The sequence below is a fragment of the Flavobacterium hankyongi genome, from assembly GCF_036840915.1.
In the GTDB taxonomy this organism is placed as follows: domain Bacteria; phylum Bacteroidota; class Bacteroidia; order Flavobacteriales; family Flavobacteriaceae; genus Flavobacterium; species Flavobacterium hankyongi.
The window spans coordinates 2,825,570-2,883,240 of sequence record NZ_CP085725.1 but is presented as its reverse complement, the minus strand read 5'-3'; the positions used below and the strand labels follow the sequence as shown (position 1 = coordinate 2,883,240).

The 57,671-nt window shown below is 32.4% G+C and carries 60 protein-coding genes (2 of these 60 running past the window's edge); 29 read left to right on the top strand and 31 right to left on the bottom strand.

Annotation, left to right across the window (positions count from 1 at the left end; translation table 11 throughout):
* The 3 genes in view from mutY to gldD are tightly spaced (at most 39 nt apart) and all read left to right on the top strand, a layout consistent with a single transcriptional unit that may run on beyond the window.
* A protein-coding gene (gene mutY, locus LJY17_RS13175; RefSeq protein ID WP_264544283.1) for an A/G-specific adenine glycosylase crosses the window boundary here: on the top strand, positions 1 to 162 show its end. The gene continues 870 nt to the left of window position 1, outside the view; 162 of the gene's 1,032 nt are visible here — the last part of the coding sequence; the start codon falls outside the window, past its left edge; its stop codon occupies positions 160 to 162.
* Between the two features lie 39 nt (positions 163 to 201).
* Complete coding sequence (locus tag LJY17_RS13170; protein WP_264544282.1) at positions 202 to 624, top strand: single-stranded DNA-binding protein; 423 nt, start codon at positions 202 to 204, stop codon at positions 622 to 624.
* A gap of 10 nt (positions 625 to 634) precedes the next feature.
* Positions 635 to 1,198: a gliding motility lipoprotein GldD gene (gene gldD, locus LJY17_RS13165; RefSeq protein WP_264544281.1), complete on the top strand. Its 564-nt coding sequence runs from the start codon at positions 635 to 637 to the stop codon at positions 1,196 to 1,198.
* Between the two features lie 49 nt (positions 1,199 to 1,247).
* On the opposite strand, the gene LJY17_RS13160 is transcribed toward gldD, so the two are convergent.
* The gene (locus tag LJY17_RS13160) at positions 1,248 to 1,790 is read right to left on the bottom strand and encodes a heavy-metal-associated domain-containing protein (protein WP_264544280.1); all 543 of its coding nucleotides are present in this window, start codon (positions 1,788 to 1,790) and stop codon (positions 1,248 to 1,250) included.
* A gap of 94 nt (positions 1,791 to 1,884) precedes the next feature.
* Here LJY17_RS13160 and LJY17_RS13155 point away from each other — a divergent pair, with 94 nt between their 5' ends.
* On the top strand, positions 1,885 to 2,751 hold the full coding sequence (locus tag LJY17_RS13155; RefSeq protein ID WP_264544279.1) for a DMT family transporter: 867 nt from the start codon (positions 1,885 to 1,887) through the stop codon (positions 2,749 to 2,751).
* A gap of 42 nt (positions 2,752 to 2,793) precedes the next feature.
* Here LJY17_RS13155 and LJY17_RS13150 read toward each other — a convergent pair whose 3' ends face one another.
* The 6 genes from LJY17_RS13150 to trmB form a co-directional block, all read right to left on the bottom strand.
* Positions 2,794 to 3,852 (bottom strand): NAD(P)/FAD-dependent oxidoreductase, encoded by a 1,059-nt coding sequence (locus tag LJY17_RS13150; protein WP_264544278.1) that lies wholly within the window; start codon positions 3,850 to 3,852, stop codon positions 2,794 to 2,796.
* A 217-nt stretch (positions 3,853 to 4,069) separates the two neighbouring features.
* A complete protein-coding gene (locus tag LJY17_RS13145; RefSeq protein ID WP_073308572.1) occupies positions 4,070 to 4,309 on the bottom strand; it encodes a NifU family protein in 240 nt (79 codons plus the stop codon).
* Positions 4,310 to 4,377: 68 nt separating this feature from the next.
* Entirely contained in the window at positions 4,378 to 5,508 is a 1,131-nt protein-coding gene (locus LJY17_RS13140) for an Mrp/NBP35 family ATP-binding protein (RefSeq protein WP_264544277.1), read from the bottom strand.
* A gap of 116 nt (positions 5,509 to 5,624) precedes the next feature.
* On the bottom strand, positions 5,625 to 5,966 hold the full coding sequence (locus LJY17_RS13135; protein WP_264544276.1) for an MGMT family protein: 342 nt from the start codon (positions 5,964 to 5,966) through the stop codon (positions 5,625 to 5,627).
* A gap of 11 nt (positions 5,967 to 5,977) precedes the next feature.
* A complete protein-coding gene (locus tag LJY17_RS13130; RefSeq protein ID WP_264544275.1) occupies positions 5,978 to 6,619 on the bottom strand; it encodes a lysine transporter LysE in 642 nt (213 codons plus the stop codon).
* Positions 6,620 to 6,626: 7 nt separating this feature from the next.
* Positions 6,627 to 7,301, bottom strand: a complete 675-nt coding sequence (gene trmB / locus LJY17_RS13125) for a tRNA (guanosine(46)-N7)-methyltransferase TrmB (RefSeq protein WP_264544274.1) — start codon at positions 7,299 to 7,301, stop codon at positions 6,627 to 6,629.
* A gap of 97 nt (positions 7,302 to 7,398) precedes the next feature.
* On the opposite strand from trmB, the gene LJY17_RS13120 reads away from it, so the two are divergent.
* A complete protein-coding gene (locus LJY17_RS13120; RefSeq protein ID WP_264544273.1) occupies positions 7,399 to 8,460 on the top strand; it encodes a glycosyltransferase in 1,062 nt (353 codons plus the stop codon).
* Here LJY17_RS13120 and LJY17_RS13115 read toward each other — a convergent pair.
* Together LJY17_RS13115 and LJY17_RS13110 are read right to left on the bottom strand one after the other, a co-directional pair.
* On the bottom strand, positions 8,423 to 9,481 hold the full coding sequence (locus LJY17_RS13115) for a sensor histidine kinase (protein ID WP_264544272.1): 1,059 nt from the start codon (positions 9,479 to 9,481) through the stop codon (positions 8,423 to 8,425). The genes LJY17_RS13120 and LJY17_RS13115 overlap by 38 nt on opposite strands.
* A complete protein-coding gene (locus LJY17_RS13110; RefSeq protein WP_264544271.1) occupies positions 9,481 to 10,164 on the bottom strand; it encodes a response regulator transcription factor in 684 nt (227 codons plus the stop codon). Before LJY17_RS13110 ends, LJY17_RS13115 begins: the two co-directional genes overlap by 1 nt.
* Before the next feature lie 181 nt (positions 10,165 to 10,345).
* On the opposite strand from LJY17_RS13110, the gene LJY17_RS13105 reads away from it, so the two are divergent.
* The 7 genes from LJY17_RS13105 to LJY17_RS13075 all read left to right on the top strand — a co-directional run bounded on the left by LJY17_RS13105 (position 10,346) and on the right by LJY17_RS13075 (position 18,365).
* Positions 10,346 to 13,144, top strand: a complete 2,799-nt coding sequence (locus tag LJY17_RS13105; protein ID WP_264544270.1) for a TonB-dependent receptor — start codon at positions 10,346 to 10,348, stop codon at positions 13,142 to 13,144.
* Positions 13,145 to 13,271: 127 nt separating this feature from the next.
* Positions 13,272 to 14,480, top strand: a complete 1,209-nt coding sequence (locus LJY17_RS13100; RefSeq protein ID WP_264544269.1) for a hypothetical protein — start codon at positions 13,272 to 13,274, stop codon at positions 14,478 to 14,480.
* A gap of 106 nt (positions 14,481 to 14,586) precedes the next feature.
* Positions 14,587 to 14,928, top strand: a complete 342-nt coding sequence (locus LJY17_RS13095; protein ID WP_264544268.1) for a T9SS type A sorting domain-containing protein — start codon at positions 14,587 to 14,589, stop codon at positions 14,926 to 14,928.
* Between the two features lie 92 nt (positions 14,929 to 15,020).
* Positions 15,021 to 16,019 carry a T9SS type A sorting domain-containing protein gene (locus LJY17_RS13090; protein ID WP_264544267.1) on the top strand — a complete coding sequence of 333 codons (999 nt, stop codon included), beginning with the start codon at positions 15,021 to 15,023 and terminating at the stop codon, positions 16,017 to 16,019.
* 384 nt (positions 16,020 to 16,403) lie between these two features.
* Positions 16,404 to 16,727: a T9SS type A sorting domain-containing protein gene (locus LJY17_RS13085; protein ID WP_264544266.1), complete on the top strand. Its 324-nt coding sequence runs from the start codon at positions 16,404 to 16,406 to the stop codon at positions 16,725 to 16,727.
* 227 nt (positions 16,728 to 16,954) lie between these two features.
* Complete coding sequence (locus tag LJY17_RS13080; protein WP_264544265.1) at positions 16,955 to 17,335, top strand: hypothetical protein; 381 nt, start codon at positions 16,955 to 16,957, stop codon at positions 17,333 to 17,335.
* A 49-nt stretch (positions 17,336 to 17,384) separates the two neighbouring features.
* Positions 17,385 to 18,365 (top strand): acyl transferase, encoded by a 981-nt coding sequence (locus LJY17_RS13075; protein ID WP_264544264.1) that lies wholly within the window; start codon positions 17,385 to 17,387, stop codon positions 18,363 to 18,365.
* A 110-nt stretch (positions 18,366 to 18,475) separates the two neighbouring features.
* On the opposite strand, the gene LJY17_RS13070 is transcribed toward LJY17_RS13075, so the two are convergent.
* Both LJY17_RS13070 and LJY17_RS13065 read right to left on the bottom strand, forming a co-directional pair.
* Positions 18,476 to 20,731 (bottom strand): M1 family metallopeptidase, encoded by a 2,256-nt coding sequence (locus LJY17_RS13070; protein ID WP_264544263.1) that lies wholly within the window; start codon positions 20,729 to 20,731, stop codon positions 18,476 to 18,478.
* 36 nt (positions 20,732 to 20,767) lie between these two features.
* Positions 20,768 to 21,112, bottom strand: coding sequence for a DUF6249 domain-containing protein (locus tag LJY17_RS13065; RefSeq protein ID WP_264544262.1), 345 nt, complete (start codon positions 21,110 to 21,112; stop codon positions 20,768 to 20,770).
* 143 nt (positions 21,113 to 21,255) lie between these two features.
* Between LJY17_RS13065 and LJY17_RS13060 the strand changes: the two genes are divergently transcribed.
* Together LJY17_RS13060 and LJY17_RS13055 are read left to right on the top strand one after the other, a co-directional pair.
* On the top strand, positions 21,256 to 21,846 hold the full coding sequence (locus LJY17_RS13060) for an RNA polymerase sigma factor (RefSeq protein WP_264544261.1): 591 nt from the start codon (positions 21,256 to 21,258) through the stop codon (positions 21,844 to 21,846).
* The gene (locus LJY17_RS13055; protein ID WP_264544260.1) at positions 21,833 to 22,225 is read left to right on the top strand and encodes a hypothetical protein; all 393 of its coding nucleotides are present in this window, start codon (positions 21,833 to 21,835) and stop codon (positions 22,223 to 22,225) included. The genes LJY17_RS13060 and LJY17_RS13055 overlap by 14 nt, the downstream gene beginning before the upstream one ends.
* Positions 22,226 to 22,274: 49 nt before the next feature.
* Here the strand turns inward: LJY17_RS13055 and ahcY are convergent, their stop codons facing one another.
* The gene (gene ahcY / locus LJY17_RS13050) at positions 22,275 to 23,591 is read right to left on the bottom strand and encodes an adenosylhomocysteinase (RefSeq protein ID WP_264544259.1); all 1,317 of its coding nucleotides are present in this window, start codon (positions 23,589 to 23,591) and stop codon (positions 22,275 to 22,277) included.
* Between the two features lie 259 nt (positions 23,592 to 23,850).
* Here ahcY and LJY17_RS13045 point away from each other — a divergent pair, with 259 nt between their 5' ends.
* Positions 23,851 to 24,477: a 4'-phosphopantetheinyl transferase family protein gene (locus LJY17_RS13045; RefSeq protein WP_264544258.1), complete on the top strand. Its 627-nt coding sequence runs from the start codon at positions 23,851 to 23,853 to the stop codon at positions 24,475 to 24,477.
* On the opposite strand, the gene LJY17_RS13040 is transcribed toward LJY17_RS13045, so the two are convergent.
* Positions 24,468 to 24,866 carry a group III truncated hemoglobin gene (locus tag LJY17_RS13040; protein ID WP_264544257.1) on the bottom strand — a complete coding sequence of 133 codons (399 nt, stop codon included), beginning with the start codon at positions 24,864 to 24,866 and terminating at the stop codon, positions 24,468 to 24,470. The two genes, LJY17_RS13045 and LJY17_RS13040, sit on opposite strands and share 10 nt — an antisense overlap.
* Entirely contained in the window at positions 24,866 to 25,153 is a 288-nt protein-coding gene (locus LJY17_RS13035) for a hypothetical protein (protein ID WP_264544256.1), read from the bottom strand. Before LJY17_RS13035 ends, LJY17_RS13040 begins: the two co-directional genes overlap by 1 nt.
* Positions 25,154 to 25,306: 153 nt before the next feature.
* Between LJY17_RS13035 and LJY17_RS13030 the strand changes: the two genes are divergently transcribed.
* The 4 genes from LJY17_RS13030 to arfB are packed head-to-tail and all read left to right on the top strand — an operon-like array spanning position 25,307 to position 29,112.
* Positions 25,307 to 26,017 (top strand): geranylgeranylglyceryl/heptaprenylglyceryl phosphate synthase, encoded by a 711-nt coding sequence (locus tag LJY17_RS13030; protein WP_264544255.1) that lies wholly within the window; start codon positions 25,307 to 25,309, stop codon positions 26,015 to 26,017.
* On the top strand, positions 26,014 to 26,646 hold the full coding sequence (gene pnuC / locus LJY17_RS13025; RefSeq protein ID WP_264544254.1) for a nicotinamide riboside transporter PnuC: 633 nt from the start codon (positions 26,014 to 26,016) through the stop codon (positions 26,644 to 26,646). Before LJY17_RS13030 ends, pnuC begins: the two co-directional genes overlap by 4 nt.
* A complete protein-coding gene (locus LJY17_RS13020; RefSeq protein WP_264544253.1) occupies positions 26,601 to 28,706 on the top strand; it encodes a DUF4301 family protein in 2,106 nt (701 codons plus the stop codon). Before pnuC ends, LJY17_RS13020 begins: the two co-directional genes overlap by 46 nt.
* Before the next feature lie 4 nt (positions 28,707 to 28,710).
* On the top strand, positions 28,711 to 29,112 hold the full coding sequence (arfB, locus tag LJY17_RS13015) for an alternative ribosome rescue aminoacyl-tRNA hydrolase ArfB (protein ID WP_264544252.1): 402 nt from the start codon (positions 28,711 to 28,713) through the stop codon (positions 29,110 to 29,112).
* A gap of 1 nt (position 29,113) precedes the next feature.
* Here the strand turns inward: arfB and LJY17_RS13010 are convergent, their stop codons facing one another.
* The 3 genes from LJY17_RS13010 to LJY17_RS13000 form a co-directional block, all read right to left on the bottom strand.
* The gene (locus tag LJY17_RS13010; RefSeq protein WP_264544251.1) at positions 29,114 to 29,872 is read right to left on the bottom strand and encodes an enoyl-CoA hydratase/isomerase family protein; all 759 of its coding nucleotides are present in this window, start codon (positions 29,870 to 29,872) and stop codon (positions 29,114 to 29,116) included.
* A gap of 66 nt (positions 29,873 to 29,938) precedes the next feature.
* On the bottom strand, positions 29,939 to 30,688 hold the full coding sequence (locus LJY17_RS13005; protein ID WP_264544250.1) for a uroporphyrinogen-III synthase: 750 nt from the start codon (positions 30,686 to 30,688) through the stop codon (positions 29,939 to 29,941).
* Between the two features lie 21 nt (positions 30,689 to 30,709).
* Positions 30,710 to 31,375 (bottom strand): DUF4271 domain-containing protein, encoded by a 666-nt coding sequence (locus LJY17_RS13000; RefSeq protein ID WP_264544249.1) that lies wholly within the window; start codon positions 31,373 to 31,375, stop codon positions 30,710 to 30,712.
* 100 nt (positions 31,376 to 31,475) lie between these two features.
* On the opposite strand from LJY17_RS13000, the gene LJY17_RS12995 reads away from it, so the two are divergent.
* Genes LJY17_RS12995 through LJY17_RS12985 form a run of 3 tightly spaced genes read left to right on the top strand, consistent with a single transcriptional unit; the run spans position 31,476 to position 33,995 of the window.
* The gene (locus LJY17_RS12995) at positions 31,476 to 32,201 is read left to right on the top strand and encodes a polyprenol monophosphomannose synthase (protein WP_264544248.1); all 726 of its coding nucleotides are present in this window, start codon (positions 31,476 to 31,478) and stop codon (positions 32,199 to 32,201) included.
* An 18-nt stretch (positions 32,202 to 32,219) separates the two neighbouring features.
* On the top strand, positions 32,220 to 33,557 hold the full coding sequence (locus tag LJY17_RS12990; RefSeq protein WP_264544247.1) for a dihydroorotase: 1,338 nt from the start codon (positions 32,220 to 32,222) through the stop codon (positions 33,555 to 33,557).
* 3 nt (positions 33,558 to 33,560) lie between these two features.
* A complete protein-coding gene (locus LJY17_RS12985; protein WP_264544246.1) occupies positions 33,561 to 33,995 on the top strand; it encodes a DUF4296 domain-containing protein in 435 nt (144 codons plus the stop codon).
* On the opposite strand, the gene LJY17_RS12980 is transcribed toward LJY17_RS12985, so the two are convergent.
* The gene (locus LJY17_RS12980) at positions 33,985 to 34,968 is read right to left on the bottom strand and encodes an NAD-dependent epimerase/dehydratase family protein (protein ID WP_264544245.1); all 984 of its coding nucleotides are present in this window, start codon (positions 34,966 to 34,968) and stop codon (positions 33,985 to 33,987) included. The two genes, LJY17_RS12985 and LJY17_RS12980, sit on opposite strands and share 11 nt — an antisense overlap.
* A 144-nt stretch (positions 34,969 to 35,112) precedes the next feature.
* On the opposite strand from LJY17_RS12980, the gene tyrS reads away from it, so the two are divergent.
* From tyrS to LJY17_RS12950, 6 genes are all read left to right on the top strand, one after another.
* The gene (tyrS, locus tag LJY17_RS12975) at positions 35,113 to 36,423 is read left to right on the top strand and encodes a tyrosine--tRNA ligase (protein ID WP_264544244.1); all 1,311 of its coding nucleotides are present in this window, start codon (positions 35,113 to 35,115) and stop codon (positions 36,421 to 36,423) included.
* Between the two features lie 207 nt (positions 36,424 to 36,630).
* Complete coding sequence (locus tag LJY17_RS12970) at positions 36,631 to 40,575, top strand: reprolysin-like metallopeptidase (protein WP_264544243.1); 3,945 nt, start codon at positions 36,631 to 36,633, stop codon at positions 40,573 to 40,575.
* Between the two features lie 117 nt (positions 40,576 to 40,692).
* Positions 40,693 to 42,609: a S9 family peptidase gene (locus tag LJY17_RS12965; protein WP_264544242.1), complete on the top strand. Its 1,917-nt coding sequence runs from the start codon at positions 40,693 to 40,695 to the stop codon at positions 42,607 to 42,609.
* Positions 42,610 to 42,748: 139 nt separating this feature from the next.
* Entirely contained in the window at positions 42,749 to 43,945 is a 1,197-nt protein-coding gene (locus tag LJY17_RS12960; protein WP_264544241.1) for an aminopeptidase C, read from the top strand.
* Between the two features lie 93 nt (positions 43,946 to 44,038).
* Positions 44,039 to 44,968: a helix-turn-helix domain-containing protein gene (locus LJY17_RS12955; RefSeq protein ID WP_264544240.1), complete on the top strand. Its 930-nt coding sequence runs from the start codon at positions 44,039 to 44,041 to the stop codon at positions 44,966 to 44,968.
* 93 nt (positions 44,969 to 45,061) lie between these two features.
* Positions 45,062 to 45,829, top strand: coding sequence for an SDR family NAD(P)-dependent oxidoreductase (locus LJY17_RS12950; RefSeq protein WP_264544239.1), 768 nt, complete (start codon positions 45,062 to 45,064; stop codon positions 45,827 to 45,829).
* Positions 45,830 to 45,874: 45 nt separating this feature from the next.
* Here LJY17_RS12950 and gwsS read toward each other — a convergent pair whose 3' ends face one another.
* From gwsS to pdxA, 11 genes are all read right to left on the bottom strand, one after another.
* The gene (gene gwsS, locus LJY17_RS12945; protein WP_264544238.1) at positions 45,875 to 46,966 is read right to left on the bottom strand and encodes a grasp-with-spasm system SPASM domain peptide maturase; all 1,092 of its coding nucleotides are present in this window, start codon (positions 46,964 to 46,966) and stop codon (positions 45,875 to 45,877) included.
* A gap of 2 nt (positions 46,967 to 46,968) precedes the next feature.
* Positions 46,969 to 47,163 (bottom strand): hypothetical protein, encoded by a 195-nt coding sequence (locus tag LJY17_RS12940; protein WP_264544237.1) that lies wholly within the window; start codon positions 47,161 to 47,163, stop codon positions 46,969 to 46,971.
* Between the two features lie 2 nt (positions 47,164 to 47,165).
* Positions 47,166 to 48,086: a grasp-with-spasm system ATP-grasp peptide maturase gene (gene gwsG, locus LJY17_RS12935; protein WP_264544236.1), complete on the bottom strand. Its 921-nt coding sequence runs from the start codon at positions 48,084 to 48,086 to the stop codon at positions 47,166 to 47,168.
* A 34-nt stretch (positions 48,087 to 48,120) separates the two neighbouring features.
* Positions 48,121 to 48,324, bottom strand: coding sequence for a hypothetical protein (locus tag LJY17_RS12930; protein WP_264544235.1), 204 nt, complete (start codon positions 48,322 to 48,324; stop codon positions 48,121 to 48,123).
* A gap of 23 nt (positions 48,325 to 48,347) precedes the next feature.
* Positions 48,348 to 49,286, bottom strand: coding sequence for a hypothetical protein (locus LJY17_RS12925; protein ID WP_264544234.1), 939 nt, complete (start codon positions 49,284 to 49,286; stop codon positions 48,348 to 48,350).
* A gap of 107 nt (positions 49,287 to 49,393) precedes the next feature.
* Positions 49,394 to 50,743, bottom strand: a complete 1,350-nt coding sequence (gene accC / locus LJY17_RS12920; RefSeq protein ID WP_264544233.1) for an acetyl-CoA carboxylase biotin carboxylase subunit — start codon at positions 50,741 to 50,743, stop codon at positions 49,394 to 49,396.
* 118 nt (positions 50,744 to 50,861) lie between these two features.
* Entirely contained in the window at positions 50,862 to 51,350 is a 489-nt protein-coding gene (gene accB / locus LJY17_RS12915; protein ID WP_264544232.1) for an acetyl-CoA carboxylase biotin carboxyl carrier protein, read from the bottom strand.
* Positions 51,351 to 51,370: 20 nt separating this feature from the next.
* The gene (locus LJY17_RS12910) at positions 51,371 to 52,369 is read right to left on the bottom strand and encodes a beta-ketoacyl-ACP synthase III (protein WP_264544231.1); all 999 of its coding nucleotides are present in this window, start codon (positions 52,367 to 52,369) and stop codon (positions 51,371 to 51,373) included.
* A gap of 160 nt (positions 52,370 to 52,529) precedes the next feature.
* Entirely contained in the window at positions 52,530 to 52,724 is a 195-nt protein-coding gene (gene rpmF / locus LJY17_RS12905; RefSeq protein WP_073308476.1) for a 50S ribosomal protein L32, read from the bottom strand.
* 9 nt (positions 52,725 to 52,733) lie between these two features.
* Positions 52,734 to 53,255 (bottom strand): YceD family protein, encoded by a 522-nt coding sequence (locus LJY17_RS12900; RefSeq protein WP_264544230.1) that lies wholly within the window; start codon positions 53,253 to 53,255, stop codon positions 52,734 to 52,736.
* An 84-nt stretch (positions 53,256 to 53,339) separates the two neighbouring features.
* Positions 53,340 to 54,389, bottom strand: a complete 1,050-nt coding sequence (gene pdxA, locus LJY17_RS12895; RefSeq protein ID WP_264544229.1) for a 4-hydroxythreonine-4-phosphate dehydrogenase PdxA — start codon at positions 54,387 to 54,389, stop codon at positions 53,340 to 53,342.
* Positions 54,390 to 54,446: 57 nt separating this feature from the next.
* Between pdxA and LJY17_RS12890 the strand changes: the two genes are divergently transcribed.
* A complete protein-coding gene (locus tag LJY17_RS12890; RefSeq protein ID WP_264544228.1) occupies positions 54,447 to 55,037 on the top strand; it encodes a riboflavin synthase in 591 nt (196 codons plus the stop codon).
* Between the two features lie 38 nt (positions 55,038 to 55,075).
* On the opposite strand, the gene LJY17_RS12885 is transcribed toward LJY17_RS12890, so the two are convergent.
* A complete protein-coding gene (locus tag LJY17_RS12885; protein ID WP_264544227.1) occupies positions 55,076 to 56,593 on the bottom strand; it encodes a DUF6770 family protein in 1,518 nt (505 codons plus the stop codon).
* Positions 56,580 to 57,671, bottom strand: the 3' portion of a protein-coding gene (locus LJY17_RS12880; RefSeq protein WP_264544226.1) for a M48 family metalloprotease. Its footprint extends 213 nt past the window's final position; only the last 1,092 of its 1,305 coding nucleotides appear in the window; the start codon falls outside the window, past its right edge; its stop codon occupies positions 56,580 to 56,582. Before LJY17_RS12880 ends, LJY17_RS12885 begins: the two co-directional genes overlap by 14 nt.

Sequence of the window (57,671 nt, the reverse complement as noted above, 5' to 3'; positions counted from 1 at the left end):
AGTGAATCAGTAATTCACAAACTATCACATCAACATTTACATATAACTTTCTGGAAAGTGAACACAAACACAACTTTCGAATATGGATTAGATTACGATAACCTAAGAAAATATCCATTCCCAATAGTACTTCACAATTTTCTAGATAATAATAAATACTGATTTTTTGTGTATATTTGATGTTCACAAATAATATAAGCCATGAATGGTACATTAAACAAAGTAATCCTAATAGGTCATTTGGGAGATGAAGTAAAGATGCATTATTTTGAAGGTGGAAATTGCATAGGAAGGTTTCCATTAGCTACCAATGACATCTATATAAATAAGACAACTGGAGAAAAAATCACTTCGACCGAATGGCACAACGTTGTGGTTCGTAATAAGGCTGCAGAAATTTGCGAAAAATACCTTTCAAAGGGTGATAAAATTTATGTTGAAGGACGTATAAAGTCTCGTCAATGGCAAGCCGAAGACGGAACAACAAAATACACTACAGAAATTCAGGTAACCGAATTCACTTTTTTAAACACCAAAAAGGATTCTGAAATGTTAAAATCTCAATCTGACACTCCAAAAAGCACTAATTTTGACAATCCTATCGAAAACGATTTACCCTTTTAATAAATTACCAATGTCAAAAAGATATTTGAGCTTTATCCTTTTTTGCGGATTATGTCTGAGCATAGTAAGTTGTAAAGATGAAGTATTACCAAAACCAAAAGCTTATTTAAGTTTAAACTACCCAGCACCCAAATACAAAAAGTTTGATAAAACCTGTGGTTTTTCATTTAATTACAATACGTTGGGAAAGGTAATAGATCAAGGCAACTGTAATTTTCACATAGACTACCCCAAACTAAAAGCGACGGTTTACTTAAACTACAAACCAGTTAACAAAAACATTGATGCACTTTTACGTGATGCTCAAAAACTAACTTACGAGCATGTAATTAAAGCCGATGGAATTGTAGAACAACCTTATGTAAACGACAAAAAGAAAGCTTACGGAATGTTTTATGAAGTAGGCGGAAATGCTGCCTCACAATCTCAATTTTATTTAACAGACAGTACAAAACATTTTTTAGCAGGATCTGTATATTTTTATGCAAGACCTAATTTTGATTCGGTTTTACCTGCTGCACATTACATTAAAAACGACTTACGAATGCTAATGGAATCATTAGAATGGAAATAAAAAAAGCTCCGATTGTAACAATCGGAGCTTTTTTTTCTGAAAATATTAATTACAATGTTCCTTCTGCTTTTACAGTCGATGAACAAGATTTTTTAGAAGCACAACATCCCGCTTTTTTCTCAGTTGTAGCACAAGCTTCAGTTTTTGAAGTTTCTTTACTAGTCTCCTTCTTTTTCTTTTTAGGATCTCCGTAATTCATTGCTTTATCCGCACTATTTTTTACGTTAGATACTTTATATGTTTTGCCATCCGCAACAGCCTCAACAGTTTCAACTAATTTCTCTGGAGTTTGAACTGCTGCATCATATTCTACAGTTGCAGTCTTTTTTTCGAAATCTACAGTAGCTTTTTGAACGCCGTCTAAACCTGCCAACTTATTTTCGATTGTTTTAGCACAACCCATTGCACAAGTCATTCCTTCAATATTGAAAGTAGTTGTTTCAGCCTTTGCTACAGTTTTAGAATCAGATTTTGTAGTAGTTTCTGTTTGAGCATTAACATCAGCAACAGGGGTAGTTTCTGTTTTCTTACAGCTCACAAAAGTAATTCCTGCTAAAGCAAGTCCTAAAATTGATAGTTTAATATTTTTCATAATTTCCTTTTTGATAATTGAATAAAACAAAAGTATAGATTTTGGCAATTCATATACAAACAATAACATAATTTTGGCAAATCAAAATCTCTTTATGCTATCTAAAAACAACAAATGGTTCTTATTAATATTACTCTCTTTAATTTGGGGAAGTTCATTCATATTGATAAAACGTGGTTTAGTAGGTCTAAATCCTTTTCATTTAGGCGCTTTGCGAATAATATTTGCCTGTCTTTTTATGCTAATTGTAGGATTTAAAAGCATCCTTAAAATCCCTTTAACCAAATGGAAATATGTTGCCATCACTTCATTATTTGGAAATGGACTACCTGTGTTTTTATTTGCTTATGCACAAACTGGCATAAAAAGTTCTGTTAGTGGTATTTTAAATTCATTAACTCCATTATATACTTTGTTAATTGGTGTTTTAGCTTTTGGGTTAGGCTTTGTACGAAATCAAGTTTTTGGAGTAGCTTTAGGATTGACAGGTTGCTTATTTTTAGTTTTCTTCGGGAAATCGGCTACAGGTGAAACCAATTACTTTTGTGCATTTTTGGTAGTAATTGCAACCATGTGTTATGCCTTGAATGTGAATTTGATAAAAAAGTATTTGTCGGATGTTAGCCCGTTAGCAATAACGACAGGAAATTTCCTAACACTTTTAATCCCTGCGGTAATTATACTATTTGCGAATGGTTATGCAGATGTGATGACGCAACCTGAAGTTATTCATTCGACATTATTTATTATGATTTTAGGAATGATTGGAACAGGAATTGCCAACATTTTATATTATCAGCTAATACAAATCACCTCTCCTCTATTTGCTTCTTCGGTTACATATTTTATTCCAATAGTTGCCATGAGTTGGGGAATGCTGGACGAAGAAAGTTTAAACTTCATGCAAATTGTTGGAGCAGGTGTAATTTTAAGTGGTGTATACTTGGCTAGTAAAAAATAAAAGAGCAGGAAAATCCCGCTCTTTTATTAATAATATATTGTTTTAATCAATTGCTTTAATGACTGCTTTTTCTGCTTCTTTTCTAGATCCATCAAATCCATCAACTCCAGAAACCGTAGTATATTTTAACACATATTTCTTTCCAGGATTAATTCTGTTATAAACACTTTGGCACATTAAAGTCGCTTCGTGGAAACCACATAAAATCAACTTTAACTTTCCAGGATAGGTATTCACATCACCTATTGCATAAATACCATCAATGTTAGTCTGATAATCTAAGGCGTTATTAACTTTAATAGCATTTTTCTCGATTTCTAATCCCCAGTTGGCAATAGGACCTAATTTAGGAGTAAGACCGAATAGCGGAATAAAATAATCACAAACCACATTTGTTCGAGCTTTACCTACTTGAATATCTACCGCTGTTATACGTTCTGAACCATTGAAACCAATAACTTCTGCTTCTGTTATTAATTTAATCTTACCTTGCTGCTTCAATTCCTGAACTTTTTCAACTGAATCTAAAGCACCACGGAATTCATTTCTTCTATGAACCAAAGTTACTTCTGAAGCTACATTTGACAAGAAAACAGTCCAATCTAGTGCCGAATCACCACCACCAGAAATTACAATTTTTTTACCACGGAATTTTTCTGGATCTTTTACAAAATATTCTACTCCGCGATCTTCTTGTTCATAAAACTCAATATCTTTCAAAATAGGTTTTCTTGGCTCGAAAATCCCCAATCCACCTGCAATCGCTACCGCTTTTGCATGGTGCTCTGTACCTTTATTTGTGGTAACAATAAAAGTTCCGTCTTCTAATTTTTGAATTTTTTCGGCAACCTCATTTAAAGTAAAGCCAGGTTGGAACTGCTTGATTTGTTCCATTAAATTATCTACTAATTCCCCCGCATTTACTGATGGATATCCTGGAATATCAAAGATGGGTTTTTTAGGGTACAATTCGGTTAACTGACCACCTGGTTGTGGCAAACCGTCAATTAAATGACATTTTAATTTTAAAAGTCCTGCTTCAAAAACAGCAAAAAGTCCCGTAGGCCCTGCGCCTATAATAAGTATATCGGTTTCAATCATTTTTTTTAATTTAAAGTTCAAAGCTCAAAGTTCTTTAAACTATATCACTTATTTTATGACTAATGTCAGTTTTGCTTGAGGGATTGTAGCAACATCCTTTTTTATTGGTCATTTCGCACTTCGACAAGCTCAGTGAACAATCAATGACCAAATAAAAGATATAGCGAAAAGCCCGACCCGAAGGGTCACGCCCATCCTTCGACACTCTTAGGATACATTAAGCAACATTTACCACGGTTTCGATTTGTGGTGCGTATTTTTTTATGGTAGTTTCTACACCTGCTTTAAGAGTACTTATACTTAAGCTACAGCTAGTACATGCACCTTCCAAACGAACTTTAACATGCTTATCATCTTCAATTCCTACAAGGGTAATATCACCACCATCGGAATTTAAAAACGGACGGATTTCGTCTAGAGCTTTTAAAATGTTTTGTTCTAATTCTTGATTTGTCATCATTTTAAGTTTACAGTTTACAGCTTACAGTTGTCAGATTTATTATTTGTGCAACTGTACTCAAAACTCTATTTTTTAACAGCCGAACAACCAGCCATTGTTGTGATTTTTATAGCTTCTGTTGGAGGAAGGCTTTCGTTACGACTTACTACTTCCTGAACAGTGTTTCTTGCAATTTCTTCAAATACTTTCTCTAATGGAGATGCTGTTTGTAATGCAGCTGGACGACCATAATCACCCGCTTCGCGAATACTTTGCACCAACGGCACTTCTCCTAAGAAAGGCACTTGTAAATCTTCAGCAAGATTTTTAGCTCCTTCTTTACCAAAGATGTAATATTTGTTATTTGGCAATTCTTCAGGTGTGAAGTAAGCCATGTTTTCCACAATTCCTAAAACAGGAACATTTATACTATCTGACAAAAACATCGACACTCCTTTTTTAGCATCGGCCAAGGCAACTGCTTGTGGTGTACTTACCACAACCGCTCCTGTGATAGGTAACGACTGCATGATTGACAAGTGAATGTCACCTGTTCCTGGAGGCAAATCAATTAATAAGAAATCTAAATCACCCCAAGCGGCATCAAAAATCATTTGGTTTAATGCTTTAGCAGCCATAGGTCCACGCCAAATCACGGCTTGACTTGGTGCTGTAAAAAACCCAATTGAAAGCAATTTGATTTCATAACTTTCGATAGGTTTCATTTTTGATTTTCCGTAAACTTCGATTGAAATAGGTTTTTCGTTTTCAACGTCAAACATGATTGGCATTGAAGGTCCGTAAATATCTGCATCAAGTACTCCAACTTTGAAACCCATTTTACCTAAAGTCACAGCTAAATTTGCTGTTACAGTAGATTTTCCTACTCCTCCTTTTCCTGAAGCTACTGCAATAATGTTTGAAATTCCAGGAATTGCTTTCCCTTTAATCTCATTTGTTTTTTCAGGAACTTCAACTTTGATATTTACTTTTACTGTAATCTCTGGAGAAAATGTTTCGTGAATTAACTTACGAATATCATCTTCTGCGCGTTTTTTAATATGCATTGCGGGAGTTGTTAACGCTAAATCAACGACAACCTCATCGCCAAAAGTTATCACATTGGTTACTGCGCCACTTTCGACCATATTTTTCCCTTCTCCTGCAATAGAAATATTCTCTAATGCTTTAAGGATTTCTTTTCTATCTAATTTCATACTCAAAAGACAGTTTATATTTATTTAAACTGATTTTAGATTGCAAAGATAGTGAAGAAGTTACAAAGTGACAAAGCAAGAAAGCTCCAAAGTTTTTATAATGTTATAAGAAGAGATTATACTTGAATTTCAGGTTGCCAAAAATATTTCTCAAAATCAACAATTTGGTTATCAACAACCTCAACACCTTCACTTTCCAATAATTGCTGCATTAAACTTGTTCCGTCGAAATGATGCTTACCAGTAAGTACCCCATTACGATTGACTACACGGTGTGCGGGCACATCATCCATATTATGAGAAGCATTCATTGCCCAACCTACCATTCTTGCAGATCGTGCAGTCCCTAAAGCCTTTGCAATAGCGCCATAAGAGGTAACTCTACCTTCCGGAATTTGTCGGGCAATTGCATAAACTCTTTCAAAGAAATTATCATTATCGGGATTGTCTTTTGCCAAAACAACTAGTTTTAAAATTTATAGTAGTACTTAAGGATATTGTATAACGTTAACACCGAAACAACACCTGTTATTGTCCCCATGATAATGTTCATATTTTTCAACAAATAAACCGCCTTAGATTCTATTTTTTTAAAATAAGCTATATAGGCATAAAAAACTGTAAAACTCCCCAAAACCACTCCAATAACAAAAGAACATCCCGAAGGAATATCAAATGTAAAATACCCATAAGAAGCAAGGGTTATACTGGCAAAAACATAATATGGTATGGGGAAAAAATTAATAGCAGAAATAAGCATTCCAAGGAAAAATCGGCTTTTTTTACTCTTAATCTGCAATTCATCGTTTAGCTTGACTTTAGGAGTCTTAGCTATAAAAATAAAATAAATGGTAAGGATTGCAAAAATACCAAAACCAATTTCACGCAACAAAACAACCACCTCTTTATGACCTCCAATATATTGAGCGAAGGTTACAGCAACTAATGTTTGTACAAGAACCACAATTGAGGCTCCAAGTGTAAACATCATGGCTCTAGATTTACCGTCTTGGAGGCTAATTCTGGCTGCGGTCATATTAATAATTCCCGGAGGAGCAACTCCCACAAGCGCAGTCAAAAACCCAAAAAACAACGGCAAAATTAGAGCCATGTAAATGCTATTTTATTTTAAATCGAATATACGTAATTGCCTTGTTAACTTCCAAATATTGTTTTTCATAAAACGTTTGAATATCGGTTACTTCTTTTGGCGACCCTTCATTTTTATAAACATTGTGATTTGCATATTCAACCTCATGCCCTTCTCCATGCAGTAATCCAAGAGTGTAACCGTGCATAAATTCAGAATCTGTTTTTAAATTCATTACACCGTTAGGTTTCAGAATTCTTTTATACAATTTCAAAAATTCTGAATTGGTCATTCTGTGTTTGGTTCGCTTATATTTTATTTGTGGATCTGGGAATGTAATCCAAATTTCATCCACCTCATTTTCTGCAAAAATATGTTCTATTAACTCAATTTGAGTTCTAACAAAAGCCACATGATCCATTCCATTTTCAACTGATGTTTTTGCACCACGCCAAAAGCGTGCTCCTTTAACATCAATACCAATGTAGTTTTTATCTAAATTTCTTTCTGCTAAACCAATAGTATATTCACCCTTTCCACAACCAAGTTCCAAAATAATGGGATGATCATTTTTGAAAAAATCTTTATTCCACTTTCCTTTCAAAGGAAAATTCCCTGAAACTACTTCTTCTCTTGTTGGTTGAAAAACATTGCTAAACGTTTCGTTTTCCTTAAACCTCTTTAATTTATTCTTACTTCCCACAACTAAACTTAAAATTTTGGTAAAATTAAGGAAATATACCGCAATGAAAATACATTTATCTTTACATTTAATGTAATTTATCGCATATCAGTAAACTTTGGAGAATACATCAAAAAAAATTTTGGTAGCCCCATTAAACTGGGGATTAGGTCACGCCACTCGTTGTATACCTATTATAAAAGCACTAGAAACTCATCATTTTACACCAATAATCGCTTCAGACGGTGTTGCTTTAGATTTATTACGAAAGGAATTTCCGCATATTCAAACTGTCGAATTGCCTTCTTACAACATTGAGTATCCAAAAAACGGCCAATTCTTTAAACTAAAACTATTGGCAAACAGTCCTAAAATGATTGAAGCCATTTTAGAAGAAAAAAAGCTGATAAAAAAAATATGCAAGGAACATAACATTGATGGAATCATCTCTGACAACAGGTTAGGTGTGCGTTATAAAAAAGTACCTTCGGTATTTATTACCCATCAACTTAATGTAATGACTGGAAATACAACTTGGTTAACCAGTAAAATGCATCAATACATTATTAGTAAGTTTGATCAATGTTGGGTTCCTGACGTTGACTCTACTCCAAACCTGACTGGAAAACTTGGTCACTTAGACACAAAACACAATGGGATAAAATACATTGGACCACTGAGTCGTTTGCATAAAAAACAATTAAATAAAAAATATGATTTAATGGTTATTCTTTCAGGACCGGAACCTCAAAGAACAATGTTAGAAGAAAAATTAAGTCTTGAACTGCAAACTTATAAAGGATCAATTTTATTTGTAAAAGGAAAAATTCAACCTCAACAAATCGTTGAAGAGAAAGAACAATTCACTTTTTACAATTATATGAATTCTGCAGAACTAGAAAAGGCTTTTAATGAAAGTGAAATTATATTGTGTCGATCAGGTTATACTACAGTTATGGACTTAGCTCAGCTTGGAAAGAAAGCCTTTTTTATCCCAACACCAGGTCAATACGAGCAAGAGTATTTAGCTAAAAAGTACAAAAAAGAAGGATTGGTTCCTTATTGCAAACAAGATGATTTTAAAACAGAAAAATTACTTGAAATAGATTTATATAAAGGTTTAAAAGATTTCAAGACCAATGTTAGTTGGAAGAATCTTTTTCAACTTTTTCGAGAGTAAAAGAAAATTCAGAGCCTTTACCAAATTTACTTTCAACGTAAATTTTTTCATCGTGGGCTTCTATAATATGTTTCACAATTGACAAACCAAGTCCTGAACCACCTTCGGCACGAGCACCACTTTTGTCAACTCGGAAAAATCGTTCAAACAAACGAGGTATGTTATGTTTCTCAATCCCTTCCCCATTATCAGTAATTCTAACAATGACTTTATTATTTGTTAGATCTTCAATACCAATTTCGGTAGAACCTCCTTCTTTACCGTATTTTATAGAGTTCATTACTAAATTCATCATTACTTGCTGAATTTTATCGTAATCACCTAAAACAAAAATTGGTCTGTAATATTTAGAATCAAAACTAAGTGAGATGTCTTTTTTATTAGCCTGCATTTCTAATAAATCCATAACATTTTGAGATAATTCAACAATGTCAAACTCAACCAATTCTAAACTTTCATCTCCCATTTCTAGTTTACCAATCATGTCTAGATCTTCAACTATATATACAAGTCGTTCAACTCCTTTTTCGGCTCTTTCAAGATATTTTTTTCTCAATACTTTATCTTTATGTGCCCCATCTAATAATGTTGAAATATAACCTTGCACAGTAAACAAAGGGGTTTTTAGTTCGTGAGATACATTCCCTAAAAACTCGCGACGATATTCTTCTCGGTCTTTGAGCATTTCAATCTCCAATTTTTTATCGGTAGCAAACTTTTTAACCTGCTTGGTTAACGTTGCCATATCTGTAGTAATAGATTGATTTCTGAATTCGGAAGAATCTAAAAACGAGATATCGTCGTATATTTTTTTTACTCGTCTATAAATAAATCGTTCCACTCTATATTGTAAAACGAAAAACGAAAAAACAAAAATTGAAACTCCAAAAGCTAAACTGAAAAACCAGTTGATTTCGAAGAAAAAATAACTTAAAATAGATATAAATCCAACAGAAAACAATGAAATATATAATGCAGATTTTACAGCAAACTTATATGTTTTCTTAAAACTTATACTCATTAAAATTCAAATTTATAACCTACTCCTTTGATGGTTTTAAATAACTCTTCTCCTATTTTTTCACGTAGTTTTCTAATATGAACATCGATAGTTCTACCTCCAACCACAACTTCATTACCCCATACTTTATCAAGAATTTCTTCTCTTTTAAATACTTTCCCAGGTTTTGAAGCTAATAAATAGAACAATTCAAATTCTTTTCTGGGTAAAATTATTTCTTCACCATCTTTATGAATTTTATATTCCTCTCTATTTATTTCAATTCCTCCAACGTTAAGATTTTCAGACGAACTTTGTTCTTCTTTCAATCTTCTTAATAATGCTTTTACTTTACTTACTAATACTTTTGGCTTTATTGGTTTAGAAATATAATCGTCTGCACCTGCATCAAATCCTGCTACTAATGAATAATCTTCATTTCTAGCTGTTAAAAAAGTAATTATTGTTTGACTTAATTCAGGTATTTTTCTAATATTTTCACAAGCTTCCATTCCATCCATTTCAGGCATCATTACGTCCATTATTATAAGATGTGGGTGATGCTTTTTTGCTTTTTCTACGGCTTTTTTGCCATTTTCTGCTGTAAAGATTTGGTATCCTTCCTGAGATAAATTGTAGCCAACAATTTCTAGAATATCGGCTTCGTCATCAACTAACAAGATCTTAATATCTTTCTTCTTCATACGAGGTATTGTCTGGTTTTTGCGTCGTAAAAGTATATATAAAATAAGTGATTTTTTTAAAGTTACACAAATTTAATATGATAACAATTACCTAACATAATAAAAACCAAAAGGTAACTTGTAACTAACACAGACTTTACATTTCCCTTATTCCTTTGCACAAAATTAAAACACACAACAAATGAGAACCAGATTAACCATTTTATTCTTATTATTCTCTTTAATAACATTTGCCCAAAAAACTTCTGTTTCGGGAATTGTTTCAGATAAAGATTTAAAAGGAGAACCTCTTCCTTTTGCCAACATAAGTATAAAAGGAACTACACTAGGAGCATCAACTGATATTGACGGTAAATATGCAATCGAAGTAACTCCAGGAACACATACTATAGTATTCAGCTTTTTAGGATACGAATCTAAAGAAATTACCTTCACAGTAAACGAAGGTGAAAACAAAGTAGTCAACCAAATATTAGGCTCAGGAAGTGTAACTATGGAAGACGTTTTGGTTAAAGCAACTGTAAGTCGTGAAAAAGAAACAGCTTTATTACTAGAACAAAAAAAAGCTGTTGAAATTAAACAAAGTATAGGTGCACAAGAAATGTCACGTAAAGGAGTAAGTGATGTTGAAGAAGGATTAACAAAAATTACAGGTATTTCTAAAGTTGACGGACGTGGATTATTTGTTCGCGGACTAGAAGACAGATATAACAACCTTTTGATTAATGGTCTTGCAGTTCCATCAAACAATCCATTTAAAAAAATTATCCCACTTGATATTTTCAGTACTGACATTGTAAGCATTATTGAAACATATAAAACTTTCAACACTAATATTTATGGTGATTTTGCTGGAGGAACTTTTAACATTTTAACTGCAAATCCAACAAAAGGACAAACTAAAATTAGTTTTGGTGCTGGATATACTACAGGAAACAACTTAAATGACTTTTTGATTTCTAAAGACGCAACTTCAACAGGAGACTTCTTCGGTTTTTCTGGAAATGAAAGAAATATTCCAACTGTAGTAGGAAGCAAGCCTGCAAATTATGAATTAAGACCAAGTGAAGCATTAACTGGATTTGGCTCTGGTTTTGATGTTAAAAAAGATAAATCTCCACTAAACACAAGCTTTAGCATTTTAAATTCTGATAAATTTTCAATTGGAGACCATAATACTTTAAGTTATTTACTTTCGGTAAATTTTGACAATAAATACCAAGTTAGAGAGGGAGTTGATCGCTTTTTTAATCCAGGACAAGATAATTACGATAATAATTTAAGAACAACCTCTTATAAATATTTAACTAACTCATCTGCTTTAGCTGTTTTAAACTTTAAAAACAATCGTTTAAATGTTACTTCAAATACTTTTTATTTGAAAACCACACAAAATATGATTCAAGATCAATTGGGATCTACAAATGGCCAGGCTAATATTACAAATTCATTCATAAGACTAAATGAATTACAAGAAACAAGTTACTTAAACACTCAACTTTTTGGAAATTACAAGTTAACTAAAGATGAAAAGCATACAGTTAAAGCTGGTGTTTCTTATTCAACTTCAAACTACGAATTGCCTGATCGTAAATCATTCAAAGGGGCTAAAATTGATGAAGATCACACCTCAATCACATATACTGGAAACAGTTTATTTAGACAATATTTAGACTTTGATGGTAAACATTACTTATCTGGAATGGCAGAATACAGTTGGAAATTTGGAAACGAAGATTTAGAGAAAGCAAATAAATTAACTATTGGTTACAACGGCTATGTTAATCAAATGCAATCTAAATTCAGATTCTTAATTTCTCAAAACATGGCTTCAAATTCTGTCATTTTGAACACTAACGAACCTGACGCAACATTAACTTCGGAATTAGAAAATGGGAACTTTACTTATAAAGAAGGAACAAACGCAACATACAAACCTAAATTATTAGAATTCGTAAACGCTGGATATATTGATGGTGCTTTTAAATTTGGAGAAAGAATCGACTTAAATCTAGGTGCAAGAGTAGAGCAAACAAATCGTGAAACAAAATATAAAGATGCTGGTAGTTTTGATGAACCATACAAGAAAGACAAATTAGACAAAATCAATTTTTTACCTTCTCTTAACGCAAAGTACAAACTAAATGACAACTCAAATGTACGTTTCGCAGGGTCAAAAACAATTACAAAACCTGTAATTATGGAATCTTACCCATTAGAATTTGTTAACCCAGACGGCACAATAGAAAATGGTAATCGAAAAGCAAAAAATAGTGACAATTATAATTTTGATTTAAAATATGAGTGGTTCCCATCATCAAAAGAGATGGTTACTATTACAGGATTCTCAAAATTTATTCAGAATCCAATTGAAAGGTTATTCTCTCCATCTGCTGGAAGTGGTGGTCAAATCATTACTTATAATAACTCTAAAAAAGCTACTCTTTATGGAGCTGAATTAGAATTCTTGGTACAATTAGAAAGAATATCGAGTGTATTATCTAATTTCTCTTTTGGAATGAACACTTCATTAATGTATTCTAAAGTAGAAATCGAAAAAGTTAAGGATGGTTTACAAAGTCCAGAAACTATTGCTGTAGATTCTAATCCTTCAAGAAAATTACAAGGTGCTTCACCATGGATTATTAACGCTGATTTAAAATACGAATCTGAATTCAGTAAAGACTGGAAAAACACAATGACTTTAGTTTTCAACGCATACAGCAAACGCATCTATGCTGTTGGTACAAATAAACTTGACAACTACTATGAAATGCCTTTTAATAAACTAGATTTTATATGGGGAAATAAAATATCTGACAAATGGGATATCAAACTTTCTGCAGAAAACATTTTAAATCCAACCTATAAAATCCAAATGGGTGATAAAAGCAGAATCCAAATTTCTGAAAGCGATTTAACGGTGAAATCATACAAAAAAGGAGTTGGTTTTTCTGCCAATTTATCTTATACTTTCTAAGAAAATCACTTAACGATTTATAAACACAAACTTATCAAAAACCTTACTATTTGATAACCATTTGGTTAGAATAGTAAGGTTTTTAAAATTTAGCTTTGTCTCACAAATAACACGAAAACTTATAATCATGAAAAAATTAGCATTTTGCCTAGCTATAATGGCAACAATCTTCACAGGATGTTCTAACGATGACGACGAAGATGGATCAGGAGCAAAAACTCCTGCTGTTGGAGAAATAACAGGTAATATATCTTCAAATGTAACTTATGCTTATGGAAACTACACTCTGAAAGGAATGGTAAAAATCCAAAGCGGCGTAACAGTAACTTTTGAACCTGGATGTACAATTACTGCAGATAAGTCTACAGGTGAAAACGGTTTAATTGTATTAAACGGAGGAAAGTTAATTGCTAATGGTACAGCAGCTGAACCAATTGTATTTACAGAAAAATCTAAAGTACCAGGATCATGGGCAGGAATCATTATGTATGGAGATGCTCCTATTGTGAATTCTGCATCTAATCCTGCTCCACAAACAGCGACGTCTGAAGATGGAACTGGATCAATTTATGGTGGTTCTAATGCTACTCACAATGGTGGTTCATTAAAATATGTTCGTGTTGAGTATGCAGGACAAGTAATTACTACAAACAGTAAAGAACATAACGGATTTTCTTTTTACTCAGTAGGTTCTGGAACAGTTTTAGAAAATTTAGTATCATACATGGGTAATGATGATGGTTTCGAATTTTACGGAGGAACTGTAAGCGCTAAAAACTTAATTTCTTACGGAAATAAAGATGATTCTTTTGACTGGCAAGATGGCTGGAGAGGTCAAGACAACACAAACTGGTATGCTTACCAAGTAGGAACAGGGAATTATGGTATGGAAATTGAATCAAAAAGTGTTGATAATAACTTTTGGCCCAAAATTGTAGGCATCACTTTAAAAAGAGCTGCTGGTACAGTAACAGAGGCCCAAAGTGAAATCCAATTGGACGCAATCCAATTTAAAAAAGAAGGTAATGGAGATTACAGCAATATTGTTATCGATGGATACAAAAATCAAACTGGATCAACTCCATGGAATGGTGGTGCAATTCAAGTATTAGACAAAACCACATATGACCACCAAGTGGCTGGAGGAAAAATCAAACTTACAAATGTTAAAGTTACAAATACTGATAATGATTTTATCTCGGGAGCTGCAACATTCACATTATCATCATCAAGTTTTAACCCAACTTCAAACTGGAACAAAACAACTACTGCCACTGGAGCATCTTTAGTTAGTGGTAATTGGTCAACAGTAAATGGTGTTAACTTAATACAATAACAATATTGTTAAATAAATACAAAAAATGTCTCAAGTTCTCTTGAGACATTTTTTTTGGTATTAAATTTGAAAATAATTTATTATCTTTACTAGAATAAAGAAATCAATGAAGAAAAAATACTTTTATATTACATCCTTGTTATTCCTATTTTCTTTGAGCGTTAATGCTCAAGAGGGTAAGGATTCTGCATTGACTTCTAAATTCCAAGAACAACCTTTCGAAAATTTAAACATCTACCCTAATCCCACGGGAGGTGATCGTGTTTATATTTCATCAAAATCTTTAGCACCAAAAGAAATTGAAATTTTTGATGTACTGGGCAAAAAAGTAATGCAAGTTACCATAAACTCAAAAGAGTTAAATGTTTCTTCATTATCCTCAGGCGTTTACATTATCAAGATAAAAGAAGGTGATTTGCGTGCTACCCGAAAATTAATTATCAAGTAATTAAACATAAATTTTAATAATTTATTTACATTATTTCTTTCTCAACAAAGAAATTACTTGTTATATTTGTTATCCAATTTAAATAAAAAACAATGAAAAAAATTTACTTTATAGGAGCTTTATTAGCTACAGTAATGTCATTTGGGCAAACATTTTCTTTTACAGAAACAGGAGCGTTATCAGCAAATGGATGGACAACTCACAGCGGAACAGCTGGACAACAAACAATACTAACAAGCGCAAGTGATTCAGGAAATAGTCTATATAAAGCTGGTCTAGCAGTTTCAACAGGAAACAGAACAGCCATTGTGGCAGGGAACTCAGAAGATGTTAATAAAGCAATAACAGCCCCAATAACATCAGGTTCTGTATATTATTCAGTATTAGTAAAAGTTGACCCTACGGCATTAAATTTAAACAGTTCTACAGGAGACTATTCAATTGCAGTAACTAATAATGCAACTGCATCTACTACAACTTTCCAAGCAAGGATTTACATGAAACAAGGAACTGCTGGAGGTTTCCTTGTAGGCGCTTTAAACAACAGTGGAGGAACTGCAAACCCTACATACGCTACAACTGAATTAGCTGCAAATACAACTCATTTGTTAGTTATGAAATATGATTTAGCTACAAACACAGCTAGCTTATTCATAAATCCAACTCCAGGATCTGCTGAACCAGCTCCATCTTCAACTAATGCAACTGGAACAACAGCAGCACCAACTCAAATTGCAGGCTTTGTAATACGTCAAGGAGGCAATGCAACCGCAGGAACTGGTAATGTCGAAATAGATGAAATACGTGTTGGACAAACATGGGCTTCTGTAACTCCTTCAAATTTAAGTGTTGCTCAAAATAACATTACTGGTTTAAAAGTATATCCTAATCCAGCTAAAAACACATTGTATGTAACTTCAGACAGTTTCACTGCTAAAGAAGTACAATTATATGATGTTTTAGGAAAATCTGTTTTAAACACTAAAACTGTAAACAATACAGTAAACATTTCATCTTTAAGCAAAGGTGTTTATGTAGTAAAAATTACTGAAGAAGGAAAAACTGCAACAAGAAAGATTGTTGTTGAATAAATTCTTTCTAAGAGAATTATATTATAAAAGCCCTAACCAAAATTGGTTAGGGCTTTTAATTTTAAGTTTTTCAACTATTTTTTTTACAGTTTATCTATGAGATGGAAGAATAGTCAAATTTTATATTTATTTTGCCACAACTGAAAATGAACCAACTTAAAATTGGTTATTCAAAAATCAAAATTTAGCATTCTTTAGATTGTTATAGCATGATTCCTACAAAAAACAATTTTATTGTTGTTATTCAGTAAATTAATTAAAAATAAAATATTATCCTTAACTGATTTTAATATATTTGTTTAAAGTCAAAAAAATGAAAATAAAACTATGAAAACTATTTATTTTTTATTGCTTCTAAGTTTAACTGGTTGTGCAAATGAAATAATGAAAAACAACCTTACTGTTAATGATGCAAATGAAAATTCTAAAAATGAATCTGAGTTAGTAGAAGAAAACACGAAAGCTACTAATATTCATGGGTTAAAAGTTATGACTAGACATTCTCAAAAATTTGGCAATCAAGTTTATGTTATTTCAGACTCATACTCTGAGAAAAATGTTTCTTTTTATGACGACGAGGGGAAAAAAGTATATTCTAAAAAAACAGTAGGAACACCTATAAATTTATCAAAGTTAAAAAGAGGAATATATACTATGGAAATTGTTGAAGGCGATAAAACTGATATCAAAGAAATAACTATAGAATAAGAAATTAACTTCACTTTATATTAAGCCTTACACTTGTAAGGCTTTTTTTATTGTCTAATTACAAACTAAAAATATCACCAAAATTAGTTAGACAGCATTTGGACAAAACTACACTAAATCACAATCAATATACAGTTTATCGGAAAAAAGAATAGAATATCGAAAAAATTAAGACAAGAAAGTAATTCGCAATAGTTTTGACTCAGAAATAAATAACAAACTAAGTCATGAAAAATCTTTTAGCTTTATTAATAACATTACAATCATTAATCTCTTTTGCTGCAAACAGCACAGAGCCAACATCAATCAATCCAGTTAACCAAACTATTGTTGATACAATTCCTTCAAAAAAAGATGATATCAAAAAAGGAATTGCCGGATTAAATATTGTTAATCAAGATTCAAAAAAATTTGGCAAACTTGCATACATTGTTTCAGATAACTATGTAGAAAAAAAGGTAATTATTTATAACAATCACAATCAAGAAGTATTCTCTACAACTACAGTAGGAGATCCAATTTTCTTAAGAAATTTTGAGAAAGGAATTTACAAAATAAAAGTAGTTGAAGGTGAAAAAGAACAAACACTAAGCTATAATATTGACTAACCGAAAAGTCCTGCTTTTGCAGGACTTTTTTTTTAACTACTTTTGAAATATGTTTTCAACTTCCGACATATTTCAAATTGGTTCGAAAAAAGAATTTGAGAAAATCACCTTAAAGGTTTTCCGATTTCAATATGACAATAATCTCGTCTACCAACAATTTTGTCAATTGCTAAGAAAAGACAAGACCAATGTCAAACGCATTGAAGACATCCCCTTTTTACCCATACAATTTTTCAAGAGTCATGATGTTTTAAGTTCATCCGATGCTATTCAAACTACCTTTACCAGTAGCGGCACAACTGGCATGAGCACTAGCAAACACCATGTTACTGATTTAGAGTTCTACGAAGAAAGCTATCGCTTAGGTTTTAGGCAATTTTATGGCAATATAGAAGATTATGTGGTTTTAGCCCTTCTTCCGTCTTATTTGGAACGTGAAGGCTCTTCATTAATCTATATGGTGGATGATTTAATTCAACTTTCCAATAATCCTGAAAGCGGATTTTACCTCAACAATTACGATGATTTAATCAAAAAACTAGTCCGACTTGATAATGAAGGTCAGAACATAATTTTAATTGGTGTGACTTATGCTTTATTGGATTTGGTTGAAAAGCAAAAATTCAATCTAAAAAACACTATTATCATGGAAACTGGAGGTATGAAAGGACGCCGCAAAGAAATCATTCGAGAAGAACTACACGAAATACTTTGTAACGGATTTGGCGTTTCTGAAATCCATTCGGAATATGGCATGACTGAATTACTTTCACAAGCTTATTCGCTTGGAAATGGCGTGTTTGAATGCCCTTCTTGGATGCAAATATTAGTGCGCGATCCCGAAGATGCTTTAACGTATGTAAAAGAAGGAAAAACAGGCGGAATTAACGTAATCGATTTAGCCAATATCAACTCTTGTTCGTTTATTGCTACACAAGATTTAGGAAAAATAACTGGAAATAATTCGTTTGAAGTATTGGGAAGATTTGACAATTCTGATATTCGTGGTTGTAATTTGATGGTACTCTAGATTGTTAGACTTCTTAGAACATTAGACAATTTAGAAAAAATATATAAAAATAAAAAGAGTCTCTGTTTCCAGAAACTCTTATAATGATAGAACTTTCTAAAAAGCCTATTTTAACTTTTAGTAAACAAAAAGCTTTGTCCACCCATATTTAAAGTAAATTCATTTTTTGCTTCGTTAAACTTCACTTCAACGCCAGCCTGTTCTGAAACAAATTTATTTTCTCCTGCCGATTCAAATTGTAAAGAACCTTGATTATTATCTGGAGTTCCTACAAGCATTCCATCTTCATCAGTAAAACTAATCTTTACAGGAATTTGTTTACTTGAAAATTTACCTACATAAGCAGCAAGTGAAGGAACCACTTCCAATTCACCCTTACCCGCTTCCCAAACATTATTGGATGGATTTACATCGGGGAAAGCGTGATCAGGATCTAAGGTAATTGTTGCAATTTCTTCTTTTGAATCTAACTTAAATTTCCAATCGACATTTCGCTGCCAAATTTCAACAGGCAATTTTACTCTACTTGTCGTACCCGATTTAGTTTTCACTTCCAAAACAACCGGCATAGCCATTTTTTCTAAATTAACGATTGAAACTAGAACCCCATTAGCCGGATTATTTTTCAAATATTTTATTTTAGTTATTCCTTGATCTAATTTCCAATTATTCACAAACCATCCTCGCCAAAACCAATTTAAATCTTCTCCTGAAACATTTTCGATTGTTCTAAAGAAATCATCTGGTGCTGGATGTTTGAAAGCCCAACGTTCTACATACATTTTCAATGCTCTATCAAAACGTTCAGTGCCTAATACCTGTTCCCTTAATATGGTTAATCCAGAAGAAGGCTTTCTGTAGGCCAGAATCCCTAAGTTTTGCTCTTTCATACCGTCAGGTGAGGTCATAATAGGCTCTAAGTCGGAACCTGTTAGGAAATTAGCTCCTTTCTGCATGTCCATTTTTCTCATTTTATATTCCCCATTATTAAAATCATAGGAACTCAACGAGTTAATAAATGTATTCAAGCCTTCATCCATCCAAGCAAACAAACGTTCATTAGACCCCACAATCATAGGAAACCAAGTGTGACCAAATTCATGATCGGTCACTCCCCATAAATCTTCACCAGTTGCTTTCCAATCGCAAAATACTATTCCAGGATATTCCATTCCACCAGCGTTACTCGCCACATTTACAGCGGCTGGATAAGGATATTCAAACCAACGTTTTGAATAATTTTCAATAGATGCTTTTGTGTATTCGGTTGATCTTCCCCAAGCTTCTTGTCCAGCACTTTCTTCTGAATAAGCCGAAATGGCCAATGATTTTTTACCACTAGGCAGATTAATTTTAGCCGCATCAACTATAAATGCCGCGGAAGAAGCCCATGAAACATCACGAGAGTTTTTTATTTTAAAACGCCATGTTAAAGTACCTGTACTTGAGGGCCTTGAATCTGCTTTTAGTACTTCATCTGCAGAACGAATCGTTATAGTTTTATCACTTTGAGCTGCTAATTTCCATCTTTTTTGCTGCTCTACAGTATAGACTTCATTGGCATTAACCAACTCTCCTGAACACACTACAATATGTTTTGAAGGTGCGGTGATGCTTACATCAAAATCCCCATATTCTAAATAAAACTCACCAGCACCTAAATAAGGTAAAGAATTCCAACCTTTTATATCGTCATACACGCACATTCTTGGATACCACTGTGCCATGCTGAATATTTTTCCATTTTTAGTTTCTAAGACCCCCATTCGGTCTGAACCGTAATCAGGTGAAATAAAAGAAAAGTCTATTTTAAGAGCTATTTTTCCGCCATTACCTTGCAATTCTTCTGGCAAAAAAACCTGCATTCTAGTGTCTGTAATTTCAAACTTTACATCTTTTTCTACCGATTTACCATTGTTATTTGAAACTATTTTAACCGATTTTATTTTGTGCCCTCCATCAAAAACCTGCCCTTTATCTCCGTTACGACTTCCCGAAACTGGCACCACACTTTCGCCTCTAGAATCATTTTTAAATAAATTCTGATCAACATTCATCCACAAAAATGAAATTTTATCTGGACTATTGTTGGTATAAGTCAAAACCTCAGTTCCAACAATTTCATTATTTTTTTCATTTATAACGGCCGTTAATTTATAATCAGCTCTATTTTGCCAGTATTTAGCTCCTGGTTGACCGCTTACAGAACGGGTTTCGGTTCCGTTTTTAGTATAAAAACCTGGCGCAAAGGCATCGTGATAACTGTATTTTGATACAGAATTTGCAGGCTGTGATTGAGCCTGCAAATTAGTGGTTCCCATTGACAAAGTCAAAAGGGAAGCCATTATAATACGTTTTTTGTTCATGATTTGATTGATGTTTTTTTAATTGATTATTAAATTTTATTCGTCTAGTTTTTTTGTCATATTGAATCCAATAAACAAAGCTACACCTGCCATTGTAAAAATTGTAGCCGGATACACACCGTTCTCATCTAATGACGTGTAAGCTGTTAATAATAAAGCTGTAAAAGCACCTATTCCTATACCCATTAACAATAACGCCAAATTTAAAAGTATTATTTTATAAAAAGGTGATTTACTTTTTGCTCCGGGCATAAAAATACTGGCGTCTACTCCTTTTTCGATAAGTGCCAAACGTTCTCTGTTTCGAGTTGAAAGGTAAAGATAAAAAACGCCAAAAACTGCTGAGAAAAAACTCATTGGAATTAAAATGTCTGCTAACATAATTGATTGATTTAAAATTAATAATTTAATGATTGTTCATAAGCTATGACGACAAGAGTTCCATTTTGGTTACAAGAAAAAGAAAAATATTTTTTTTAAATAATATTGTAACCAAAATGTGTCTTTTATCGTCTTACTTGTATATGACGCAAATAGAAGATCAGCATTATATCAATTTAGTCCTAAATGGCAACACCAATAGTTTTGCTACTTTAGTAGACCGTTATAAGGATATGGTGTACACGCTTGCGGTCAAAATGCTCAACAATAAAGAAGAAGCCGAAGAAATTGCTCAAGATACATTTATAAAAGTCTTTAATTCTTTATCTAAGTTCAAAGGAGAATCTAAATTTTCAACGTGGGTGTATAAAGTAACTTACAATACTTGTTTAGATGCTTTAAAGAAAAAAAAGAAGATAAACAATGTCTCTTATATAGAAGATTTCAGCGAACATCAAACGAAAGCATTAGAAGGAATTTTAGACAGTATAGATGAAAAGGAACGGAATCAAGCCATACAGCAATGTCTAGAAGAACTCCCTAGTGATGAAGCTTTTTTAGTAACGTTATATTATTTTGATGATCAATCGGTCGAAGAAATTGCCAAAGTAATGAACATAAGTACTGACAATGTCAAAGTAAAATTGTTCCGAACGAGAAAAAAACTGGCCACTATTTTAAAAAGAAGATTAGAACCCGAAATGTTAGATTATTATGAATATGAAAGAAGATAAACATATCGAAGACTTAATTGACCAAATGATGAAAAATCAGACTTTGGAAACACCTTCGTTTGATTTCACCTCAAAAGTGATGGATAGAGTAAGCGTTAGCCAAAAAAACAAAGCTTTCGAATACAAACCGTTGATTTCAAAACAAACTTCTCTTATTGTTTTAAGTATATTAGTAATTTTAATTTCATATGTATTGCAACAAGGAACAACAGGCAATAGTAAATGGTCTATTCCTCTTGATTTTAGCTTTCTATCCAAAAGCAATATATCTGAGATGTTTAGTTTTTCAAAGATTACAACCTACATCGCTGTGCCAGGAACATTAATGCTTTTTGCACAAATAACATTCTTACGAAATCATTTCAATCATAAAAATTAAAACAAAAAAGCCTCTCAAATTGAGAGGCTTTTTTATATCTGATATAGAATTAATATCTGTAGTACTCAGGTTTGAATGGACCTTGAACTTCAACACCAATATAAGCAGCTTGCTCATTGTTTAATGTTTCTAATTCAACTCCTAATTTAGCCAAGTGTAAAGCTGCTACTTTTTCATCTAAATGTTTAGGCAACATGTACACTTCATTTTTATAAGCTGCAGAGTTAGTCCATAACTCGATTTGAGCCAATGTTTGGTTCGTGAAAGAGTTAGACATTACAAATGATGGATGACCTGTAGCACAACCTAAGTTTACTAAACGACCTTCAGCTAAGATGATGATATCTTTTCCGTTTACGTTGTAAATATCAACTTGTGGTTTTACTTCTGTTTTTGTTGAACCATGGTTTTTGTTTAACCAAGCCATGTCGATTTCGTTATCGAAGTGACCAATGTTACAAACGATAGTTTTATCTTTCATTGCTTCGAAATGTCTTCCAACAACGATATCTTTATTCCCTGTTGTAGTGATAACGATATCAGCATTACCAACAACAGTATCTAATTTTTTAACTTCGAAACCGTCCATTGCAGCTTGTAAAGCACAAATTGGATCAATTTCAGTTACAGTTACGATTGAACCAGCACCACGAAAAGAAGCCGCTGTACCTTTACCTACGTCACCGTATCCACAAACCACTACTCTTTTACCAGCTAACATAACATCAGTTGCACGACGAATCGCATCAACTGCTGATTCTTTACATCCGTATTTGTTATCAAATTTAGATTTAGTTACTGAGTCATTTACGTTGATCGCCGGCATGAATAATGTTCCGTTTTTCATTCTTTCGTATAAACGGTGAACACCTGTTGTAGTCTCTTCAGATAATCCTTTGATTCCAGGAATTAATTCAGGGTAACGGTCAAAAACCATGTTCGTTAAATCTCCACCATCATCTAAAATCATGTTCAATGGTTTTCTATCTTCACCAAAGAATAATGTTTGCTCAATACACCAGTCAAATTCTTCTTCATTCAATCCTTTCCAAGCATATACTTGAATTCCTGCAGCAGCAATAGCTGCAGCAGCTTGATCCTGAGTTGAGAAAATATTACAAGAAGACCAAGTTACCTCAGCTCCTAAAGCAATTAACGTTTCAATTAAAACTGCCGTTTGAATGGTCATGTGTAAACATCCCGCAATACGCGCTCCTTTTAACGGTTGGCTTGCACCATATTCAGCACGAAGCGCCATTAAACCTGGCATTTCAGCCTCAGCCAATTCAATTTCTTTTCTTCCCCAAGCTGCAAGGTTAATATCTTTTACCTTATACGCTACAAATGGAATTGTTGTTGTACTCATCTATTTTAGTATATTTGTTTAACAAAATTTGGACTGCAAAATTACAGATTAGTTTTCGATTTCCCAATTATTAAGCAATAATTAATAATTGTTTAATAAATATAACCTATTAATTTTCAGTGCATTTAATTTTTAGAAGCTATTTCCCGCTTTCTGCTGTATCTTTTAAAATGTTCATTGATGTCACACTGAGCTTGTCGAAGTGCTCAACAAACATTTTAAAAGGATGCCGCTACAATCGGGGCTAATTTAAGAAGCAATGCCTTTATTCAAAACAATTCGAATCAACAACGATACTACAATCTTTCTTTGGAAAATAACCGAAGACTATAACGAATTATTTTGCCAAGTTTCTTTAAAAGACACCTCTTTAGCTAGGATGGAAAAAATGAAATCAGAAAGTCATCAAAAAGGATTTTTAAGCATTAGAATGCTTCTTCAACATTGTGGCTATAACGATTTTGATTTGATTTATGACAAACTTGGCAAACCACACTTAAAAGACGGCAAACACATTTCAATTTCTCATTCGTTCGATTTTTCTGCTATTGCCTTAAGCAATCAAAATATTGGTATTGACATTGAACAGGTCAAGGAAAAAGTATTGCGCATTGCTCCTCGTTTCATGGAAATGTGGCATTTAGAAAATCTTTCTGAAGTTGATCAAATGAAAAAAGCCACTGTGATTTGGGGAACCAAAGAGGCTATTTTTAAAATAAAAAATGAAGTTGGAATAAGCTTTCCCGATCACATTTTTGAAAAGCCCTTTTCATTATCTGACAAAAAATGCAAAGCAGAATTACATTTTAATTCCTGCATTGAAAATTTTGATGTTTCTTTTGAAGAAGCCGAAAACTACATTCTGGTTTGCGCCTCTCATTCTTGATTTACTATTCCTCTATTCTCAAAAATATTAACCATAAGTACAGTTCCCATTTTACGAGCACGTCTTTTTAATATTTCGACATTTTCACCTTCAAAAAGCTCTTCGAGTGTTTCAAACCATAAATTTAACCACAGCCCAAAAACATTTGGATTAATTGTATGATTAAAGTTTTCATCAACTTCAACGTGAACTTTTATTGGATTGCCATAATATTTTCTAACAGCAAAAAGGTTATTCTCCCAAAAATCAGTTAGTTTTTCTAAATGGCTATCCCAATCTTGTATTGATTCATTAAAAAAATGACCTATTTCCTCATTAGCTCTAATCTTTGTGTAAAAAGCATCCAATAATAGTGACAAATCATTTCTATTACAAACGTCGTGTTTCATTATAATATGGTTGTATTTAACAATATAGTAAGTACACTAACTACAACACTAATAATAATTAAATCGAAAACTAGTTTGTGCTTTTGCTGAGATAAAATTGCACCATTAACAAAGCTACATGCTAAAACCACCATTGTAAGCTGTATCATTTGAAAAAGTGAAACCCCATTTTGTAAAATATACATCGCTGCGGCTCCGCCCAAACAACTTTGTCCAATAATTGCTAAAGTTGTAAATCCTAAATATCCTCTTTCGAAGTCTTGAAATGTTTTTTGATATAATGTCATGATTTCTATTTTTTTTATATATCAAAATTACTACTGATTTTCAATGTGTTTTTATGATTAAAATCATATTTGAAAAAGTATTTTGCTTGCAACCCTTTCAATTGAAAAAATTAAATTTAAAAAAGCTATTTTTACAACAGATTAAGATAAAAAATGATTTACCAGCAAATCATATTAGCTAAAAAAGAAAAGCGAAAACTACTTGCAATATTAATTGATCCTGATAAAATTACTTTATCCGAGATTCCTTCATTATCCGAAAAAATAAAACAATCACCAGCGACTCATATTCTTGTTGGAGGAAGTATTGTGGCTGAAAATGTGATGGATCTTTTTGTTATTGATTTAAAAAAGTACACCCAACTGCCTATCATAATTTTTCCTGGACATCCTTCTCAAATCTCACACCATGCTGATGGATTACTTTTTTTAAGTTTATTATCTGGGAGAAATCCTGAGTTTTTGATAGAACATCACATTAATTCAGTAGAAATTTTACACAACTCTAATTTAGAAATCATTCCAACTGGATATATTTTAATTAACGGAGGAAAAGAAACAGCCGTACAACGCGTTAGTCAAACCATTCCTATTGAGCGAAACGACATTAATTTGGCTTACAAAACTGCAAAAGCTGGGGAATATTTAGGTAAAAAACTAATCTATCTAGAAGCTGGCAGTGGCGCCGAAAAACCTGTCCCTTTTGAAATAATCGAAAAAGTATCTAAAAGTCTTAACATACCGTTAATTGTTGGTGGAGGAATTCGTTCTAAAAAAGCAATTGATGAAGCTTTTACAGCAGGAGCCAATTTGGTTGTTATAGGAACAGCTTTTGAAAACGATACTAACTTCTTTAATCAATGATAGATCAAATTTTATCTCAGTACCAAAATGTACCTTCTTGGCAAATCTGGCTAGAGTCAATTGCCTTCATATTTGGCATTTTAAGTGTTTGGTATGCTAAAAAAGAAAGTTTTTTAGTTTTTCCTACAGGAATTATTGCAACTATATTAACTGTCTATGTAATGTTTAAGGCTCAATATTTGGCAGATATGAGTATAAATATTTATTACACCATAATGAGCATTTTTGGTTGGTATAAGTGGACAAAATTTGGAAATTCAAACGAAGACAACTTACAAATCACACGCACAAACAACAAAGAAAAATTTATTGGAGCTGGTATGTTTATACTTACTGGACTCATTTGCTTTTTAATTTACACAGTTTTTGGGGTAGAAATAAAACCAAATAACTGGATTGACATTTTCACGACATCTGTTTTTTTTACTGCAATGTGGTACATGGCTTTAAAGAAAATTGAAAACTGGACGTTATGGATATTAGGTGATTTATTAGTAGTTCCTATCTTTTGGTACCGAGAACTTTATATCTTTGCACTCCAATATGTAATTTTCACAATATTAGCAGTACTAGCTTATCTAGAATGGAAGAAAATCTTAGACAAAAAAACACAAACATCCTTAGAATAACTACCTACGGACCTGAAAGCACGGGTAAAACTACTCTTGCTCGTCAGTTGGCAGAACATTTTAACACTGTTTGGATTCCTGAATTTGCAAGAGATTTTCTAGAAGAAATCAAGATTAAAGAAGGTCGTGATTGTGAAGAAAAAGATTTATTACCAATCGCAATTGGTCAAACGGCACTTGAAAACAAAGCACTTGAAAACTCAAAAGAATTTTTATTTTGTGATACTAATGCTTTGGTAACCAAAGTTTATTCGGATATATATTATAATCATTGTTCAAAGGAGCTTGAGGAAGCTGCAAGATCACATCATTATGATTTATACTTTCTTACCGATAAAGATGTTCCTTGGGAAGCTGATGGATTACGTGATAGTCAAGAATACAGAGACAACTCATTTGAAGTTTTCAAACAAAATTTGATAGACTACAACAAACCATTTATCCAAATCAACGGCAACAAAATTGAACGTTTAGAAAAAGCCTCAAAAATTATTCTTGATTTGCAAAAGGCTTTAAAAGCGGGATTAACAAGTCATGAGTTTATAGCACTTTATAATCAAAAAAAAAGCTTCGATTTAATCTTTCGTCAAATTGATTCCATAAAAAAAGGAGTAAATAAAATCCAATTGGAAGAATCCGCTTCAATTGGCAATGGAATTTTACAATTTTCTACATCTGATTTTGAAAACTTTACAACTAAATTTGACAAAAAATCAACTCAAATTATTAAAGAAAAATTTGTGCCTGCCTCTGGAGCTGCAAGTAGAATGTTCAAATTTCTTTCTGATTTTTTAGCTGATTTTGATGTAGAAAATGAAACCATAAATGCTTACATAAATCGTTCAGGAAACCAAGCCTTGGAAACCTTTATTGTAGCAATGGAAAAATTTGCTTTTTTTAAAGAAGTTCATGAATTTCTAAAGAAGAATATTGACAATTTTAATTCTTTAACAAAAGACAAGAAGAACTATTGGTTTATAAAAATCATTTTAGAGGATAAAGCCTTTAATTTCCTTAACAAACCTAAGGCCATTTTACCTTTTCATAAATACAATGATTATGTTGCAACCCCTATTGTTGAACATTTTAAAGAATCATTATCTTATGCTTCAGGTCTAAATTCTGGTCAAATTCATTTTACAATTTCAGAAGAACACACAATCGATTTTGAAACTGAAATAGAAAAAACCGAAAAATATTTTGTCAAAAAATTTAATTGGTCTTATTCATTTCAAGAGCATTCGACAGATTCTTTGGCAATAGATGAAAATAGTAAAATTTTAAAAAATAAAGAAGGAAAAATAGTATATAGACCTGGTGGTCATGGTGCTCTTCTTCATAATTTAAACCACCGAAATGCTGATATTGTTTTTATTAAAAATATAGATAATGTTAGCCATAACAACATCGAAATTATTTCTTTTTACAAAAAAGGCTTAGCAGGTATTTTATTAGAAATTCAATCTAAAGTTTTTGATTATCTAAAAACATTAGAAAATACAAAAGTAGAATCTTATAAAATTGAAGAAATCAAAAACTTTGTTATAAAAGAACTTCATATAAAAATCAATTCAGATTTTGACGAATTTAAAGAACAGAGTCAAATTAAAATTTTACAACAATTTTTAGATCGTCCCATCCGTGTTTGCGGAATGGTAAAAAACGAAAATGAGCCAGGTGGAGGCCCTTTTTGGGTAAAAGATCGAAAAGGTAACACAACGCTACAAATTGTAGAGTCAGCTCAAATCGATTTAAAAAACAAACAACAAAAAGCTATTTTAAATTCATCTACACATTTTAATCCTGTTGATTTAGTTTGTGGATTAAAAAATTATAAAGGAGGAAAATTTAATTTACTAGAATTTACAGATCCTGAAACCGGTTTTGTTGTTGAAAAAAGCAAGAACGGCATTTCATACAAAGCATATGAATTGCCAGGCTTATGGAATGGTAGTATGGCCAACTGGATTACTTTGTTTGTTGAAGTCCCATTAGAAACATTTAACCCCGTAAAAACGGTGAATGATTTACTGAAATCGTCGCATCAACCAAATATTTAGTCTAGTGAAAAAAGAAATTATTCAAACTGAACTACAATACAAAGCAGTACGGAGCAGTGGAGCTGGAGGTCAAAATGTAAATAAAGTTTCCAGCAAAGTTATTTTATCATTTTCTATAGAAAATTCATTAGGTTTAAATGATGATGAAAAAAAGCTTATTAAGCAAAAACTAAGTAGCAAACTAACCTCTGGGTTTGTTTTAATTTTAAACTGTGACGAAGACCGAAGTCAGCTAAAAAATAAAGAAATTGTAACGAAACGATTATTTCATATTTTAGAAAAATCACTCGTAAAACCAAAGCCAAGAAAAGCCACTAAAGTACCCAAAAGTGTTATCGAGAAACGTCTAAAAGAGAAAAAATCTACTTCAGAAATAAAAAACAATAGAAGGAAATTAGATTTTTAAATTACTTTTTAAAAGCATTTAAAGCGTTTTTAGTAAAGTCGGAAAGCACTAATTTTCCTGAAATAGCTGCACGTTCATATAGTAATTCATCCCAGTTTTCAGTTCCTTCCCACAATACTTTTTTAAATTCATACAAAGCATCAGGATTATAAGTTGCCAATTGAGTTACAAATTTTTCTAATGCTTCATCCATTTCACCTACAGAAGCAAATAATTGAGCATATAATTTATGTTCAAATGCCCATTTTGCTGATTTCCATTCGGCTGGAGATAAAGTCATTTCTGCCATAGCCGATTTCCCAATTTTTCTTGAAACTGCTGGCTCAATCACAAAAGGACCAATTCCAATAGCAATTTCAGATAATTTAATTGATGCTCCATCTGTGGCAAAAGCATAATCACAAGCTGAAGCAAGTCCAACACCTCCTCCAACAGCTTTTCCATGAATTCGACCTACAATAACCTTTTTACAAGACCTCATTGCGTTAATCACATTAGCAAAACCACTAAAAAACTGTTTCCCAGTCTCAAGGTCATTAACCGCTAATAGTTCATCAAAAGAAGCTCCCGCACAAAATGCACCATTCCCTTTACTTTGTAGAACTATCACAGTAACCTCATCATTATTACTTAATGAGTTTAACTCTTCTGTCAATGCTTTTAATTGATTGCTAGGAAACGAATTACTTGCTGGGTGACTAAAAGTAACTCTAGCTATTTTGTTTTGTATAGTAGTTTGAATGGTTCCAGTTGTGCTCATGATGATTAATTTGCAGTAAAAATAAAAAATCCCGATAAATCGGGATTCTTATATATGTAATAATAATTATTTTCCTTTGTTTACTTCAGCAACATATTTTTCCAAAGCCATTGTCATTGACGGAGCTTCTGGTGTTGGAGCCATAATATCAACACGTAATCCATGTTCCAAAGCTTCTTTTTGTGTAGTGCTTCCAAAAACAGCTATACGAGTATTGTTTTGTTGAAAATCAGGAAAATTTTTAAACAATGATTGAATTCCCGTTGGACTAAAAAATGCTAAAACATCATAATACACATCTTTCAAATCAGACAAATCACTCATTACTGTTTTGTAAAAAGTTCCTGGTGTCCAATCTAATTTTAGATTGTTTAGCGTTTGAGGAACATCGGCATTTAATTTATCTGATGCAGGAAGTAAAAACTTCTCGTCTTTGTATTTTTTGAATAACGCTGACATATCTGCAAAGTCTTTTTGACCAACATATATTTTACGTTTTCTATACACAACATACTTTTGTAAATAGTAAGCCACAGCTTCCGATTGACAAAAATAACGTAAATCTTCAGGAACTTTGTAACGCATCTCTTCAGCTACTCTAAAGAAATGATCTACTGAATTTTTACTCGTTAAAATAATTGCAGTAAAATTGTTTAAGTCAATTTTTTGAGCTCTAACTTCTTTTGCAGGAACTCCTTCAACATGAATAAAGGGTCTGAAATCAACTTTTATTTTGTGCTTATTTTGCAAGTCAAAATAAGGTGAATTTTCAACCTTTGGCTCGGGTTGCGAAACTAAAATTGTTTTCACTTTCATATTGGGCATTTTCAAAAAATATTACCTGTTTGTAATAACATAATACATAAAGTAATACGGTGCTATTTCCAGAGCGCAAATATATAAAATAAAATAAAACAACTTACCAAGTAATAAATTTTGATAATTCTTCAATGAAACAAGGTAAGTTATTGAGTTAATTATCAATAATACAACTAAAACAATGATTATTACGTAAGAATTCATTAAATCAGTATAATACAATACAATATTAACTGGAAGCAACATTAACCCAACATAGGTTCGATAGCTCACTTTGAACAAATTAAACTGCTCAATAAAGGGTTCTATATTAAATGAAGCGGCAATAATTTTTTCTACTAAGAATTTAGATAAAACAAAGAAAGTTAAAAAGGTAAAAATTTGAATAAATGTTATCCAGTTTGTTTTTGTGGTATAACCAAAGTAACTCAACACCAACTGAACAAAGAAAGAAAACGAAATTAACTGAACAAAAAACAACAGAATGGTGAACCAACTCATCAAGTTACTAGGGTCTTTGTACATTTTTATATACTTGTTGTTTGCTATTAAATTCACAAAATCAACAAATCTATTTTCGAAAGCAGCCTTAGTAACAGCAACAAGGGCTACCGCAACAATAAAAACTATTGTTATCCAATCTTTATTTTCTACTATTCTAGGAATAAACTCGATTTTATTCATAGCGCGAAATTACAAATTTTTTACAGGACTCGTTTAATTATAAATAATTTAAGAAACTCAACCACTAAAAAGTTTATTTTTGCATCAGAATTTTAACATTATGCAGGACTCAATAGTCATAATTCCTACTTATAACGAAATAGAAAACATCGAAAGCATTATTCGAGCAACAATGTCTTTGCCAAAAAAATTCGATGTACTAATCGTAGATGACAACTCACCCGATGGGACTGCTGATAAAGTTATTGAACTACAAAAAGAATTCCCCGATGCTCTGCATCTAGAAAAAAGACAAGGCAAAGCTGGTCTTGGCACGGCTTATGTTCATGGATTCAAATGGGCAATACAACATCATTATGAGTACATTTTTGAAATGGATGCCGATTTCTCACACAATCCTAATGATTTAGAAAAGCTATACGATGCCTGTAAAGACGAAAACGCAGGAATGTCAATAGGTTCTCGTTATATTACAGGAGTCAACGTAGTGAACTGGCCACTAAACAGAGTATTGATGTCCTATTTTGCATCTGTATATGTTAGAATGATAACCGGTATGGAAATTCAAGATGCTACAGCTGGATTTGTTTGTTACCAAAGACAAGTTTTAGAAAAAATAAATCTTGACCGATTAAAATTCACCGGGTACGCCTTCCAAATTGAAATGAAATACAGAACTTTTGTTAATCATTTTAAAATAGTAGAAGTTCCAATCATTTTTACAGACAGAACTAAAGGTGAGTCAAAAATGAGTGGCGCCATCATTCGTGAAGCAATTTTAGGAGTAATAATGCTACGTATACGAAAAATATTCAACCGACTATAAAACTCAACACACACAACTATGAGCTCGATTTTAATTAAAAACGCAAAAATTGTTAACGAAGGAAAAATAACCGAAGGCGAAATTTTAATTGAAAATGAATTCATAAAACACATTGGGAATGGTCTCAACGTTCCTGAAAATTGTCAAATTATTGATGCCGAAGGAAATTTTGTAATTCCTGGCGCTATTGATGACCAAGTTCATTTTCGCGAACCTGGATTAACTCATAAAGGAAATATTGCTTCCGAATCAAGAGCTGCTGTTGCTGGTGGCGTTACCACTTTCATGGAACAACCCAACACTGTTCCCAATGCAGTTACGCAAGAACTTTTAGAACAAAAATATGAGATTGCTTCCCAAACATCTTACGCGAATTATTCGTTTATGATGGGAGCAACAAATGACAATTTAGACGAAGTTTTAAAAACAAATCCTAAAAACGTTGCAGCAATAAAAATATTTCTGGGTTCATCAACAGGAAACATGCTGGTTGACAAAGAAGAAGTTTTAGAGAAAATTTTCTCAAACACAAAAATGATTATCTGTGTACATTGTGAAGATGAAACTACCATTAAAAACAATTTAGCTGCTTATAAAGAAAAATATGGTGATGATATCCCTATGAATTGTCATCATTTAATTCGTAGTGACGAAGCTTGCTATATTTCTTCATCAAAAGCTATCAAATTAGCTAAAAAAACAGGCGCTAGATTACACATCTTTCATCTTTCAACAGCTAAAGAAATGGAGTTATTCCAAAATGACATTCCATTAGAAGAAAAGAAAATCACTGCAGAAGTTTGTGTTCATCACTTATGGTTTACCGATAAAGATTATGATGAAAAAGGCTCGTTGATAAAATGGAATCCTGCTGTAAAGACTCAAAAAGACAAAGATGCTCTTTGGGAAGCTTTGCTAGATGACCGAATTGATGTTATCGCAACAGATCATGCTCCTCACACTTTAGAAGAAAAACAAAACCTTTATACATCAGCTCCTTCGGGAGGACCACTAGTACAACATTCGGTAGTAGCGATGTTTGAAGCATACCATCAAGGAAAAATTTCTGTGGAAAAAATTATAGAAAAAATGGCTCATAACCCTGCTAAACTTTTTCAAATTCACCGAAGAGGCTTTATCAAAGAAGGTTTTTATGCTGATTTAGCCATCGTTAATCCAAACTCGGCTTGGACGGTTTCTAAAGAAAATATTTTGTATAAATGCGGTTGGTCACCATTTGAAAATTATACTTTCAATTCGAAAATTACCCATACTTTTGTCAATGGTACTTTGGTTTATGAAAACAACCAAGTAAAAGATATCCAAAACGGAAGACGTTTAGAATTTAATAGATAAAAAATGAAAAAAGTTGCTGTAATTGTTTCCTTAATTTTTCTTTTTGCTTCATGTACAGTAAAGAATGAGATTAAAAAACCTGAAAAACTAATTGAACAAGATGTAATGGAAAATATTTTGTATGACCTAGCACTACTTCAGGCGTTAAAAGGCTACAGTCCTATGGAACTTCAAAAAAACAGCGTAAATCCTAAATCATATATTTATCAGAAATACAAAATAGACAGCATTCAATTTGTAGAAAACAACAAATATTATTCTTCTAATATCGAAGAATACAAATTAATGTATGACCGTATTATTGCAAGAATAGAAAAAGAAAAGAAGGATGTTGATGCTAAAATCAACAAAGATTTCAAGAAAAAACAGCAACAAATAGCTGACTCTTTAAAAAAAGTTTCTAAAAAGAAAAAACCAACTGTTTTGGCTAGAGGATAATTTCATCTATATAATCATTAATTTCAACAAACTTGAAATTGATTTCTCTGATTATTTTTTCATTAGAATAAATACCTATTGAATGGAGAGAGTTTGCCATACTTTTACTCAAGACTCTTTTTTTTCCGAATAGTGACAAAAACCAATCTATTCTCCAACCAATACTGGTAAGCAATTTAGTTGCATATATTTTTGGCCTCAAAACTTTAAAACAATCGGCTATTTTAAAAACCAAATCTTGATAGCTTATATTTCCTGAAACTAACGTGAATTTTTCATTTTTTATTTCACCATCCATCAACTTAATCATTGCAGTTACAACATCGGCAATAGCAACAAAACCTGTCACACCTTTAGTATAAAAAGGCAACCCATTTTTTATTTTTTGATAAATCTCACCACTACCTTCCGCCCAAAAAGCTGGCCCTAATATAACCCCTGGATTGACAACTATTACATCAAGACCTTCTTGTTGCCCACGCCAAACTTCCATTTCAGCCCCATACTTGGAAATCGCATAATCACTATGCTGAAATTCTGGATTCCATTCGGTATCTTCTGTAACAATTGTTTGTCCTTCGAGCAAATCACCCAAAGCAGCAATAGAACTTACATGGCAAAGCTTCTTAATATTAAAGTCTAAGCAAAAATTTACAACATTAGCAGTCCCTTCAATATTTACTTTTCTGAGCTTTTCTTCATCATTAGGATCAAAAGAAACTAAAGCTGCACAATGATATACATATTCGACCCCTACAAAAACTTCTTCTAAAGAAGGAACATCTGTAATATCTCCCTGAATCCAATTAATTTCAGAAAACAAACTTGCTTTTTGATAATAGTCAAAAACTCGTTTTACTTTTTCTTTATTCTCTTCTGTTCTATATAAAGCCTTAACAACTTGACCTTGCTCTAAAAGCTGCAAAATCAAATGTGAACCTACTAATCCAGTTGCTCCTGTTACTAAAATCATGTTTCAAAGATAAATAAAGTTCTATATCACCAAAGTTTAAATTCAAATAAACCAGTAACCGAATGAACAAATCGTTATAAATTTTATCTTTGCACTCACAAAAACAAGAATGTCAGAGTTGACAAAAGTAAATTTGTATTAAAGATGAAAAATTTAGTTGAAGAATTAAAGTGGAGAGGATTATACCACGACAGTATGCCAGGAACAGAGGAACAATTGCTAAAAGAAGCAACTACAGCCTATATTGGGTTTGACCCAACTGCCGATTCATTGCATATTGGTAGTATGGTCCAAATTATCCTTTTAGTTCATCTTAAGAATTTTGGACACAAACCTATCGCTCTTGTTGGTGGTGCAACGGGTATGATTGGAGATCCATCTGGAAAAAGTGATGAAAGAAATTTACTAGACGAAGCAACTTTAGCTAAAAATGTTGACGGTATAAAAAGAGTATTATCTAAATTTTTAGATTTTAATTCAACTGATGCGAATGCTCCAATTTTAGTAAATAACTACGATTGGATGAAAGAGTTTTCTTTTATTGATTTTGCTCGTGAAGTTGGAAAAAGAATCACCGTAAATTACATGATGGCTAAAGATTCGGTAAAAAAACGTTTATCTGGTGAAGCTGGCGAAGGAATGTCGTTTACTGAATTTACATACCAATTAATACAAGGTTACGATTTTTATCATTTACATAAAACCTACAACTGTTTACTTCAAATGGGAGGAAGTGATCAATGGGGAAATATAACAACAGGAACTGAACTAGTTAGACGTTTAAATGCCGATGGCTCTTCTGATAGCGCAAAAGCTTTTGCATTAACAACTCCACTTATTACAAAAGCTGATGGTTCTAAGTTTGGAAAATCAGAAGGAGGAAATGTTTGGTTGACTGCTGATAAAACTTCGGTTTACAAATTTTACCAATTTTGGTTAAACTCAACTGATGAAGATGCTGAAAAATACATCAAGATATTTACTTTCTTAGACAAAGAGACAACAGAAAAACTTATCGAAGAGCACAAACAAGCACCTCATTTAAGAGTTTTACAAAGAAAATTGGCTGAAGAAGTAACAACTTTTGTACATAGTGCAGAAGCTTTAGAAAAAGCAATATCTGCATCAAACATTTTATTTGGAAATTCAACATCTGATGATTTAAAAGGTTTAGATGGCGAAACATTCCTTGAAATTTTTGAAGGAGTACCGCAAGCAGAAGTTTCTCGTGATGAAATTGAAAACGGAATTAACATTGTTGATGTTTTGAATGCAAAAACAGGATTTTTAAAATCAAATGGAGAAGCAAGACGTGCATTAACCGAAAATTCAATATCTGTTAACAAAGAAAAAGTAACCGAAGAGTACTCTGTTACCAATAAAGATTTAATCAACAATCAATTTATTCTTTTACAAAGAGGCAAAAAAAATTATTTTGTCTTAAGAGTAAAATAAGATAAACTTATGATCATTTTAAAAAGCACCTTAAATAAGGTGCTTTTTTATTTTTGCTTTCCTTAATAAATTAACAATCTTACAAGAAACAATTGTGAATTTTATGGATATTTTTTAAATATTGTTTTATTTTTCTTACATAATATTTGCAATATGTTAAAAATAAATTATATTCGTTACTTATAAACAACTAAAAACCAATAAATTATGAAAATCAAACTACTTCCAGTTGCATTACTGGCAGTCACGACCAGTTTGTTCGCTCAGGAAAAAGGCTCTTTCTGGAGTCGTTCCACAAAAAGCAACAAAACTGTTCTTGAATCAAGAATGCAACTACCAGAAAACAATCTTTACGATTTAGATGTAACTTCTTTAAAAAACAACTTATCTAAATCACCTTTAAGAAGTGCTAACACAAAAAAATCAGGAGCAATAATTGCTTTACCTGATGCAAATGGTCAAATTGAGCATTTCAATGTTTATGAAAATCCTGTTTTTGCGCCAGAACTTGCAACAAAATATCCAGACATTAAATCATACATAGGAATTGGCATCGAGAACCCTACTGCAACTGCTTATTTTAGTATGTCTCCGTTAGGATTTAAATCGATGGTACTAAGTCCTGATAAATCAGCTGTATTTATAGAGCCCTTTTCAAAAGATTTAAAAACATATTCTATTTACAGAAAAGCTGATAAAAAAGAGAATCTATCTCCTTTTGAATGTACAGTTATAGACAAAATCGAACCAAACGCGAACAAAGCTGGTTCAACAGCAAGACCAAATGCAGATGATTCTACATTAAGAACATTCCGTTTGGCGATGTCAGTAACTGGTGAATATACTACTTACTTTGGTGGAACAAAAGCACAAGCATTAGCAGCAATTAACAATTCAATGACACGTGTAAACGGTGTATTTGAAAAAGATTTCGCTGTAAGAATGGTTTTAATTGCCAACAATGATCTTGTAATATATACTAATGCATCGACAGACCCATATTCTGCAGCTGCTACAGGTTCTGGAGGAGCATGGAATTCTGAACTACAAAACACATTAACATCAGTAATTGGTGAAGCAAATTATGATGTAGGACATCTTTTTGGTGCTTCTGGCGGAGGGGGTAATGCCGGATGTATTGGATGTGTTTGCGTTAATGGACAAAAAGGATCTGGATTTACTTCACCTGGTGATGGTATTCCTTCAGGAGACAATTTTGATATTGATTATGTAGCGCACGAATTAGGACATCAATTTGGAGCTAATCATACTTTCTCTATGAACAATGAAGGAACTGGTGCAAACATGGAGCCAGGATCTGGATCATCAATCATGGGATACGCAGGTATTACTTCTCAAGACGTTCAACCTCACTCTGATGCTTATTTCCATGCATTTAGTATTCAACAAGTAACAAATAACATTAAGGCAAAAACTTGTCAAACAAATACTGCTACAGGAAATGCGGTTCCAACTGCAAATGCAGGAGCTGATTATACAATTCCTAAAAGCACTCCTTTTATGTTAACTGGAGCTGGAACAGATGCTAACGGCGATGCTTTAACGTACAACTGGGAACAATTTGACAATGCATCAAGTTCACAAACAGGAGCAAGTTCTGCTGCAAGCGCAACTAAAACTTCAGGACCTACTTTTAGATCATACTCTTCAAGTACTTCTCCAGTAAGATATTTTCCTAGAATGGCTTCTGTATTAACTGGAGCTACTACAACAGCTGGAACTGAAATCACTGTTGAAGCAGTACCATCTGTGGCTAGAACCATGAATTTCAGATTAACAGTTCGTGATAACAGAGCTGGTGGTTCTGCTAACAATTCAGATGACATGATTGTTACTGTAAATGCTACGGCTGGTCCATTTGCTGTAACAGCACCAAACACTGCTGTTTCTTATGTAGGTGGAAGCTCGCAAACCGTAACTTGGAATGTGGCTGGAACTACTGCAAATGGTGTAAATTGTGCTAATGTTGATATTTTAATTTCTACAGATGGTGGAAATACTTGGTCAACTGTTTTAGCTGCTACTCCAAATGACGGAACTCAAGCAGTTACAATTCCTAATACTGCAACAACTACTGCAAGATTAATGGTAAAAGGAACAAATCACATCTTCTTTGATGTTTCTAATACTAATTTTACTATTACTGCAGGATCAACAGATACAGTAGCTCCATCGGCACCAACTAATTTAGCTGCATCAGGAACTACACAAACAACAACAAACTTATCTTGGACAGCTTCAACAGATAATGTAGGTGTAACAGGATATGATGTATATCAAGGTGCAACTGTAATTGGAACTACTGCTTCAACTACTTACAATGTTGCTGGATTAACTGCTTCAACTGCTTATACTTTCTCTGTAAAAGCTAAAGATGCTGCTGGAAATGTTTCTGCAGCAAGTAATACTGTTAATGTGACAACTTCGGCTACAGTGGTAGACACTACAGCGCCAAGTGCACCAACAAACTTAACAGCTTCTGGAACTACTTCATCTTCAACTAACTTATCATGGACAGCTTCAACAGACAATGTAGGAGTAACAGGATATGATGTGTACCAAGGAGCAACTGTAATTGGAACAACTGCATCAACAACTTACAATGTAACTGGATTAACTGCTTCAACTGCTTATACTTTCTCTGTAAAAGCTAAAGATGCTGCTGGAAATATTTCTGCAGCAAGTAATACAGTTAATGTAACAACATCTGCTGTAACAATCACTTACTGTGCATCTCAAGGTAACAGTACTGCTGACGAAAAAATTGGACGTGTAGCTATTGGATCAATTAACAATGCATCTACAGGAACTACTGGATATGAGGATTTTACATCTTTATCAACTTCTGCAGCTCAAAATGGTTCACAAACTATCACAATCACTCCTACTTGGACTTCATCAACTTATGCTGAAGGATATGCTGTATTCATCGATTATAATAAAGATGGTGATTTTGCTGATGCTGGTGAAACCGTTTGGACAAAAGCTGCTTCTACTACAACTCCGGTTTCTGGATCTTTCACAATTCCAGCTACAGCTTCTTTAGGAGCTACTAGAATGAGAGTTTCTATGAAATACAATGCTGTGCCAACATCTTGTGAAGCATTCTCTTATGGTCAAGTAGAAGATTACACAATTAACATCACTGCTGGAACAGCAGATACAACAGCTCCATCTGCTCCAACTAGTTTAACTGCTTCTGGAACAACTTCTAGCTCAACTAACTTATCTTGGACAGCCTCTACAGATAATGTAGGTGTAACTGGATATGATGTTTACCAAGGTGCTACTGTAATTGGAACAACTGCTTCAACTACATATAATGTTACAGGTTTAACTGCTTCAACAGCTTATACTTTCTCAGTAAAAGCTAAAGATGCAGCAGGTAACGTTTCTGCTTCAAGTAACACAGTGAACGTAACTACTTCTTCAGTAACAATTACTTACTGTACATCTCAAGGAAACAATACTAATGATGAAAGAATTGGAAGAGTAGCTATTGGCTCAATCAATAATGCTTCAACTGGTACTACTGGTTATGAAAACTTCACAGCAATTTCAACAAATGCAGGAAGAAGCTCTTCTCAAACAATCACTGTAACTCCAACTTGGACAAGCACAGTTTATAGCGAAGGTTATGCTGTATTTATTGACTACAATCAAAATGGTGTATTTACAGATGCAGGAGAAACAGTTTGGTCTGCTGCTGCTTCTACAACAACTCCGGTTTCTGGATCTTTCACAATTCCTGCAACTGCAACTTTAGGAGCAACAAGAATGAGAGTTTCTATGAAATACAATGGAGTTCCTACTTCATGTGAGTCTTTCTCATACGGACAAGTAGAGGATTATACAATCAACATTACTGCAGCTGCAAGAGAAGAAGAAGCTTCTTTTAAAAATGAAATTAGTGAAATTAGAGTATACCCTAATCCAACAAAAGATTTCTTAAACATCTCTTCAACTTCTGATGATACAACGTTTAGAGTTTTCAATTTAATGGGTCAAACTATTTTAAATGGAAAAATCGTTAACGGAACTATTGATGTATCTCGTTTAAGTAATGGTAATTATGTAATTGAAGTTTCTAACAATGGTACTTCAACAACAAAACGTTTTATCAAAAACTAATTATAATAAGCAAACTAAATTCAAAAAACGTCTTCCTTATGGAAGGCGTTTTTTTATGATTCGAACTTATCAGTCATAAAATTTCATAATTTAGCATCACTTTCAAAAAAATTTAAAATGAAAAAATTAGCATTATTAAGTTTAACGCTTATGGGACTAAATTCGGCAATTGCTCAAGAAGTGATGACTCCAGAATTACTTTGGAAACTGGGTCGTGTGACTCCTCTTGGAATTTCTAAAGATGGGAAAAACATTGTTTACAAAGTAGCAACACCATCTATTGAAGAGAATAAATCAAACTCAAAATATTATACTATTCCAGTTAATGGAGGAAATGCAACCGAAATAACTGACCATAAAGGATTAATTGCAGATAAAAACATTTCACCTGATGGCATATACCAGTTATCTCATCAAGAAGTGAAAGTAAGTAATATATTAGGAAAAGATGTTTATCCTGAACTTAGTAAATCTGATGTAAAAGTTTATGATGGTTTGGATTATCGTCATTGGGATACTTGGAGAGACGGGACTTACAACCATGTTTTCTTTGGAGGAATTCCAGCGCCAAATGTTCGTTTAGCAGCGCCAATAGACATTATGCAAGGAGAACTTTTCGATTCTCCTCAAAAACCTTTTGGTGGTGATGAAGATTATATTTGGTCTCCAGATAGTAAAAACATCATTTATGCATGCAAAAAGAAATCAGGAACTGCCTATGCAACAAGCACAAATACTGATTTATATCAATACAATATAGATACTAAAGAAACTAAAAACTTAACCGAAGGAAACCTAGGCTATGACACACATCCGCTATTCTCCCCAAAAGGTGATTTGACTTGGTTACAAATGAAACGCGATGGTTACGAAGCAGATAAAAACGACATTATTGTTCGTTTCAAAGGAATGGATATGAATTTAACCGCTACTTGGGATGGAACTGTTGAAAGTTTTAAATGGAGTGCTGATGGCAAAAAAGTATATTTCATTGCACCGGTAGATGGTACAAAACAATTGTTTGAAGTTAACTTCCCTGGATTAACCAAAATTGCAGTTACAGTAAACCAAATCACAAAGGGTGTTTTTGATGTTACTGAAATTATAGGTTTCAACATTGACAAAGTAATTGTAGCAAGAAACGATATGAATCATGCTTCGGAAATTTTTTCTTATGATTTAAAAAAGAAAACTTGGAGTCAACTTACAAATGTAAATACAGAAACATACAACAAATTAGCTTTGTGTAAGACTGAAAAAAGATACGTTACTACTACTGATGGAAAAAAAATGTTGGTTTGGGTAATTCTTCCACCAAACTTCGATGCTAATAAAAAATATCCTGCTTTATTATACTGTCAAGGAGGCCCACAAAGTGCTTTATCTCAATATTATTCTTACCGATGGAATTTTCAGACAATTGCTTCACAAGGTTATATTGTTGTTGCACCAAACCGTCGCGGAATGCCAGGTCATGGTATTAAATGGAACGAGCAAATTTCTGGTGATTGGGGCGGTCAAGTTATGGATGATTACTTAGCTGCTATTGATGATGTTGCTAAAGAATCGTATGTAGACAAAAAACGTTTAGGTGCTGTTGGTGCTAGCTATGGAGGATATTCAGTATTTCAATTAGCTGGAATTCACAAAAACAGATTTAAAACTTTTATTTCTCACTGTGGAATTTTCAACACGCAAAGCATGTATGGAACTACCGAAGAAGTTTTCTTTACTAACTGGGATTCTGGAGGAGCATACTGGGAAAAAGAAAATAAGATTGCTCAAAAAACATACAATGAGTTTAACCCAATCAACTTAGTAAATAACTGGAACACTCCAATTATGATTATTCAAGGCGGTAAAGATTACCGTGTTCCAATTGGACAAGGACAAGAAGCTTTTCAAGCGGCACAATTAAAAGGAATAAAAAGTAGGTTCTTATTATTTCCAGAAGAAAATCACTGGGTGCTAAAACCTCAAAACGCCTTAATTTGGCAACGCGAGTTTTTTAAATGGTTAAAAGAAACCCTATAATTATCAATCCCGTCTCGTTTTTAAGAACGAGACGGGATTTTTATTTCTTAACAAAAGCATAAATCGATGTTAAAATAAATTTTCATCTGTAACAATTTTTAATTTTACACTACTATTAGTAATATCAAAAAACATTATTATGCATAACATTCCTCTAAAACCAATAGTTATTGCCGCAACGTTAATCGCTTCTGCCTTAGCTGGTAACGCACAAGATAACTTGGTTAATTCACTAAAAATCAATGCAAGTGAAAAAAGTAAAGAATCTTTCAAATTTGCTGATGTAATTAATATTGAAAACACTTCGGTAAAAAACCAAGGTTCATCTGGAACTTGTTGGAGTTATTCAGCTAATTCATTTTTAGAATCAGAAATGATACGCATGGGTAAAAAACCTGTCGAATTATCTCAAATTTTCTCTGCACGTAACGCTTACGTAGAAAAAGGAAGAAACTATGTTCGCATGCATGGTTCAGTTGCTTTAGGAGATGGTGGTGCATTTCACGATGTAATCAATATGTATAAAAAATACGGTGCTGTTCCGCAATCAGTTTATACTGGTTTAAATTATGGTACCGATAAAAATAAATTTGCTGAAATGGCTGCTTTAATCGAAGGATTTTTAAAAGCTGTCGTTTCAAATCCTAATGGAGAATTAACTCCTAACTGGGAAAAAGCATATTCAGCAATGATTGATACGTATCTAGGACAAGTACCAAAAACTTTTGACTATAACGGAAAAAAATATACTCCTGAAACTTTTGCCAAAGAAGTAGTAGGTATCAATGCTGATGATTATGTAGAAATCTCATCTTTACAAGAATATCCATACTATTCAAAATTTGTATTAATGGTACCCGACAACTGGAACTATGACCAGGTGTACAATGTAAAAATGAATGAATTAACAGAAATCATTGATAGTGCTCTTAAAAATGGATACTCAGTAGCTTGGGCAGGTGATGTTAGTGAAAAAAGTTTTTCATGGAAAAACGGAGTAGCTTTTGTTCCAGAAAAGAAAGTAGAAGACATGACTGCAGAAGAAAAAGCAGATATGTTCAATGGTCCTAAAAAAGAAGCTGTTGTAACTGAAGAGATGCGTCAAAAAGCATTTGACAATTACACAACTACTGATGACCACGGAATGCACATTGTAGGTATTTCTAAAGATCAAAACGGTAAAGAATATTACATCGTTAAAAACTCTTGGGGAGCTACAAACGACTATAAAGGATATTTATATATGTCTAAAGAGTTTGCAAAATACAAAGCAACAGCTATCATGTTACACAAAAAAGCAGTCCCTGCAGCTATTGCTTCTAAATTGAAGTTATAACATACTTACATCATCAATCAAAAATCATAAACCCCAAAGTTGTCCTTTGGGGTTTGTTTTTTGTAAATTTGATTTTTACAAATACTATTTACAATGACTACTACAACCATAAAAGAGTTTTACAACGAAATGTTTGGCAATTACTGCCCTGAAGTTGTTAAATACATTGAAGAAATGGACAAAAAGGACGTTGGTCATTTTAACGTTTTTAATATTGCAGACATGTACAATGTGTGCAAAGCAAAACCAGCGATGCCATATAATAGAAGAGCCTATTATAAAATCAGCCTAATTAATGGAAAAAATACAGTCGAATACGCAGATAGAACCATAGAAATTAAAGATTATGCCATTCTTTTTGCTACTCCCAAAATTCCTTATCGCTACACACCACTAGACAACAATCAAAAAGGACATTTTTGTGTTTTTACAAGCGATTTTATGACCAAATCTAAAACCGGATTAATGATTGATGAACTTCCAATTTATCAACCAAATACTGATTTTATTTTCCAATTGACTGAGAAACAATACGAAGAGGTATCTTCTATTTTCAATAAAATGCATAGCGAAATAGAATCAGACTACAAATTTAAATATGATTTGCTGCGTAATTATCTCATTGAACTTATCCACTATGGTCAAAAACTAAAACCAATGGATTCGTTGATTGACAACATGAATGCTTCTTCCCGAATTACTTCATTATTCCTTGAACTACTTGAAAGGCAATTCCCAGTAGAATCGAGCACTCAATCCCTACTGCTTCGCAATCCAAAAGATTATGCCGACACATTAAACGTGCATGTAAATCATTTAAACAAAACATTAAAAGAAAGAACTGGAAAAACGACAACCGAAATAATTACCTCTAGGATTTTACAAGAATCTAAAATCCTTTTAAAGAACACCACGTGGAATATCTCCGAAATTTCAAATAGTCTAGGTTTTGAAGAAGTAGCTCATTTTTCTAATTTTTTCAAAAAGCAATCTGGACTATCTCCATTATCATTCAGAAACTAATTATTTGATTTTTACAAAAGATAGATTGTTTCAAGCAACCGCTAACTTTCAGAATCATCGCAACTTTGTCATATAATTTTAAATCATATCAAAATGACAAACAGTATAAACAAAATTGCATTAGTTACTGGAGGTAACCGTGGTTTAGGCAAGAATTCAGCTTTACAATTAGCTAAAAAAGGGTTTGATGTCATCATCACTTTCCAATCTCAAAAAGAAGAAGCAGAAAAAACTGCTAATGAAATAATCGCGACAGGAAGAAAGGCTTCTTTTCTTCAATTAAACTTATCAAACACTTCATCTTTCGATAATTTTGCAAAAGAGCTTGAAAACATTCTTAAAAATGATTTCGGCACTGATAAATTTGATGCTTTAGTTAACAACGCAGGTTCTGGTTATCATGCAACAATTAGTGAAACAACGGAAGCTGGTTTTGATGCTATGTCAGACATTCATTTAAAAGCGCCTTTTTTCTTAACTCAAAAACTATTACCATTATTAAATGATGGCGGAAGCATTGTAAACACTTCATCTGGCTTGTCTCGTTTTAGCTATTCAGGCTATGCCGCATACGCGATTATGAAAGCCGGAATAGATGGATTAACACGTTATCAAGCAGTAGAATTTGGAAACAGAAAAATAAGAGTTAACTCCGTTGCACCTGGTGCTATAGAAACTGATTTCGGAGGTGGTTTTGTAAGAGACAACAAAGAACTGAACGACATGATAAGCAATATGACTCCACTTGGTAGAGTTGGAAAACCAGACGATATTGGTAGTGTAGTTGCCTTCTTGTGTTCAGATGAATCAAAGTGGGTGAATGGTCAACGTATTGAAGCTTCTGGAGGAATTCACATCTAAACACATTAAACAATAAAGCCCTGAAAATTCAGGGCTTTATCTAAATTATCTTTTTATCAAATCTGACATTTCATAAAAAGCAATAGCTTTTTCTTTTAAAGGGTTGGTACTCCATTCTTCCCAGACATTAGTATATGGATTATAACCACATTTTAATGGCTTTGAATACATATCATTTGGATTTTCCACATAAGCTCTACAATCGGTGCAAACATGTCTGAACTCACAATCCTTGCAAACGGAAATTTTATCCTTTGTTACACCCCAGTATTCTTTAAAATTAGAATGATTAAAAGCTTCTTTTAGAGTTATATCATTTATATTACCAAAACTCCCAGTCATAGAAGGGCAATTCTTTATTTCTCCTTTTTTATTAATTGACACTTTTTTGTTAAGACACGAATTATGATTTAAAGATTCTAGAATCTTATATTTATTAACATCACTAAAATACTTTGCATCAACTATTCCACAGTGTTTAAAATTTTTTAATTCATATTCTAACAGATTTATATTAAATGATGCTTTTAAATCCTCAAACTCTCTTTTGGGAGATGATGAATGCAAAGTCAATTGAGTAACTCTAAAATTAATATCATCTATTTTATTAATAAAACTCAAAATCTCATCAGAATATTTCAAAACTAATTCAATAGACCTAAAATTAGAATTATTTGCTTTAACTAACAAATCCTTTAAAGTTTTCAAATCTATAGTTTCATAACTAATAAACTGAACATTTTTACATTGAAGAAAATCTAAATCAGATATGATTTTATCTATATTAAACAAGTTAACTTCTGAAATTTCAACGATACAATTTGTTATATGTGATGCTATTTCAAAATCTGTATTCATTTTAGGAAACAAATCAAATTCATCTTCATTCGTTACAAATCCAAATTCGTTTTCAATAAGAAAATCAATATACTCATTAACCACATCCAAATTTTCATGACCATATGATGAAACAACATCTTCAATTGACTTTTTACTTTGAAATTGATTAATCATATCATACATTTCATTAGGAATTATCGTGAAATGATTTCTTTGACTATCAATTATCAAACTTCTGTTGTATCCATATACAAAAATACAATTTGCAAATACCTTAAAATACTTTCCAGAGTTCATAATTAAAAACGAGTAATTGGCTTATAAAAACTGAAAATTTCATAATCTGAATCCTTATACTTAGTTGAATAAACTTTTTTTCCAAATCTTTTATCATCATCATTGTCTGTAAATACAGCATCATAAAACAAAATAGGAAACTCCTCAATATGATTATCAATATAGTCCTTCATTTCTTCAATACTATCTATTTTCATTTTTATAAATATTCAGCTATTTTTTTTTCAATATTATAATTACATGGGAATGAAGTCATGCTAAATTGACCAATAGGATTCACTTCGAGAAAAATGTATTCATTTTCTGGCGTCACAATCATGTCGATTGAGCCACTATCAAAATCTAGTTTCTTCATCAAACTATCTATTTTATCTTCGATAAGTTTAGGCAAAACAAATGGAACCCTTCTATTTGGCTTTTTATAATTGTATCTTCTAGAGTCTAAGCTGGTTTGCACATCTTTTTGTGTAAAAATTGCCATTGAATAAAATTTACCCTTTAAGTAAAATATTCTCAATTCATACTTTTTAGAAATCTTATTTTGTATCAATGAAGGGAAAAAAGTTTCTGATTTAATATTATTGGTATCTACACTTGAAGTATAATTATAAATATAAAAATTCTCAAAATCACGTCTAGGATCTCCATAAATACTTTTTGTCACATACTCCTTATCATCATCAAGAATTAATTTCAAATCACTTTTTTTATTGAAAACAAATTCATAAGGGGTCTTAATACCTAATTCTCTTGCTATAGAATTTACAATCAATTTATTTACATGCCTGTTCTTTAAAGAATCCAGTCGGTGCTTTTGAGATAACCTATAATATATAAACTCTATTAGTGAATTATATTCTGCATTCATAAAGTCTTTGAATTCTTGTATACCAGAAGTTTTCTTTTTTACATTTAAAAAACCTCTTCTATACCAAAAACTGGTTATCTCAGAAAATTTAAAACTAGACTCGTTTAAAGTAAAAACAATATCTTCCCCTTCATAATCTATAATAATTTCATCTTCTCCATTAATTCGTATCCATTTTTTTCCCAAAACTTCAAGCCACTCAATTATTTGAGTAGTTGAAAAATCACTCTCTTGTGATAAAATTAAAATCATAAAATAAAAAAGAGGAATTAAATTCCTCTATCTGTTATTGATTAACTACAACACAATTAAAAGGCTCGTGAGTCCCATCTGGATATGTTGTTGCTGCACATCTCATACAATCTGAAGGATTTATTGTGTCTTTGTAATAAGACAATTCTTGATTATTATACAATTCACCTTTAATTTCCTTTAGCTCTTCTCTTGACAGACAAAAACCTTCTTCTTTAAGCTGTTTTAATGATTTCATTTTTTTTAGTTTTAGATAATTAATTAAATTTTAGTACTCAGTTTTTTTACTCTTCTCATTTCATAACCCAATTTAGGCAACCCTATAGACTTCCTTATTGAATCTATTTTTTGAGGGTTGTCTAAAGCCAAATTTGGAAATGTTCCATATAATTGTTTTTCATTATTTAATTTTAAACTTTTTTTCCATAATGATTTGTCATAAATAGAAGCATAATCATCTGGTGAACATTTACCTTCTTTCAATTTCTTTAACAATACAGGCAAATATTTATCTTGAAAATCAGGGTCTTGATGTAAAAATAAAATCACAACTTTGATAGGTTTTAGAGAACTCCAATTTTCATCTTGATAATTCATTGAACCTATTAATTGATAATTAGGATAACCATAAGTAGTCATAATTTTTTCCAACTGCTCTCTGTGCTTTTCTCTAAAGAATGTCATGCCCTCTTCATTTAAATTCTTCATCCTAACCGATTGATCTTCATCATCCATTATGTCAATTTCCTTTCTCAAAGCCAAATTAATTTTTTTAGAGTACTCTTTTTTATAAAGATTTTTTTCATCCATAGAAAGCTTACTAATTTTTGCTATCTTTTGACGAATTTCATATCCTTGAGGGTGCAAAAAACCGAAACCTCCAAAATTGAGATATCCTTTTTTGATTTTTTCATCTAAACCATCTACATGACCAGACATTACAGACGAGGCAATGTAATTACTATATTCATAATAATTTTCCATCTCGAGTGGCTCATATTTTTGAAATAAACTATCTAGAATTTGATAACTTTTTTCAAAGTTATTAGTTATAAACAAACTATCAGCCTCATATACCTTGAGGTAATAAGGAATATAATTAATTTCTTTTTTTAAAGAATTAGCATCAACAACTTTTGTCTTACATGAAAATGAAACAAAAGCTAAAAAGGTAATTAAAAGGAAGTTTTTTAATTTCAAAATAAAAAATTTTCTTACAAATATATTATTTAACTAATGCAAAACAAACAATTTTAGTTTAAAATTTAATCCAACAAAAAAGCCCTGAAAATTCAGGGCTTTTTTTATTAATTTTTAGGTTCTTTCATTTTGAAGGATTCCATAAACTTAGTCGTGTAATTACCAGCAACATAATCTGGCTCATCCATTAACTGTCTGTGGAAAGGAATGGTAGTTTTTATACCTTCAATATAGAACTCATCTAAAGCACGTTTCATTTTTGAAATAGCCTCTTCTCTTGTTTGAGCAGTCGTAATCAATTTCGCAATCATTGAGTCATAATTTGGCGGAATTGTATAACCTGCATAAACGTGAGTATCTAAACGAACTCCGTGTCCTCCTGGCGAATGTAAAACTGTAATTTTACCTGGAGACGGACGGAAGTCATTATAAGGATCTTCAGCATTAATACGACATTCAATCGAGTGTAATTGTGGCAAATAGTTTTTACCAGAAATTGGCACACCAGCCGCAACTAAAATTTGCTCACGAATTAAATCGTAATCAATTACTTGTTCAGTAATTGGATGCTCTACTTGGATACGAGTATTCATCTCCATGAAGTAGAAATTACGGTGTTTATCTACTAAAAATTCAACTGTACCAGCTCCTTCATAGTTAATAAACTCAGCAGCTTTTACAGCAGCTTCTCCCATTTTGTGACGTAATTCGTCTGTCATGAATGGAGAAGGTGTTTCTTCTGTTAATTTTTGGTGACGACGTTGTACTGAACAGTCTCTTTCAGATAAGTGACAAGCTTTACCATATGAATCACCAACTACTTGTATTTCGATATGACGAGGTTCTTCGATAAGCTTTTCCATGTACATTCCGTCATTACCGAATGCAGCAGCAGCTTCCATACGAGCACTTTCCCAAGCTTTCTCAAGCTCTTCTTCTTTCCAGATAGCACGCATACCTTTACCACCACCACCGGCAGTAGCCTTCATCATTACTGGGTAACCAATTTCTTTAGCTACTTTTTTTGCTTCTTCAAATGATTCTAAAATACCTTCTGAACCAGGAACACAAGGAACTCCAGCTTCTTTCATGGTTGCTTTAGCAGTAGCCTTGTCTCCCATTTTATCAATCATTTCTGGAGAAGCTCCAATAAATTTGATACCGTGTTCTTGACAAATTTTAGAGAATTTGGCATTCTCTGAAAGGAATCCGTATCCTGGATGAATTGCATCTGCATTTGTAATTTCAGCAGCGGCAATGATATTTGACATTTTCAAATACGATTGGTTACTTGGCGCAGGACCTATACACACTGCTTCATCTGCAAATTTAACATGTAAACTATCTGCATCAGCTGTAGAATAAACCGCAACGGTCTTTATTCCCATTTCTTTACAAGTTCTAATTACACGAAGTGCAATTTCTCCCCTGTTTGCAATTAATATCTTTTTAAACATAATTCTTTAATTAGACAATTAGACAATGATTTGAATTTAGAATTTAGAATTTAGAATTTAGAAAATGCCAATCTTTGGTTTTCCAAATACTTCTAATTTCTGATTCCTAATTTCTAATTTAAGATGGATCTACTAAGAATAATGGTTGATCAAATTCAACTGGAGATGAATCATCAACTAATACTTTAACGATTTTTCCAGAAACTTCACTTTCAATTTCGTTGAATAATTTCATAGCTTCGATAACACACAAAGTGTCTCCTTTAGAAATTGTAGAACCTACTTCAACAAACATTGGTTTGTCTGGAGCTGGCTTACGGTAGAAAGTACCAATCATTGGTGACTTCACTGTAATATATTTTGATGTATCATCACCAACAGCTTCAGCAACTGGAGTAGCAGCAACCGGAGTAGTAGCTACTGGATTCGCAGCCACAGGGATTTGCGGAATTGCAGGTTGCATAGGTACATGTTGTACATACGTTGTTTCAGCTCCTTCTGTTGTTGTTTTGATAGTGATTTTGAAATCATCCATCTCTAATTTTACTTCCGTAGCTCCTGATTTTGCTACAAATTTGATTAGGTTTTGAATTTCTCTAATATCCATGATATTTTGATTTTGGTTTATTATTTAGTATCATAAGCCCATTTTAAGTAGATAGATCCCCAAGTGAATCCTCCACCAAAAGCGGCAAATATAAGATTATCTCCTTTTTTAAATTGCTTTTCGAAATCATGCATTAACAATGGCAATGTCCCTGATGTAGTATTCCCGTAACGGTGGATATTGATTAGGACTTTTGATTCATCCAACCCCATACGCTCAGCTGTTGCATCGATAATTCTTTTATTAGCCTGATGTGCTAACAACCAATTGACATCGTTGTGTGTCAAATTATTTCTTTGCATGATTTTTTCGCTCACATCAGCCATTCCAGAAACAGCATATTTAAATACAGTCTTTCCATCTTGAAAAACAGTATGCTGACCATTTTGAACAGTTTCTAAAGATGCTGGAAGGATTGAACCTCCTGCATCAATTTTTAAATATTCACGACCAATACCATCAGAGCGCAAGTACTCATCTTGAAGTCCTAAACCTTCTTCGTTAGGTTCAAAAAGAACAGCACCTGCACCATCTCCAAAGATAATGCAGGTTGCTCTGTCTGTATAATCGATAATTGAAGACATTTTGTCTGCCCCAATTAAAAGTACTTTTTTGTATCTTCCTGATTGAATGTATGCTGCAGCTGTTGACATACCATATAAAAAACTAGAACACGCTGCTTGTAAATCATAAGCAAAAGCATTTACCGCCCCAATTTGTGTTGCCACATACACACCTGTAGAGGCTACTGGCATATCTGGAGTTGCAGTCGCCAACAATACTAAATCGATATCTTCAGGATTAATTCCTGATTTTTCGATAAGATTTTGAGCTGCTTTTATAGCAAGAAATGAAGTTCCCTTGCCCTTTTCTTTTAAAATTCTTCTTTCTTTGATTCCTGTTCTTGTGGTGATCCACTCATCATTTGTATCAATCATTGTTTCTAACACTTGGTTAGAAAGAACAAAATCAGGAACATACGCACCAACGGCGGTTATTGCGGCAGTTATTGTACTCATAAAATTGTAATAATACTTCCTAAAAAAACCTTTTTTAAAAAGACGATGAAGTTACAAAAATCTTTAAAATAAACTTTAAAATAACCTCTATTTATTTTCAGTTATACCCAACAAAAAAACTCTCACATTGTGAGAGTTAGATTTCTTTTACTAAAACGTATTAAGCAACAGCTACAGATTTATCGATAACTACTTGACCTCTGTAGTACATTTTACCTTCATGCCAGTAAGCTCTGTGGTATAAATGTGCTTCTCCAGTTACTGGACATGTTGCGATTTGAGCAACAGTTGCTTTATAATGAGTTCTTCTTTTATCTCTTCTTGTTTTCGAGGTTTTTCTCTTAGGATGTGCCATTTTACAAAATTATTTATCCGTTAATAGTTTCTTTAATGCTGCCCAACGCGGGTCAATTTCTTCTTCTTTTACTTCTTCTTCGTCTTTGACTTCAATTTCATTAAGCGTTTCAGTTTTAATGCTTTTTGCATTAGGACTTATTCTTTTTAATGGTATTGACAAAACAATCATTTCATAAATGTATTGTGAAACGTCTATTTGATGCTCACCAAAAGGCAAAATGAGTAATTCCTCATTATCATCATTGTATGCTTCACCAAAACGAACCACCAATTTTAATTTACCTTTAATTGGCATATCAAACGGCTCACCAGTTACATCACACAAAACATTTACAGTTCCAGAATGCTTAAAATTTAATTCAAGCATATTTGTTTGCTTTTCTAAAACCAAATTCACTTTTACATCTGCCGAATCAAATTCGTCATATTCAAAGTGATCAAAGAACGCTTTATTTATTTGATACTCAAACTGATGTTTTCCAAGCTTTAACCCCACATAAGGAATTAAATATTCTTTTGTACCTTTCATACTAACAACAATTTGTCCCTTAATTAGGGTGTGCAAAGATATAAAATATTTATAAAATCAAAAGTGTTATGAACATTTTTTTGTTTATAACTGCTTTTCCTTCAATTTTAAAGGCTTTTCTGAAATAACAGCATACTCATTTCTTGATTTAAAAATATCGATTGCAGCATAAACTGCTTCAACAAATGAGCTATGATCCGCAATTCCTTTCCCGGCAATATCAAAACCAGTACCATGATCTGGTGACGTTCTCACCTTATTTAACCCTGCCGTATAATTTACTCCTTTTCCAAAAGAAAGTGTTTTGAACGGAATTAATCCTTGATCATGATACGTTGCAATGACCGCATCGTACTTTTCATACTGTCCGCTTCCAAAGAATCCATCAGCAGAAAACGGCCCAAAAACCAAAATTCCCTCATCAAAAATCTTTTTTAAAGCCGGTTTCAATACTTTTTCTTCTTCATCGCCAATCACCCCGTTATCTCCAGAATGTGGATTTAATCCTAAAACAGCAATTCTTGGTCGTGTGATTCCAAAATCTTGAATTAATGATTGATTTATTGTTTTTATCTTTTTACGAATAAGTTCTTCTGTTAAATGCTTAGCCACATCATTAATAGGCACATGATCTGTTAACAAACCAACACGAAGTGAGTCCTGAATCATAAACATCAACGCATCTCCTTCTAATTCTTGATCTAAATAATCTGTATGTCCAGGAAAAGAAAATTCTTCTGACTGAATATTTGATTTACTTATAGGAGCTGTAACCAAAACATCTATATTTCCTTCTTTCAACGCTTTTGTTGCTTCCACAAATGATTTCACGGCATACTTCCCCACATTTTCATCTGTTTTTCCGAATTCTATATTGACTCCTTCTCTCCAAACATTTAACACATTAATTTTTCCTGTTAGTGCTTGATCAATCTTATCTATCCCGTGCAAGTTTGTAGTAAGCTCTAAATTCTTTTTTAAATAAGACAGGATCTTAACATTAGCAAAAATAACTGGCGTACATAACTCGAGCATACGAGAATCCTCAAAAGATTTTAAAATTATCTCCCCTCCAATACCATTCAAATCACCAATTGATATTCCTACAATTATATTTTCTGGTCTTTTTGTCATCAGTTCAATGTATTTATTGCTAATTTTGAATGCAAATTTACTAAAATTAATCAGTTAATGTTTACAGGCATCATAGAAACTCTTGGAACAATCAAATCGCTTGAAAAAGAGGGAGAAAACATACATGTTTCGGTACAATCAACCATAACAAACGAATTAAAAATTGACCAAAGTGTTGCGCACAATGGAATTTGTTTGACAGTCGTGGCAATTAATAATGATATTTATACCGTTACGGCTATTAAAGAAACTATCGAAAAAACAAATCTTGGAGAATGGCAAGTTGGTGACATTATAAATCTTGAACGCGCCATGAAACTGGGAGATAGACTTGATGGGCATATTGTTCAAGGACATATTGATCAAACTGCTATTTGTAAAAGCATTGAAGAAGTTAATGGCAGCTGGTATTTTACATTTGAATACGACAGAAGTTTAAGCAACATTACCATCGAAAAAGGCTCAATTACAGTAAACGGAACAAGTTTAACAGTTGTTAATTCAAAAATAAATGAATTTAGTGTAGCAATTATCCCCTACACACATGAACACACAAATTTTCACACTTTTAAAGTAGGAACGAAAGTAAATTTAGAATTTGACGTAATTGGAAAATATGTAAAGCGTTTGCATGAACTACAAGCATAAAAAAAGAGCCAAATCATACTTTGATTTGGCTCTTTTTTTTAATAATTTATTTTTTCCAATCTAATTTCTGATTCTTTACTATCAGTCTTTTCTTCAACCAACATAACATATCCTTTTTTTGCAAGAACAGGATGTATTTTGCCATCACTAGTTTTTAATGAAACTTTGTCAAAACCATACTTACCATCAACATAAGTTATAACTCCCAAAAACCAATCTCTTTTTTCTTTTGGCTTACTCGCATAAGTATCTACATAACAAAAAACATAACTATCCTTTTCTAATTTTTGAGAATATTGGTATTCAAAATCGCGATATTTTTTATTGTTAGGTTCAGATGCTTTATTTTTTTCCACCTTTTCAAAGTATTTCACTTTCATATTAGAATCGAATTCTATTACACATAAGTTTACTTCTCCAGAATTGTCAAATAAATTTTCTTCCGCCAAAACAACAATCCCTCCATCAGATTTTATTTTGAAATCAATATATTCAAAAATACCGTTTGAATTAACTCCTCCTTCAGAACTTAGCTTTATTTTATTGTCAGGATCATCTCTATTAAAATAACGTTGAGAGATTGTTTTTCCAGATTCTAAATCATAAACCAACTTCATTAAACCTAATGTTTTTTGCCCTTCAGGATCAACATTTTTACCATCACTATTTAGTTCTCCTAAACAGATTAAAAGATTATCCTGAATTTGTACATTATGTATTCTAATAAGCTTTTGATTATCATTTTCGGGTAACTGAGCTTTAAGTTTTCCATTATTAGAATCAAACACCTCTATCCTTAAAAAATTATTTTCAGTTGAAGCTTTTAACAAAACAAGGTTGTTCTGATCAGCCGTTAAATAACCATAATCAACAAATTGTTTACTTTTCTCTGTATTAAAACTATGTACCCATTTTTGATTTTTATCTGTATCGTAAAATCTAAATTCTAGCGGCTTAGTTCTTATTCCTAGAGCCATATCTTTTCTTGTGTCTGACTGAAACATAACAAAACCATTTCCGTTTGCCGAGATCAAATTTTGCGTCAATACTTTTGTGTTACCTGTAGATTTTCTAGAATACTCTGTAAGCTCATACTTTACAAAATCCAAATACAGAAACGATGGAGACATTGAAAAATCATTTAAATCTAATTCCCTATACAAAGTCCCAAATTTCATATTGTATGTCATACCTAATGCCTTCCCAACAAATTCTCCTGTAGAGATTAGAATTTTGTTATTATTCCTGATCACAGATCTTAAAATTACTTCTGTATTATAAAACATCGACGTGTTTTTATGATGTGAAAAGTTACCAGAAGCAATTTTGTTTAAATTTTTATCTAAGACATAATATTCTAATAAAAACTCTTTTTTATCGGTTCGATCTTTTTCATAAAGCACAAAATAACCATACACATCTTCTTTATTTTCTTCGAAAATGATTCTTGAATCAAGATATTTATTAGAGGAAAGATTACTTAATTTAGTCACTTGACCAAATGCGGTTATACCAATAAGACATATTAGCAAAGAAAGAATTTTACTGGGTTTCATAATAAGAAATTATTTCGTTAAGTTCTTGTTTTCGTAGATTTCGGATTAAACTCAAAAACTGATTGTAACTTTTTGAGAATTTAGGATTTTCAGTTTCTAAATATTTACTAAGTGTGTATTTATTTCTAGCTTCTCTTATTTGAATTAAATTTTCTAGAATCATCTTCTTGTAAAACAAATCTATACCAGTATTTTTTTTATAAGACAATAAAGTATTATATAATGATTTTCCGTACTCCTTTAAAAAATATAATCCATACACATACTCTTCTTCAGTTTCTGAAATGATATTCTGATATTCTTTATCCGTGTTTTTTTTATCCAAATCTTGAAGAGAAAATTCCTTCTTTAGTAATAAAATTCTTGTTTCACAATCAGGATGTGTTCTTAAAGAATCTACTTCCCAAAACAAATTCCCTTTTTGATATTTATAGTTTTCTAGGGCATTTATTTTCAACCATTCTTTTTTAAATACTTGATTAGGTGTTTCAAAAAAACGAGCAAAATCTTGACTTGTTAACGAATCCTTTTCTTTATCAAGGTTCCCTAAAATCTGTAACGATTTTACAGATTCATCTTTATAGTTTGGAAACGCTTTGCTAAACAAAACAAAACCAAGAGAATCAGCCTGTTGTTCTTTTTGTCTTGAATCACTTTTGCTATTATAAACAAATTTCTTCAATAATAAAGACGCCGAATTATTCTTGTTATATTTTTGTTTTTCAACACCTGAAACCTTATCTATAAAATCTTTTGAATTAGTTTTAACTGCATAATTTTTCATTGAAGTTAAAACATGATCTAGTTTTTGATGTGCTAGTTCGTGGGATATCACAAAGGCAAGTTGGTATTGATTTTCAAATTTACCAATAAGAGAAAGATTAAGCACAATGATTTCTTCACCTATATTGTATGCATTGAATTCTTCAGAAATTGCTAATAGAACTTTTGTTCGATTTAAATCAAAATCGGGATTTGCTTTTTTAATTTTTAAGAAAAGTTGGTCTACAAAAGGTTTGTACTTTTTGTCTTCAATAAAAATCCCCTTTTTTATTAGCTTCTTAAATTCTTCATTCTT

Bases quoted from the DNA above. Each gene is read 5' to 3' on its own strand.
- LJY17_RS13170 (WP_264544282.1), top strand. From the start codon at position 202: ATGAATGGTACATTAAACAAAGTAATCCTAATAGGTCATTTGGGAGAT.
- gldD (WP_264544281.1), top strand. From the start codon at position 635: ATGTCAAAAAGATATTTGAGCTTTATCCTTTTTTGCGGATTATGTCTG.
- LJY17_RS13160 (WP_264544280.1), bottom strand. From the start codon at position 1,790: ATGAAAAATATTAAACTATCAATTTTAGGACTTGCTTTAGCAGGAATT.
- LJY17_RS13155 (WP_264544279.1), top strand. From the start codon at position 1,885: ATGCTATCTAAAAACAACAAATGGTTCTTATTAATATTACTCTCTTTA.
- LJY17_RS13150 (WP_264544278.1), bottom strand. From the start codon at position 3,852: ATGATTGAAACCGATATACTTATTATAGGCGCAGGGCCTACGGGACTT.
- LJY17_RS13145 (WP_073308572.1), bottom strand. From the start codon at position 4,309: ATGACAAATCAAGAATTAGAACAAAACATTTTAAAAGCTCTAGACGAA.
- LJY17_RS13140 (WP_264544277.1), bottom strand. From the start codon at position 5,508: ATGAAATTAGATAGAAAAGAAATCCTTAAAGCATTAGAGAATATTTCT.
- LJY17_RS13130 (WP_264544275.1), bottom strand. From the start codon at position 6,619: ATGGCTCTAATTTTGCCGTTGTTTTTTGGGTTTTTGACTGCGCTTGTG.
- LJY17_RS13115 (WP_264544272.1), bottom strand. From the start codon at position 9,481: ATGAGTATAAGTTTTAAGAAAACATATAAGTTTGCTGTAAAATCTGCA.
- LJY17_RS13110 (WP_264544271.1), bottom strand. From the start codon at position 10,164: ATGAAGAAGAAAGATATTAAGATCTTGTTAGTTGATGACGAAGCCGAT.
- LJY17_RS13105 (WP_264544270.1), top strand. From the start codon at position 10,346: ATGAGAACCAGATTAACCATTTTATTCTTATTATTCTCTTTAATAACA.
- LJY17_RS13100 (WP_264544269.1), top strand. From the start codon at position 13,272: ATGAAAAAATTAGCATTTTGCCTAGCTATAATGGCAACAATCTTCACA.
- LJY17_RS13095 (WP_264544268.1), top strand. From the start codon at position 14,587: ATGAAGAAAAAATACTTTTATATTACATCCTTGTTATTCCTATTTTCT.
- LJY17_RS13090 (WP_264544267.1), top strand. From the start codon at position 15,021: ATGAAAAAAATTTACTTTATAGGAGCTTTATTAGCTACAGTAATGTCA.
- LJY17_RS13085 (WP_264544266.1), top strand. From the start codon at position 16,404: ATGAAAAACAACCTTACTGTTAATGATGCAAATGAAAATTCTAAAAAT.
- LJY17_RS13080 (WP_264544265.1), top strand. From the start codon at position 16,955: ATGAAAAATCTTTTAGCTTTATTAATAACATTACAATCATTAATCTCT.
- LJY17_RS13075 (WP_264544264.1), top strand. From the start codon at position 17,385: ATGTTTTCAACTTCCGACATATTTCAAATTGGTTCGAAAAAAGAATTT.
- LJY17_RS13070 (WP_264544263.1), bottom strand. From the start codon at position 20,731: ATGAACAAAAAACGTATTATAATGGCTTCCCTTTTGACTTTGTCAATG.
- LJY17_RS13065 (WP_264544262.1), bottom strand. From the start codon at position 21,112: ATGTTAGCAGACATTTTAATTCCAATGAGTTTTTTCTCAGCAGTTTTT.
- LJY17_RS13060 (WP_264544261.1), top strand. From the start codon at position 21,256: ATGACGCAAATAGAAGATCAGCATTATATCAATTTAGTCCTAAATGGC.
- LJY17_RS13055 (WP_264544260.1), top strand. From the start codon at position 21,833: ATGAAAGAAGATAAACATATCGAAGACTTAATTGACCAAATGATGAAA.
- ahcY (WP_264544259.1), bottom strand. From the start codon at position 23,591: ATGAGTACAACAACAATTCCATTTGTAGCGTATAAGGTAAAAGATATT.
- LJY17_RS13045 (WP_264544258.1), top strand. From the start codon at position 23,851: ATGCCTTTATTCAAAACAATTCGAATCAACAACGATACTACAATCTTT.
- LJY17_RS13040 (WP_264544257.1), bottom strand. From the start codon at position 24,866: ATGAAACACGACGTTTGTAATAGAAATGATTTGTCACTATTATTGGAT.
- LJY17_RS13035 (WP_264544256.1), bottom strand. From the start codon at position 25,153: ATGACATTATATCAAAAAACATTTCAAGACTTCGAAAGAGGATATTTA.
- LJY17_RS13030 (WP_264544255.1), top strand. From the start codon at position 25,307: ATGATTTACCAGCAAATCATATTAGCTAAAAAAGAAAAGCGAAAACTA.
- pnuC (WP_264544254.1), top strand. From the start codon at position 26,014: ATGATAGATCAAATTTTATCTCAGTACCAAAATGTACCTTCTTGGCAA.
- LJY17_RS13020 (WP_264544253.1), top strand. From the start codon at position 26,601: ATGGAAGAAAATCTTAGACAAAAAAACACAAACATCCTTAGAATAACT.
- LJY17_RS13010 (WP_264544251.1), bottom strand. From the start codon at position 29,872: ATGAGCACAACTGGAACCATTCAAACTACTATACAAAACAAAATAGCT.
- LJY17_RS13005 (WP_264544250.1), bottom strand. From the start codon at position 30,688: ATGAAAGTGAAAACAATTTTAGTTTCGCAACCCGAGCCAAAGGTTGAA.
- LJY17_RS13000 (WP_264544249.1), bottom strand. From the start codon at position 31,375: ATGAATAAAATCGAGTTTATTCCTAGAATAGTAGAAAATAAAGATTGG.
- LJY17_RS12995 (WP_264544248.1), top strand. From the start codon at position 31,476: ATGCAGGACTCAATAGTCATAATTCCTACTTATAACGAAATAGAAAAC.
- LJY17_RS12990 (WP_264544247.1), top strand. From the start codon at position 32,220: ATGAGCTCGATTTTAATTAAAAACGCAAAAATTGTTAACGAAGGAAAA.
- LJY17_RS12985 (WP_264544246.1), top strand. From the start codon at position 33,561: ATGAAAAAAGTTGCTGTAATTGTTTCCTTAATTTTTCTTTTTGCTTCA.
- LJY17_RS12980 (WP_264544245.1), bottom strand. From the start codon at position 34,968: ATGATTTTAGTAACAGGAGCAACTGGATTAGTAGGTTCACATTTGATT.
- tyrS (WP_264544244.1), top strand. From the start codon at position 35,113: ATGAAAAATTTAGTTGAAGAATTAAAGTGGAGAGGATTATACCACGAC.
- LJY17_RS12970 (WP_264544243.1), top strand. From the start codon at position 36,631: ATGAAAATCAAACTACTTCCAGTTGCATTACTGGCAGTCACGACCAGT.
- LJY17_RS12965 (WP_264544242.1), top strand. From the start codon at position 40,693: ATGAAAAAATTAGCATTATTAAGTTTAACGCTTATGGGACTAAATTCG.
- LJY17_RS12960 (WP_264544241.1), top strand. From the start codon at position 42,749: ATGCATAACATTCCTCTAAAACCAATAGTTATTGCCGCAACGTTAATC.
- LJY17_RS12955 (WP_264544240.1), top strand. From the start codon at position 44,039: ATGACTACTACAACCATAAAAGAGTTTTACAACGAAATGTTTGGCAAT.
- LJY17_RS12950 (WP_264544239.1), top strand. From the start codon at position 45,062: ATGACAAACAGTATAAACAAAATTGCATTAGTTACTGGAGGTAACCGT.
- gwsS (WP_264544238.1), bottom strand. From the start codon at position 46,966: ATGAACTCTGGAAAGTATTTTAAGGTATTTGCAAATTGTATTTTTGTA.
- LJY17_RS12940 (WP_264544237.1), bottom strand. From the start codon at position 47,163: ATGAAAATAGATAGTATTGAAGAAATGAAGGACTATATTGATAATCAT.
- gwsG (WP_264544236.1), bottom strand. From the start codon at position 48,086: ATGATTTTAATTTTATCACAAGAGAGTGATTTTTCAACTACTCAAATA.
- LJY17_RS12930 (WP_264544235.1), bottom strand. From the start codon at position 48,324: ATGAAATCATTAAAACAGCTTAAAGAAGAAGGTTTTTGTCTGTCAAGA.
- accC (WP_264544233.1), bottom strand. From the start codon at position 50,743: ATGTTTAAAAAGATATTAATTGCAAACAGGGGAGAAATTGCACTTCGT.
- accB (WP_264544232.1), bottom strand. From the start codon at position 51,350: ATGGATATTAGAGAAATTCAAAACCTAATCAAATTTGTAGCAAAATCA.
- LJY17_RS12910 (WP_264544231.1), bottom strand. From the start codon at position 52,369: ATGAGTACAATAACTGCCGCAATAACCGCCGTTGGTGCGTATGTTCCT.
- rpmF (WP_073308476.1), bottom strand. From the start codon at position 52,724: ATGGCACATCCTAAGAGAAAAACCTCGAAAACAAGAAGAGATAAAAGA.
- LJY17_RS12900 (WP_264544230.1), bottom strand. From the start codon at position 53,255: ATGAAAGGTACAAAAGAATATTTAATTCCTTATGTGGGGTTAAAGCTT.
- pdxA (WP_264544229.1), bottom strand. From the start codon at position 54,389: ATGACAAAAAGACCAGAAAATATAATTGTAGGAATATCAATTGGTGAT.
- LJY17_RS12890 (WP_264544228.1), top strand. From the start codon at position 54,447: ATGTTTACAGGCATCATAGAAACTCTTGGAACAATCAAATCGCTTGAA.
- LJY17_RS12885 (WP_264544227.1), bottom strand. From the start codon at position 56,593: ATGAAACCCAGTAAAATTCTTTCTTTGCTAATATGTCTTATTGGTATA.